The sequence below is a fragment of the Dapis brunnea BLCC-M229 genome (assembly GCF_050015995.1).
Taxonomy (GTDB): domain Bacteria; phylum Cyanobacteriota; class Cyanobacteriia; order Cyanobacteriales; family Microcoleaceae; genus Trichodesmium.
The window spans coordinates 1-57,671 of the sequence record NZ_JBNHEP010000061.1; the positions used below are offsets into that span (position 1 = coordinate 1).

Consider the following 57,671-nt stretch of genomic DNA (forward strand, 5'->3'; position numbering starts at 1 on the left):
ATTACTTGCAGTAGCTATCAACTCACCATCGGGGCTAAATTCTGCACTGTTGACCACACCCTGATGCCCTGATAGAGTTGTCATCAGAGTGCCGTCTAGTTTCCACAGTTTCACTGTTTTGTCATTACTTGCAGTAGCTATTAACTCACCATCGGGGCTAAATTCCGCACTGTTGCCTGAAGACGAGTTTGACTCTAAGGAAGGCGACCACACTTTCCCATTTACTAAGGGTATCTTGCTGTATCCCTTAATTGGCTTCTTCCCTATGTTCTTACTACTAGAAGATGGAATCATATAGGATGATGGAATCAAGTGGTTATACTCCCGCCAGTCTGTCATTTCATGCAATATTCCTGCTATTTGAAAAGGGATGTCAGGCTTAAGCTGACCATCATCTTGCCGTTTCTTTAATTCTTTCGCAAGTTCAATAATATCTAACTGTGTCTCTAAACTTTTATCAAAACGGGATTCTAAAGTGGCTATTTCAGCTCTCATGTTAGCATTTTCCTCACTTTCAACAGCCTTACGCCTCTGAAACTCAGCCAACATCCCCGCCCCAGAAACCAAAACCAAACCAACCGTCAACCCCAAAACAGTTAACTGCCTCCGGCGCTGTCGTTGTGTCTGTTCCCGATCGCGCAACTCCAAACTCCGCTCAATAAACTTCAGCTGCTCCCGACTCAACTCCGACAACCTTTCCTCATGCCATTTCTCCGCCTCCACCAAAAGCAACCCCCGCAACAACGCCCCATTATCCTTATCCTTCTCCACCCATTCCGCCAACCTACCCTTCAACTTTTCCTGCCAAACCCGAAACTCCCGACTCACCGACATCCAACTCCACAACATTCCCCATTCTCTAATCAACGCCTCATGGATAACCTCCACCGTTTCCTCACCAGTTTCATCCCGCCCCGTCACCACCAACCGAGCATCAGCTAACCGCCTCACCAGATCCTAATTATCCACTCCCACCTCAGCACGAGTCGCCACCTTCCGAGTATCCTCAGTTCCCATCCCTGGTTGCACCAACTGAATAAACACCCGTTCCGCCTTTTCTCTATCTGCCTCACTCAACTTTTCATAAACATCATCCGCATAACTCGCCAACGCCTTCTCAACCCCTCCCACTTCCTCATAACCTTCGTGAGTAAGCTGACCATTACTTTGCTTACCCCACAAAAGCTCCAGAGCAAATTCCAACAAAGGCAAATTACCAGGCGATCGCTCCACATCCTTTAAGATCCGTTCAGTCAACCCCGCCTCCAACCGCACCCCCAACTTTTGAGCAGGCATTTCAATAACCGACTGCAACTCCTGACTATTCATCGGTCCCAAAAAATAAGTTACGCTCCTATTACTCCCCCCTTTCAAAGTCACACTTTTCTTACCCCCCCCTTTCAAAGGGGGGTTGGGGGGGATACTTCCCTGCAAACCTTCCCCAGGGGCGTTAGGAGGGATACCCTGCAAAGCATCCGCCAACGAACGGTGAGACAAAGCATACCCCAAAAAATCAGCCCGCAGAGTAATAACCAAAGTCAACTCCGGCATTTGCCCCAACCCCTGCAACAGCATATCCAAAAATCCCGGACGCACCTCCTCAGACGAGAGAGTATAAAGCTCCTCAAATTGGTCCGCCACCAACAACATCCGAGAACAATTTTGCTTGGCCAAAATACGCCTCAGCACATCCGGCAAATCTATTTCTTGCTTTAGCAACATCTGCGCCTGTAGTTTAATTTCCCCAAGTTGTTGAGTCTCACTCATCTCAGTTTCCAATAGAGGCACCAAGCGAGCAGCCAAATTATAAAACGGGCGATCGCCAGGACGAAAATCTACCATCAACCACCCCTGCTGAGAGCGCAACTGAGGAATTAACCCCGCAAATACCACCGAAGACTTACCACTGCCAGAAGGCCCAATAACCGCCACAAATTGTTGTCGTGCCACTGCTGCCACAAGCTGTTCAGTGAAAGCCTTCCGCCCAAAAAAGTATTCTGCATCAGCTTCTCGAAATGCAAACAAACCTTTGTAGGGACAAGCAGCAATTAACCGCTCCTGCAACTGAGGCCATGCTGCCATCAATATATTAGTGGGAATAATAAACGCCGCCTTAGTATCCAGTCGTTGTTTTTCCGCAGCAACGGCCATCCCCACCACACCCTCTAAAGTTTCGTCCCAAACAGGAGTACCACTAAAACCTTCCTGCAAAGCATAACCAGTGTTGTCAATATCTTCTAGTTGGACCCAACCATTAGCAGTACCACCCCGTAACACCCCATTGGCCCAGACTCCATTTTCCTTACCCTTGGGAAACCCAAAAGCACGAAAATTATGCCCCCAATATTCCTCAGAAGTCATCAACCGGACTGGGGAAGTATTATTAGGAATAGTTATTAATTCCAAAACAGCAATATCTTCTAAATCTTTGTCTGGATTAACAGGCAACCAGAAAATTACTTTAGCTGTCAGAAATTTCCCTGGTGAAACTTGGGGAAAATCTAATTTAACTTCTGTTGTTGGCTTTTTGGCACTATTACCAGTTATGTTTAATGCCAAAGCTACTACATGAGCGCAAGTCAGAATTTGATTTTCAGATACTAAAAAACCCGCTCCTTTTACTTGGTTTGACTGAGAATAAATTCTGACAATAGAGTGGTCAAAATTAAGTATTGTAGTCATTATTTATTATGCCATTTTAGAGTAATTTCATAGTTAACTTCTGCCTCTCCAGAAGCAATAATTGCACCCATTTCAGCACTTAATTTAATCCCAAATTTTACCTCTACTTCATCAGCAGGTTCATTCATACTTCTGACTTTTTTTATAATAGTATTAGCCACAGGTTTAATTTTTTCCATAGCTGCATCAAAGCTTTTATTAGCCTTCCGAGCTACATCATCTGTTATGCCAATACGGTCATCCATTTGTTGGGGAGGCGCATCTACTTCGATAAGAATAGAGTCACCATCTTCTAGAGGAAATTCTACAATTTGCTTCATAATAATTTGTTTAAATTTTTTGTTTAAAATTATCCTAACTTAGGGAATATCATAATTTGTTGTTGCGGTTTAGCGCTCTACATATTTCTCTGGTGCTAAAGCGTAAAAACGAGGCTAATTATAAATATTTTACCTAAGTAGCCAAGTTTAATTAGGGTTTGCGCTCAAAAGTCTTATGGGTGAGGGTAGGAGTCAGGAGACAGGAGACAGGAGGAGTCAGGAATTTAGAGGAGGCACAAGGAAGAATTATCCCTTGATTTTTCGGCTCTTGTCAACCGAAAATCCTAACATGAATGAGCTTTAATCTGTTCCCTATCCCTTTGTTAGATTTACCCTACAATAAATCTATTAAATAACTTTCAACCAGAATAAAATGTAGCATTTTATGACAAAACGGAAATAACAAAAAAGCTACTTCCGTTTATTTTTTATTTCAAAACTTCCCTTACGGGTAATATTTACTGTGATAAGATTTTTCAACACAAAATACTGTTAAACCTTGAGCCATTCATTAGCTTGTGCTAAATGATTATTGTCAAACACTTTAACAGGACAAGGCCAGATAAATCCAAAGATTTTTGTCGCTCCTAGAACCCATTTATTATCAGAGACAACCGCTATTTTTGCCCAAGCTGTTAGGTGTTGAAAACCAACTTTCGTATCATCCCATAAAGCTTTAGCATCAAATCCTAAAAAATCATTGTCTAAATGATAAAGCAAGCGTATTTTACGGTGTTCTTTTAACTTAGCTTCTACAGCAGGAATCAAAACTGACTCGTAATCTTCTCCTGTCACTTGGCCATGAGCAGTAAAGGCAAGAATATTATCCGGTTGATTGGAAGTAATTTCAATCATAATGACCCTCCTAGATTTCAATCTATACCAGATGGGTTTGTAGAGTTTAACCCTACCTTTATTATAGAACTTCACACGCCAGTTCAACAAATAAATTTTAATCAGAGTTGACTTGAGACTAAGACAAACAAGTTAATTAATTTCATAATTTTGTCTAATTTCCTCTAAAATTTGTCTGAAATCATTATAATTAGAAATTATCTACCTAAATTCTAAGTCTAATCATCCCTACATCCGTGTCAACATCCCTCTCATGCTTTTACTAAATTAATTATGTTACTAGAACTTGCTATTGGTGATGCTTACGGCGCAGGTTTTGAATACGCAGATATTGAGTTAATTAAACAACACAATAATCTGTTTAATTATGTGAAGCACCCCCGCCATAAACTTATTCCTGGTTCCTATACAGACGATACTCAAATGAGTATTGCTATTGCTGAAATGATAATTTCTAGGGAACCTTGGACGCGAGAAAATTTAGCTAATAAATTTGTTGAAGCTTTTAAAAGAGATGAAAGAGAAGGATATTCTCGAAAGTTTTATGACTTTTTAAAACAAGTGAAAAATGGGAAACAATTTTTAGCAGAAATAATTGGTACAAGCGACAAAAGTGGCGCTGCAATGCGAGCTGCTCCTATCGGTATTTTTCCGACCATTAAAGAAGTAAAACAAAAAGCAACTATTCAAGCAACTATTACTCATAATACTCCTGACGGAGTTGATGCAGCGATCGCCTCAGCATTAATGAGTCATTATTGTATTTATAACTTAGGAAAAAAAAGCCAATTAGGAAAATTTATTCAAACCCATGTTCCGGGAAAACCTTGGTCAGAACCTTGGGATAAAAAAGTAGGTTCTAAAGGTTGGATGAGTGTTAGAGCTGCTATTACTGCGGTACAAAGAAATGATACAATGAGCAGCTTATTGATGGATTGTATTAATTTTACAGGAGATGTAGATACAGTGGCAACTATAGCTTTAGCTGCCGGTTCCTGTAGTCAAGAAATGGTTCAAGATTTGCCAGAAAATCTCAAACTCTTATTAGAAAATGGTAACTATGGTCGAGATTATTTGATAGTTCTAGCTCAACAACTTATGGCTATGAAAGTTTGAAGTAGAGGCAGGTTTGATAGATAAATTTAGGTGAAAACCAATAATTTATTTTCCTAACCTACTACTACAAAAGTAAATTCTACAACACAAATTCTACAAAACTAAATAATTATAGGAGTTAATTTAGCCCGATACTATGAGTAGGTAACATTTACTAACTAATATACAGTAGAACCTTATCTACTGAGGAGATATCTCCCAATCTCTACAAGAAAATTTTGTAAACGCTTTTACTACTTATGTTCTCTTGGTTATCGGCTAAACATTTGTTAGCAAACTATTAACCCTATATAATTAGTTTTTTATGATTTAGTAGCGACCACCACCACCTCTGCGGTTATAACCTCCACCAGCGGGTCTTCTATCTTCACGAGGCTTTGCCTTGTTAACTTTTATGTCACGACCCATCCACTCAGCACCATCAAGTGCTTCAATAGCAGCAGTTTCTTCTTCCTCTGTACTCATTTCTACAAACCCAAAGCCACGTGGGCGTCCTGTTTCACGGTCAGTTGGTAACTGAACTCGCTTGACAGTACCATAGTCCTTAAAAACTTCAGATAGGTCTTCTTGTGTGACCTCGTAGGATAAGTTACCTACATAAATTGACATAGATTTTCTCCCAAATTTAGAGATGTGTAGAGATTTAGACTTCGGAGAGAAGCTTGCCAATAACGACAGGAAAGTAACCCTCAATATGAACAAACATTACAACCGAATTTATTCTCACCTTATATAATAACACAGTATATACTAAATATTCAGAGACTTTTGTGAAAATATCAAAATATAAAATATAAAATTACGACATGACCAGGGACATTCTCCTCAAACAAAGAAAGTCAAAAGTCAAAAGTCAAAAGTCAAAAGTTATAAGAAAAGGAAGAATCTAAGCAAAGAAATTATTTTAAGAGTATATCAAGTGAAGTCGCAAATACGATAACTTTATAACCTGATTTCATATTAGTTCCAACTTCTGACTTCATTAAAATTCCCGAAATAATGAACAATGGTTTGCTCTGTAAAACTTATAGAAGCATTAACCATTGAACACTAATCGGGATTAACCACTAGAAGTAAGCGACTTAAAACAACAGAAAGTTCGCCTACTAAAGTTAAATGTAAGCTTTAAAGTTGCTTGACCTCAGAAACCAACTTAGCAACCATATCCTTAGCACTACCAAACAGCATCATAGTCTTATCCTTGTAGAACAAATCATTGTCCACACCAGCAAAACCAGTGCTGAGACCGCGCTTAATCACAATAGTATGCTTTGCTCTATCCACGTCTAGAATGGGCATCCCATAAATTGGACTATTCTGGTCTGCACGAGCTGCAGGATTCACCACATCATTAGCCCCAATCACCAAGGCCACATCTGCTTGGTCAAATTGAGGATTAATGTCATCCATATCGTATAACTGAGGATAAGGGACATTTGCTTCTGCTAATAATACGTTCATGTGTCCAGGCATCCGGCCAGCAACTGGGTGAATAGCATACTTTACTTCAACACCCAATCCTTCCAACTGGTCTGACAACTCCCTTACAGAATGTTGAGCTTGAGCAACGGCCATACCATAACCAGGCACAATTACTACAGACCGAGCATAACCCAACATCATTGCACCCTCTTCTGGGTCAATACTATGAACTGTCTTATCAGTTTTGCCACCTGCACCAGCAGCAGCACCGCCACCTTCACCAGTACCAAACGCAGCAAATAGTACATTAGTTAAGGAACGGTTCATACCCTTACACATGATAACTGTGAGGATAATACCAGAAGCACCAACCAATGCACCAGCGATGATTAACATATTGTTCATCACCACAAAACCAGCCGCACTAGCAGCTAATCCAGAGAATGAGTTCAACAAAGAAATCACCACTGGCATATCACCGCCACCAATGGGGATGACGAACATTACACCTAATACCAGAGACACACCTACCAATGCTAAAAACACGGGTAAGTTGAATGGCGTGACGCATAGATAAACACTGCCAACAATAAACCCACCAAATAATAGAGCATTAACAGGTTGCTGTAATGGGAAAGTGATGGGGGAACCACTCATAATTCCCTGTAGTTTTGCAAAAGCAATTACAGAACCTGTAAAAGTTACTCCACCAATTAATACGCCCAATAATGCTGTAATAGTAGTAGGTAGTGGGGGAGACTGAGCAACAGCTAGAAACCGCCAAAATTCACCTACTGCAACCATTGCAGAAGCAGCACCACCCAAACCATTGAATAAACCAACCATTTGAGGCATGGCAGTCATTTCTACTTTGTAGGCAGCGATCGCTCCAATAATTGAACCAATAACGATTCCGATCAGAATCATTTCATAGTTCAAAACTTCTTTTTCGAGTAGGGTTGCTACAATAGCAATCAACATCCCTACTGATGCTAACAAATTACCATTACGAGCTGTAGCTGGAGAACCCAACTTTTTCAGCCCCACGAAAAATAAAGATACCGCTACTAGGTAGCTTAACTGAATTCCGGTTGGTATAAAGTCACTCATTATGCAGCCTCCTTCTTCTTGAACATTTGCAACATCCGGTCTGTTACTAAAAAGCCACCAACTACGTTAATGGTGGCAAAAACGACAGCAATTAAACCTAAAATTACAGTGACATTCCAATCTTTGTCACCAGCAATAATTAGTGCGCCCAAAACTGCAATTCCGGAGATAGCATTTGCTCCAGACATCAGGGGAGTGTGCAGAGTTGGTGGCACTTTGTTAATCACTTCAAATCCGGCAAATGATGCCAAGACGAATACGAATAAAGCTGCAATTAATGTTTCGCTCATAGTCTTTTCACAGTGAATTGTTGACTTTTTGCTTTGAGAGCAGAAGGAAGAAGAAAGAGGGAAGAAGGAAGAAGTTTAATCTTACCTTGTTTCAACATATTCAATAATTCCTCATTTCATTACCTAGTGCTATAGTTGCTGAAGTTGATTTTTCTTCATATTGCTTTTAGCTTTCTTCAAAAATATCAATACCTAATTTACTTAATAAGTTAGATTGATTTGACATTTTAACTATTAGAAATTTTTAAAACTAGCAATACTTTTCAGTGAGGAATTATTTAACTACCAACAGCAACACCCAAAGCATCTTTTACTCTTTGATTACGAATTTCACCAGCATGGGTAACACAAGCACCAGCAATGATGTCATCCTCAAAGTTAAGATTTAGTTCTCCATCTTTAATCATCAACTTGAGCAAAGCCGTAATATTTTTAGCATACAACTCACTAGCATGAACTGGCATAGTTGCTGGTAAATTGACAGGACCGATAATAGTCACGCCATTCCACTTTACATCTTTGCCTGCTTCAGTACATTCACAGTTACCACCTTGTGCGGCTGCCATATCAACTATTACTGCTCCTGGTTTCATTTGGTCTACCATTTCCTTAGTTACTAGCAATGGTGCTTTTTTACCAGGAACTTGAGCAGTCGTAATGACAATATCCGAAGCAGAAACGTGCTGTGTCAGGACTTCACGAGTATGTTGTTTAGCTTGCTCAGAAAGTTCTTTCGCGTAACCGCCCTCAGCAACAGTATTTTCTTGGAGAGTCACATCTACAAATTTTGCTCCCAAGCTTTGCACTTGCTCTTTAACTTCTGGACGAATATCAAATGCTTCTACTATCGCACCTAGACGACGAGCAGTAGCGATCGCCTGTAAACCTGCAACTCCTGCACCCATAACTAATACTTTAGCAGGCTTAATAGTACCTGCTGCTGTAGTTAACATGGGGAAAAACTTAGGTAAAGCAGCAGATGCCAGCAAAACAGCTTTATATCCACCAATATTCGCTTGGGAAGATAAAGCATCCATAACTTGCGCCCTACTGGTACGAGGGATCAGTTCCATACTGAATGCAGTTACTTTACGTTCAGCTAAACGCTTTACAATAGCAGGGTTTCCTAGGGGGTTGAGAAAACTAATAAGAACAGAACCTTCTCGCAATTTATCAACTTCTGATTCCTCTAGTACCCCAATTTTTAGGAGTACCTCAGTTTCACGCCACAAGGTGTCACTATCAGAAATTATCTTTGCTCCAGCTTGTTCGTAAGTTCCATCAAAGAAGAAAGATTTTTCTCCCGCACCTGCTTCTACCTGTATTTCTAGCCCCTGTTTAACTAACTTGGCTATGACATCAGGAACTAAGGCCACACGAGATTCATTGACCAGAGTTTCCTTAGCTACCGCTATTCTCATAGATTCTCCTTGTCTACTAAAGTTTGATTTCCTTACCAGGGAACCGATACGATTTTGCTAACAAATGTTAACAATGCACAGTAATTAGATTACTGAGGGGGCATCTCCCAAAGTGGCAGAAAGATGTTCTGCCACGCTTTTTATAAAAATCCCACGCGCTCCATTTAAGTCACGCTCAAGACGAAAGCCCTACCTAAAATTAATGGGCCTGAGTTAGCTAGCTATCTTATGGTTTTTTACTACTTGCTTCTTATCTAAAATTATTAGGCTGATATTTCGTTGCTCATTGCTATCTTTAACTTATCTTATGAATTCAAGGTGGCCAGAGAAAAATCAAGTGACTTTTAATACCAAAAATTTGTGATTAAATTTGTCATTATCGAACCTATAACAAATTTCCATAAAATTCCTAATAAAAGGGAGTGTTAGAGAGTGAATGCACAAGTAAAGATTAAGACAGGGTATTGGATTAATCTTCAGTATGTTCGGTTAGTTACGGCTCCTAGTTAAGACTTTGGTTCGCGACTCATAAGTATTGTCGCCTAACCTACCTTACTGGACCGATAAAATATTGCAATAGTAGGGGGGGTGTTTGGTGTTCAAATTAATACATCAAGATTCAATCAAATGAACTCGCCCTAATGCACAAAATTAGTTGTGTCAATCCACTACTCCTGGATTTAATATTCATTTTACAAACAGTCTCTTAGGTATGAGATTGTTGCTGATAGATCTCAAGATCAAGATTTTTAATTTGAAGCTTGAATTGAGCTAATACCATGCATGAAAAAAGAATGTTACGAATAATCAGCAATATTAAAAGACTTGATCGTCCATGTCTATTTGACGAAAAAGATAAATTACGAAATAAAAAATGGTATCAAACTTATTGATTCTGACTCGATCCTCCTGACTTCCCCTCCCAGGAGGGGTTAGGGGTGGGTTGACTTTTAAGAAATAGCCTAACTATTTGTAGCAAAGATTTATCAATTTGGTATAAGTACCTCACTAGCTCAACATAATTAAATTTCACTATCTCCAAAGGGACTGGAACATACTGTGAGGAAGATATATTAATGGTTTTTGCTGATTGATATTTTGTTACATAATTAGGGCTTGCTGATTTATTCTCGCGCGTATTCCACAGATAAAGGTTTTAGCATTTTTTTGTCCTTAAAAAGTGCCAGCTTTTCGGTGGAAAGAGCTGCATAAAGCTAATATTTGGGGATGATTATGGCAAAAAAATCGAGGGACAATTTTTATGACTACCTGCTCTATAATTCCCCTAACTCCTGACTCGGTCCTCCTGACTCCTGACTCCTACCCTCAGGGCAAACGCATCTAAATTCTGGAAGCTTCTACCGTTAAGCTTTAGAGAATTAATGAGTATAAATACTTATAAGCCTGACATCCTTGCCCTGTCAGAACTTCAAAATAAGATGCGTTTGCCCTGCTCCTACCCTCACCCATAAGACTTTTGAGCGCAAACCCTAATTATGCTGACTTTGCACCCACCTAGTTAGGCAAAATTAATTACAAATCCTTTAAGTTTTTCTTGCCCTTTGCCTTTCTCTACGAAAAAATTTATCTAAACGTTGGTTGAAGACCCGCGCTCTCCATCTCCCCTAACCTCCCTTTGAAAGCTATCCGCGATTAGGAACTCCTGAAAACCTTGTGGTCTGTGTGGGGACTGTGGGGGGTGCAGGAAGTGAGAATCTTGTCTGTAGTTCTCAAAAAAATGTCTAATTCAATACACTTTTCTCCAGAAAAAGCATCTCAAAGGCTAATACATAATTTGTATATTTTGTCAAGTTTTATGTTAAGTAAAGATGTTGATAAATCATACCTTTGAGATAAATCATACCTTTGAAAGGAGGGGAGGGGAACTCAGAGATGGGAAAAGCAATCAATGTTGCGGTTTTACCAATAGTGTGGTATGGTAGTAATACTATGGCTGCTGGGCTAGCAGTGTCAGCGCCAATACCTCATGGGGGGAGATCCCTAGACCCCGCTGGCAAGTCTTTAGGAGCGTGCCTTTAGACCGGAAAGAGGCTCGACCTCTGAGGCTGGTGCATGGAAGCAGAAAGCCCTAATATCCCGATGCTTAGGAATCCCGCCCTGTATTGTAGAGCAGCCCTGGGTAGATGTCAATTGGTATGAATATTTATAAATTTGTCTGGCGCTGTAGTATAGTAGTCGCTGTTACTATCGCGGAAACTCTCACTCCTCTCAAATTTAGTCCGCGCTGCTTTATTTAACTTCTAACTTCTGACTTCAGCTATAAAATCCCTAGCTGTATTTATAAAATCTTGATAAAGTTTTAGTGAAGAGATTTTAAAGTTAGAGAAAATTTTATGAAACGTATACTTTCTGCTTTGATGGTAAGTAGTTGCTTAATAACAGGGTTCTCGATGGCAACTTTAGCTCAGGGAATGCCAGGATTTACATTATTTGGTGGGCCAGAACAGAAAAATCAGTTAAACTTCCGTTTAGATTCTGGTAAATCTGGGACTTGGGATCGTTATCGACTGCGAATACCAGCAAACAAATTAAATTTAGCAGTTGCCCAGTTATCAATTTTTTATCCTAATTACTATAAAGGTTCATTTGATACTGACGATATAGAAATTCGTGTTGGAGGAGGAAAATCTACAAAACCAGAATCAATACCCATAGATGAAGTAGTATGGGACAAAGAAAATAATTTTATAGAAATTTACCCTACTGAACCTATTCCTGCTGGTAATAAAATTGAGGTAGTTCTCAACAATGTAAGAAACCCTAGATTTGGTGGAATGTTCCACTTTAATGCCAATATCAGGACTCCTGGTGATGTACCTTTACTACGTTATATTGGCACATGGCTTTTGAGTATAGAGTAGAATATTTGAGTTGAGAATAGAGGAGGAATTGACCCAGACTAACTTTATTAAGATATCTATGCTACAATTGCAGATTGTGACTTTAAATTATTATTTAGATTAGTGGTGAAGGAGTAGAGAAAAATGACTCAGCGAACCTTACATGGTACCAGTCGAAAGAGAAGAAGAGTATCTGGTTTTAGAACAAGGATGCGTACAAGAAATGGCCGAGCAGTAATTAGAGCGCGTCGGCAAAAAGGTCGCGATCGTCTGGCAGTTTATTAGAGAGTATTTTCAGAATTTAGACAAGTTTGAATAAATCTCACCATGTTGCCTACAGAAAACAGGCTTCGTCGTAACAAAGACTTTAGTGCTGTATACCAGAAAGGAATTCGCAAAAATAGTTCTGATTTGGCTTTAAGGGCTATGTGTCATCAGCAAAGCCCGAAATTACCTCTAGATAAAGATAACTTGGAACCTCATAGACCTACTCGGATAGGCATTTCTATTAGCAAAAAGGTCAGCAAAGGAGCAGTAGTCCGAAATCGAATCAAACGCCAAATAAGATCGGCTTTGCGTCAAATGTTACCATGTATATCAAGAGGATGGGATCTCATAATCGTGGTAAAACCAACAGCCCAAAAGTGCAATTATGATGAATTTCTGCAACAATTAGAGAAGTTATTGGCACAAGCGGAGGTGTTGCATGGGTATTCGAGAGGAAGCCTTCTATGAGGGTGGTCCCCATATAGGAGATTTAATCTTTAATTTATTAATTGGCCTAACAATTATTGGCCTGCCTCTAACTGTTGCGGCTGTTGTTAGGGCCTTGTGGCTAAGGTATCGGATTACTAATCGCCGAGTTTCAGTCATAGGGGGCTGGATGGGACAAGATCGTACAGATATTGTTTACTCAGAAATTGTCAAAGTGGCCAAAGTCCCCAGAGGATTAGGGGCTTGGGGTGATTTAGCAATTACCCTGAGAAATGGTACTCGCTTAGAACTAAGGGCAATACCAAGATTTAGAGAAATTGAAGCTTACATAAGTGAAAAGATGACGGCCAAAACTCAAACAGCCGATAGTGCTACTAATTAATAATTATTCAACTATCGTTGACCAGATAAGTCTTTCAATTAGCTACTATAATATCAATCTAGACAAAAATGCTGATAAATTATTAGATTTACAAGTAGTTAACTAGATGTTGGAATTAGTAGTAATAAATAATTTCAAATCGTCAAAATTAGAAATATCACCAGCCCCAAGGTAGACATAAAATAATGGATTTTGGTATAGGATTTATTTCCAACAACATAATGCTGCCGATCCTAGACTTTTTCTATGGGATCGTGCCAAGCTATGGTCTAGCAATTGTAGCCTTAACTCTTGTAATTCGTGCAAGTCTCTACCCATTAAATGCTGGGTCAATTCGGAATATGCGTAAGATGAAAGTTACGCAACCTTTGATGAAGAAGAGACAAGAGGAGATTCAAAAACGCTATAAAGATGATCCACAAAAACAGCAGGAAGAAATGGCTAAACTGATGAAAGAGTTTAATCCATTGGCAGGATGTCTGCCACTGCTATTTCAAATGCCCATACTTTTTGCTTTATTTGCAACTCTGCGTGGCTCGCCTTTTACTAATATCAATTATACTGTAGATTTACAAATATTTCCTCAAGAACAGCTAGAACGAATTCAACCACAGGCTTATACAACTTCACCTCAAAATATATATATTAATGATGGTGTTCACTACCCAATTTTGGCTTTGATGCCTAGTGGTAATAAATTAGTTGTTGGAGATCAAACTCAGGTTGAGTTTCAAACAGAACAAGGAAAATCTTTAGCAACTTTGAAAGAGGAATATAATCAATCTGAAATCAAACCATTATGGACTGTTACTAAAGGTTCTGAAAGGGTTCAAATAGATCGAGATGGAAATTTAGTAGCTTTACAATCAGGTGAGGCGACAATTCAAGGTACAATTCCAGGAATTGCAGCAAATAAGGGGTTTCTATTTATTAAAGCCCTTGGTCGTGTCGGTGCCTTTGATGATGATGGGAAAATTCACTGGGACATATTAATTATGGTAGTTGGTTTTGGAGTTAGCATATATGCTAGTCAGACAATATCAGGTCAAGGAGCTGGAGCTAACAATGCTAATCCAAATCAAGACTCTATAAACAAAATTACTCCAATTCTATTTTCAGGAATATTTCTGTTTACTCCCTTACCAGCCGGTGTGCTACTTTATATGCTGATAGCTAACATATTTCAAACTATTCAGGCATATATTTTATCCAAAGAACCATTACCTGAAAATCTTCAGAAATTAGTAGAAGAGTCACAACCAAAAACAACAAAAACAGGAAAGGGAAGAGAAGCACTACCCTTTGAACCAGGACGTTCTAAGAAGAAAGCTTAATGCTAGTAATGAGCGATAGTTATATAGATCGAGATCAAGGACTAGATGAAGGACAGCAATGGCTAGAGAAACTGCTAAACTTAGCAAAAATTCCCGCCAAAGTCATAGCTCAACAACAAGAAGATTCCTATTGGTTGATAATAGATGAAACTAACCTGACACCAGAACAAGTTTCTGTTCTAGTGGGAGTTGATGGTAAGGTAATTGATGCTATTCAATACCTAACCAATACAATTCTGAATATAAGTAATAATGATTCAGAACAACATTTTGCCTACACTGTGGAAATAGCAGGTTATCGAGCTCGTCGCCAAGAAGAATTATTATTAATGGCTGAGTATGCAGCTAAAAAAGTACGTTTGACTGGTCAGGAGTATGAGTTAACATCTCTGTCTTCTACGGAACGTCGTCAAATACATACTATGCTCCAAGACTGTGAAGATCTAGAAACTTACAGTCATGGACAGGAACCAGACCGCCGTTTAGTCGTAAAAATTAGAAACTAACAACAAAGAGGAAAAATTGGGAGAAGATTATGATTTATAGACATTAACATCATTAATTTAAGTACAGCTAATTCAGAATTCTATACCTAAGAATTCTGGATTAGTGGTAAGGAATAAGTGGGGTGAAACAAAATGGAATTAATATATATTCCCAGTCTGTTGAAAAAAACCGATCGGACTGAATCGATCGAGTTTGAAGAGTTTATATTAGACTTGGAAACACTGACTCCAGTTAGGGGTTATTTACAAGTAACTCATCATGGAAATTATCTGGAAGTAAAAGGAAAATCCGAAACAATTATTACCCTCACTTGTGATAGATGTTTAAAACAGTATAACTATAAATTGGTGATTCATCCAAAAGAATTAATTTGGTTAAATGAAGTGACAACTCAAAAAGAGTTATTCCACATAGAGGCGGAAAATTCTGTGGAACATTTAGTAGAAACTTTGTCTCCAGATGGATATTTGAACCCTAGAGAATGGGTATATGAACAGGTTTGTTTAGCAGTTCCTCCCAGAAAGTTATGTGACAATAATTGCCAAGGTATACAATTATCTGATATGAATACCTCATCATCGGTTTTAGATAGTCGATGGGCTGCTTTAGAAGCGATAAAAAGGCAACTGAATAATAGTTGAGAGTTGACTTTGAGAGTAGATTATTAAGAATTAACTCAAAAAGAATTAACTCAAAAAAAGAATGGCAAAATTAACAATTATGAATAGTAATATATTTATCAAGAATTTAATGAATTTTTTGCCTACTTCACTTCGTGATAAAATTTATCGTTTCAAACAAAAAGTGAAAACTATTTATCAGGAACTGAAAATTATTTATGGTAAGCTAACAAGAAAAATTATAGGACGTCCTGCATTTCCAAAATTAGAAAATGGAGTTATCAACCTTCATGTTGGATGTGGTCATATTAATCATCCAAAATTTATTAATATTGATGGATTACCGGCACCTCATATTCACTACATACGCCCAATAGATAGTTTAGCTCCTTTTAAAGATAGCAGCGTAGACTTGATTTATGGTTCTCATTGTCTAGAACATTTTTCCCATCGTAAAAGTTTCTCAAGTCTTAAATAAATGGTTTCGAGTGCTTAAGAAAGGTGGCATTCTGCGTATTTCTGTTCCTGACTTTGATTTTTTAATAGATAAATACAGATCAAGTGGAAATGATATTAATAAGATTATCGGTCCTTTAATGGGTGGAGAAAAGTATAAATTTAACTTTCACATGACAGTATTTAATCAATCAAATTTAGAGTTACTTATCAAAAAAACAGGATTTAAGGAGGTTAGAAAATGGCAGCCAGGATGGTGTGAAATGACTACACTTAATGATACCTTTAATAAAGAAAAGAAGCCTAAATATTGAAGCAATTAAGTAATTGTTTTTATTGTTTAGTCTATCTAAATGACTATTTATATTTGTGATGATTGATGAATTTTCAAGAAGAGTTTGAACTACTACTCCGCTCACGCTACTCAATAATTTATATCCAGACAAGGGAAGAAGAACGAGTAGAAAATGCAATTGCTGAATCAGCAAAAAAACAAGGTAATAGAGCCGTATATCTTTGGGATTTTGTGGAAGGATATCAAAATAATCCTAATGATATAGGTTTTGGAAAAAGAAATCCTCTTCAAGGTTTAGAACTTGTAGAAAAGTTGCCTGAATCAGCTCCGGCAATATTTATATTGCGAGATTTTCAGAGATTTTTGGAAGATATTTCTATTTCTAGGAAGCTCAGGAATTTGGCAAAAAATTTAAAATCTCAACCCAAAAATATAGTTATTTTAGCTCCTCAAATATCTGTTCCAGAAGATTTAACTGAAGTGATTACCATAATAGAATTTCCACTACCAAATAGTCAAGAAATTTCCCAAGAGGTAGAACGTTTGTTAGTGGCAATGGGTCAATCTTTAGAAAAACGTTTATTAGATGAAGTGGTTAGGGCGGCTCAAGGATTATCTATAGAAAGAATTAGAAGAGTTTTGGCTAAGGCGATCGCTACCCACGGAGAGTTACAGCTTAATGATGTCGATTTAATTTTAGAAGAAAAACGCCAAACTATTCGTCAAACTCAAATATTGGACTTCTATCCTGCCCATGAAAATATTTCTGATATTGGGGGTTTGGACAATCTTAAAGATTGGTTATTACGACGGGGAGGGGCATTTTCTGAACGAGCAAGACAATATGGTTTACCTCATCCAAGAGGTTTACTTTTAGTAGGAATACAAGGTACTGGCAAATCTCTTACCGCTAAGGCGATCGCTCATCATTGGCATTTACCTTTATTACGTTTGGATGTGGGCCGTTTGTTTGGAGGTTTGGTGGGAGAGTCGGAGTCTCGTACCCGACAGATGATTTCTATTGCGGAAGCTTTAGCACCTTGCGTTCTCTGGATCGATGAAATTGATAAAGGTTTTGCCGGGTTTAAAAGTCAAGGAGATGCAGGTACTACGAGTCGCGTTTTTGGTACATTTATTACTTGGTTAGCGGAAAAAATATCTCCTGTGTTTGTGGTAGCTACTGCTAATAATATTGAATCTTTACCACCGGAAATATTACGAAAAGGTAGGTTTGATGAAATATTTTTTGTGGGTTTGCCTAGTCAGGAAGAAAGAAAAGCTATTTTTGAAGTACATTTATCTCGGTTACGACCTCATAATATTAGGATTTATGATATAGATAGATTAGCTTATGAAACTCCAGATTTTTCTGGTGCAGAAATAGAACAATCTTTAATAGAAGCTATGCACATTGGGTTTAGTCAAAATCGTGAGTTTACTACTGAGGATATCTTGGAGTCTGCTAGTCAAATTATTCCTTTAGCAAGAACTGCTGAAGAACAAATTAAGTTTTTACAAGATTGGGCAGCAGCAGGTAAAGCACGTCTTGCTTCTAGATATGATGGCTTCAAAGGTAAATTTTAGGGAATAGGGAGTAGGGAGTAGGGAGTAGGGAGTAGAGAAGATGGGTTAGAGAATAGGGAGCAAGTAAAAAATATTTACTCTGTCAGTCATACTATATTAATCTAGAATATGCTGTCAGATGGTAAATTTTATATCAAATTGGTTTAATTAGGTATAAAAAAAATTTTCCTAACAATCTAATTGCCACATATTTCTAATTATATTCTCTCCTGACTCCTGAATGCTGACTTGGTTTTCGTAACAACCTAACTAACTATACCGATACTACCTTATTCGATCTTAATAGCTATAGCACTACAAAAAAAGTGTTAGGAGATTAATAAAATTCAAATTCTTTACAACCAATAGTTTTAACTTGAGCTGTTAATGCAGTTCCTTCGCAGAAGGCTAGCTGAATGCTTAAAGCTATAGTTTTAGATACCCACATTTTTTTATTTAAACCTTTGAAAAAAACTGAAAAGTTATGAATTTGTATGGATTATTCAAATTTTTAGTAGGGTTTATTTTAGCAATATTGTTACTAGCTGGAGCTAGCGCAGCAGCAGTTCTATATTTTGCAGCTAAACTAACAAGAATGCCTGAAAAACCAATATTTAAAAATGAAAAACCTGTAGTCCAAAAAGTCAGTACATCTCCTCAAGCAACCAACAGTACAAATCAATTAGATCCTGGATCTTACAGGGCGATTGTAATTGAACCTATTGGTTTAATTCTTCGCGATACTCCTAGCAGAAATTCTAATCGTATTGGAGGTATTTCTTATCAAGAAGAAGTTATAGTTTTGGAAGAGAGTTCTGATAAGAGATGGCAAAAAGTTCGGGTAGATGATGGGAGCGATCGTATAGGTTGGGTTTCAGGAGGTAATACGGAAAGGTTAGATTAGATTATCAACTTTTTACATCAGTTAAGATTGACCTTATTCCTGTAGATTATAGTAATAAAATATATATAGGATTTATCGGACTTACAAGTTCTTCAAATACTAGCTAAGTTATCGTATTTTTTTTGAGTAAAACTCTAGCAGTTCCCTATGAAGATTCATTGTTCAGCACAGGGAGCATATTGCTCCCCTAGATACTAGATAAGCGAGATACTTATTTCCCTAAAACCTAGAACTTACAGCAGTTTCCGAAGCTATGACGTACAGTTGTTTCTCTTCTCTTCTTTTCTGTTCCCTGTTCCCTGTTCCCTGTTCCCTCAAACCTAAAATTTTGTACCTCATAACAACAGAAAGCGCTGTATATTAACTAAATCAGACTTAAGAATTGATATATATTTCATCTTCTTCAGCAATAGATAGACCTTTTTTTGGGTCGATAACTTTAATAATTCCGTCATTTGTTAAATCTTCAATATATTCTAGCAAATCATTTTTCAACACCTCCGGATCGACTTCTTCTAATTCTAAAATATCCTCATAAGCTTCTTGAATAGACTCAGATCCTATTAAGGAAAATAACATTTTAGCTGCTACATCATCCAACAGAAAATCTTCACCTTCATTTTGAGCATTAACAACAAAAATTCCTCCCTCATCTTCTGCTAGAAAAAAATCATTAGTGAATGATACTTTTTGAGCGAATGAAATGTTCACAACTTACCTCTAATACCAATAAAATTAATTCAAAAAAATACTGCTTTTGCATAGCAAGATATAATATACAATAGTTAAACAATTATTTTCTATTAAGTAATAGTTAAGAATATGAACCTTCGTATAGGTAATGGCTACGACATTCATAAATTAGGGCCAGAAAGACCATTGATTTTGGGAGGAATCAAAATTGAGCATGAAATGGGACTTGTTGGCCATAGTGATGCGGATGTTCTGACCCATGCGATTATGGATGCAATGTTAGGCGCTCTAAGTTTGGGTGATATTGGCCATTATTTCCCTCCGAGCGATCCACAATGGGCTGGTGCTGATAGTATAGAATTATTGAACCGTGTCAATCATTTAGTTAGGGCTGCTTGCTGGCGAATTAGTAATATTGACTCAGTAGTAGTAGCAGAGCGTCCTAAACTCAAACCACATATTGAAAAAATGCGATCGCGTCTTGCTACTGCTTTAGAACTAGAAGCAAATCAAGTTAGTATTAAAGCTACTACTAATGAAAAATTAGGTCCTGTAGGTAGAGAGGAAGGTATTGCTGCTTATGCGGTGGTTTTGCTAGAAAAATATGAGGGTTTATAACTGTTGGCTATGAGAAAGGTGCAATTAAGTTGCTCCAGTAGGGTGCGTTAGGCAGTCCAGGATTTTGTTTTCCTTGCCGTGGTTAATCAATTTGCCGTAACGCACCGCGACCGCTCTTATTAGAAGAAGATGGTGCGTTACGACGGATTACCAAATACCTTTCATAGTCTGAATTTAAGCCGTCTAACACACCCTACAATTTTGCACTAAATTAGCTGTGTCGCTCTAGTAGTGGACTGACACACCTTAAATAGTGCAATAAGTTTTTAGGAAAAGTCTGAATTTATCAGAGATTAAGTCATTTTTCTAATGCACAGTTTTAGCAGAAGAACTCCTCGCCGGATATAGTAAACCTATGGAATTACCACCCAGATGTCCAGCTTGTGGAGGATTAATTAGTCCTGATATGGAGTTATTTGGTGAAGATCATATAAGTTCGTCAGAAGAAACTTTCAAGATAGTAGATAATATTTCCTTTGATCTGATTTTTTTGATCGGTATCTCCAGAGACTACCCATACATTACTAAACCTTTATATAGAGCTAAAAGGTTAAACTTACCCATAGTAGAAATTAATCCTGACTGGCTGGAGTTATTGGGCTTTAAGCGCTTCCAACGCACCTGACCTGACCGTTCTTAGAAACCTACGATAATCTATAAAAATCTATGATTATCTGTTCTATTCCTGCTTCACTCTGGCAACGTCGGCGTTATCCAGTCCACAGGCTGTCACGGGCGAACTGCCCGCCATAGCTAAATTTAATGCTGCATTCAAGTCTCTATCACAGCTAAAATTGCAGTATTCGCATTCAAAAACACGCTCTGACAAGGATAGAGACTGCTTTACCTGACCACAGTTAGAGCAAGTTTTAGAACTAGGAAACCATCTATCCACAATGATTAGCTCAGAACCATATAACTCGCACTTGTACTCTAACTGTCTGCGAAACTCGTAAAAACCCATATCAGCAACAGCTTTAGCCAGCTTGTGATTTGCCATCATTCCTGATACATTTAAGTCTTCTATTACTATTTGGCTGTGATTTTTAGCCAAGTAAGTAGTTAGTTTATGCAATGTATCTTTTCTGATATTAGCTACCTTTGTGTGTAGTCTCGCTATTTTTAGCTGTGCTTTTTTCCAGTTCTTAGAAAACTTAACTTGATGCCGATTCAAGTACTGTAACCGAGAGAGTTTTGTTTCTAACTTTTTGTAAGATTTAGCCCCAACAAAAACTTCACCAGTTGATAACGAAGAAGCGTGATTTCACACCTAAATCTACACCAACTACATCAACTGGTTTCTCAGTAATTTGAGGTTCTGTTTCTATCTTGAAGCTAACGAACCAGCGATCGGCTTTTTTACTTATAGTTACAGACTTAGGAGTAACATTATCTGGCAAGACTTCAAAAGTTTTTATCCATCCAATTCTCGGTAATTTTATATGGTTAAAACCTACTGTGATTGAACCGTCTAAAGTAAAGCTATCATGTCTACCTTTTTTCTTGAATTTAGGTTGACCTGAAATTTTGCTAAAGCAACGCTTCCAAGCAATGGATAAATACCTTAAAGCATATTGAGGTGCTGTTTTAGAAACTTCGTAGTACCAAAAGTTTTGGGGTTTAACCATTGCTACCAGAAGCTTATGTAAGTCAATAGCAGTAGGAAATTTCAGCTTATGATTGGGATTATTGGAGTTGTGATTCAGAATGTTTAATGTCAGCCATAATCCCCAATTCCAGGCGTGACGGGCTACACCAGCGTGTTTAGCTAATAAGGTTTTTTGTTGATTATTTGGATGTAGTTCAGTTTTGAATCCAAGTAGCATAAAACAGATAATCCCAGATTTTTATAGATAAAACCAGATTTTAGCCAACAGTTACAAGCCCTAAAACCCCCTTTTTTGAACCACGCCAAATTATCGAATTTGTAGGGTTTCCGGAGAACGGTTTGTCAATATTTCGCAACCTGTATCTGTCACAAGTGCTGTATTTGAAATGAAATAATCTCCTCGTCCTGTTTCCGTGAACCAGGAATGGAGGTGAAGAGCCATTCCAGCACGCAAAACTAAATCACCAGACCTACGAATTCCTGTGACGGAACTGCCACCTGTCCAGCTTGGAGGAAATCCAATACCGACCAGATACCCGCAGTGATGGCGATGGTAATCTCCGAGTCCAGCCTCTTCAGCAATGCTATGCCAGGCATCATAAACGTGTCCGACCGTGACCCCTGGTTGAATGGCATTGACGATGGCTTGCATTCCTCGAATGGCTAACTCTGCCGCTTCCTCAGCTATGACAGGTGCTGATCCCACATAAACCAGGCGACCCATGGGGGCTTGATACTTTCGATAGGCTGCGCCGATCTCGAGTAATACTGAATCGCCGTTTTCAAAAATATCCCCACGCCAAGTAGTGTGCTCGTCACCCGGCCTGCGTCGAGTAGAGCGAATAAACGGCCCAAATCCGGGATACTCACTACCTGCTAGTATCATGGCTCGATGACATTCCGCAGCCACTTCATAGTCACTGGCACCGGAATGCAACGCCTCAATTGCGGCCAAAGTGCCAGCATCCGCGGCTATCGCTGCACGGCGAGTGTAATTCTGTTCCAAAGGCGACTGAACCATGCGCAATTCGTGTATCAGCGATGAGATGTCTGACCATTCAACACCCGGGAGTCCTTCTGATAGTTTTTCTGCAATATGTGCAGTCAGGAACAAGCTTTTTTTTTCGAGACCTAATCGTGCGCTTCCAAGGCCTTCCTTTTTTATTATTGAGGCAAAAAACTCTCCCGGATCTTCTGTATCAGAATGACCTGCGAATCGAATATTTCGCACCTGCTTTGAAACAGTGGCTCCTTCGATTGCTCGAGCTGCGATTGTGAGATTTCCGTTTAGAGGCACAATCAATACATGGCAAGCGAAGAAACCCCAGTGATCGAGGCCAGTTAAATAATAGATATTTTCGGGGATGGTTACGATCAAACCATCCAGTTGGCGTTCTAGCATATTGGTGCGAACTGCCTTGAGACGCTTGGCAAGCTCTTCTTGTGGAAATGGTTCATGAGTAGTCAAGGGTTATGTCCTCCTTTGGTTTCGACAGCGTTCGCTAGATCCTAGCACATAACAATGAAGTTGAAGCGCACCGACACCTTGACCGTTGTTGGGCTGTTAACAGGCGATGTCGGTTCCAACGAGTAGTTGGGATGACTAACCTACGTTTAGTGTTCCCAACTGCTAACATATGTATTAGCCATATGGCTGTTATGGCTAATCAGATATGACAGTTTGTTGTATGGAGCTAATAGGTTAAACTTACCCATAGTAGAAATTAATCCTGCTGAGACTGTACTTTCAGAAATAGCTGATTACCATATCAGATCTACGCATATGCTTCAGACATTCTCGCTCCTCTCAAATTTAGTCATGGCAGGAACAGCATAGGGGCAAATGGCCTTTCACCCCTACTGACTTCAGATCTACTCAGGTTTAGTTGCTGCTATAAAAACCATGCGATCGTTAAATTTCAACACTGACTTATCCTGATATTTTTCTTCGATTTCCTTTAAACCTGCTGCCAATTCAGTATCATTAAATGCAGAAAGCATAGACATATAACGATTTTCTACCATTTCAAAATACTGATTTTTTGGCACTTCTAAAGGGTATTCAATCATATCCATATCAACAACAAAACCTACTTGCTGAAGTAAATTAATCATTTCTTGATAGCGAGGTTGGTTTTTTTCAAACAACTCTAGTGCTTTCGTAAATAAAGGATGCTCAATATCAGGTGGCCACAACAATAATAGAAAAATTCCCCCAGGAGTTAATCTTTGATATAAATTCTGGAATAGTAGAAATTTTTCCTCTATATGATGGATAGCTTCTTTTAAGAAAATTTTGTTATAAATTCCTGGGTTTTTAGAGAATTTTACTCCATCCATTTCTATGGGATTTAATCGACTATTTGCCGGAATTTTTTTTAGCATTTCAGCAGAAGGATCGACGCAAATAATCGGGTGCTGTAATTGAATTTGATCGAGAATTTCTTGGCTATAAATTCCTGTTCCACAACCAATATCTGCCAAAGTATCTGTGGGATTTAGGTGTAGATATTCGATAATTTTTTGAGTTGTGAATTTAATATATTCAGGAGAGTACGACCAGAGATTATCGAAAATCTTGGCGATATTTTTGTAATGATTTTCGGAAGTGTTATATATCATAATTAATATTTTTGCTCAAATTTTTGACAAACTTTTTTAGAAGTGCTCAAATACACTCCAAGCAAAACAATAGCCATTGCTGCCCAATCCAAATAACTCAAGATTTCTGAAAAAATTAACCAAGCTATCACAGCAGCTATTACTGGAATGAGAAGTAAAAGGACAGCCAACAAATTCGCTCCTACTTGTTCGATAGCATATAAGCGTAATCCTTGACCTAATACCATTGTTAGAACCAAACAAATAGCAAAAACCCATCCTTGAAAAGATAAAGGAAACCACTGCATTTTAGCAATAAATAGAATAGGAACACTTAAAAGACTTCCAGTAGTACAAACCCAAAACATAATGGTAGACTTTGAGAACTTCTGACATAGCGTTTCTCCAATAATCATATAAGCTGCCAAGAAAGTGGCTGATAGAATTGCCGCAATATCCCCTTGAATTTGACCAGATAAATAAGATAAATGTTCAATACCAATCAGGCAAGAACCAATAATTGAGAGTCCTGTTCCTAGTAAAAACTTAAGATTGAATTGTTGTCTCCCAATTAGCCAACTTCCTAAGATGACAAAGAGTGGCGTAAAATTATGCAAGAGTTCGGAGATTGCGATAGAAGTTCGAGACAGAGACCAAGCCCAAGAAACTTGAGTAGCCCAGAAACACAAACCAGCCGCAAACAAAAGTAGATAGTCTTTTCTTGTTGTCTCTTTGGCTAGAGATTTGTTTGATTTTTTACTCCTTAATCTTGACAATATGCTCCCCATTCCAAAGAAGATAGCAGCACCAACAAGATAGTTAAAGATTGTAGCATTTGCACTAAGTTCATATTCAACTAACTTGATAAAAATCGGAGAGATCGCTAAAACAATTAAAGAAATTGTTGTCGCAGCGATTGCTTGTAATTGTTCCCGGTTCAATCTATTTTGTTGCATTCAAAATTATACAAAACTTTGACATCCTCGTCTATAATCGCTAGTTATTCAACTCAAAAGTTACTGATCGAGTTTTCGCCCTGGGAGGTCTATTCTTTAAACTCCTTCAAAATGGTACTCGCCGCTCTCCAATTTTTGAATCGCAGCGGACTTGATTTCAGGCGGGCATAAACGAAACACTTTCTTACCGGGATTCTCAAAGTTCCCTTGCGCTAAACTTTGCACCCCACCAGCCTTAAGAAAACAGAGCGCTTCCACCAATAGTTCTCCGCACAGTCGGTTGAGAGCAGCGAGTAGCTGTGGGTAAGTGGGTCTTGGCTGTAAATATAGCCTCTGTCTTGCAATTATCGGCCCGCTATCGACCCCTTCGTCGATGAAATGTACGGTAACGCCTTGGGGGAGATCGTGAACGATCGACCAAAGATAGGGATTATTTCCCCTAACAGTCGGCAAATATCCAGGATGCACATTAACAATACCCAGCTCGGAAATGCGTAGGATATTCTTGTTGCGGATAATCCGGGTATCCCCCAGCACAATCAGGTCTGGGCACAACGCTGTCAATAGTTCTTCGGATTGTGCGTCGTTATGATTGGCAGTCTCGACACAGCGAACATTGCGTCCAGCGAGAATCTCTGGCAGGGATCGAGGCAATGGGGTTTCCGCTGCAATCTTTTGCAATTGCTTCTCAAGTTCCTGCCTACCTGCCGTAGCCAAATCGGAACACTCCTCAATCACGAGCGCAGGTTCCAATCCAACCTGGATCAGGCGATCGAGCATATAATTTCCTCTGGGGTGTCCCTTAAGATTTAGGTAAGCAAAGGTCATGCGCTCTTTTTTGCGGTTTACTATGAATTGTCGCGCATCCGGAGCTGCCTGGTAGGAGCCGTCCGGGAGATGCACTTCTGGACTACTAAGGGGAGGGTTAAACACGCATATAATCCGCATATCCTTGCTGGCCCTGAGGTAATGCTCGTCATCTAGATTCAGAGCATACAGAGTACCGGGGGTGAGTTTATAAATATTTCCACTCTCAATAACTTCTATTTCACCTTCACCTTCCACACAATACAATGCCTCCACATGATTTTTATAACAGATATGTGTTTCTGTCTTGGCAAATATAATGGTGTCATGAAGAGAGAATCCCATTTGATCCTCTTTCAAGAGTAACTGCCGACTCACCCAGTTTTTATTCTCAGCAAATACCTCATATTCGGTTCCGATAATCTCTTGCAAACGACGTAATATCATGCTTAATCCTCTTTTGATTCAAACGATTGCTTAACTGATTTTTCAATAATATCGAGACCTTCAAGGAGCAACTCATCTTCAATGGTTAAAGGTGGCAGCAACTTGAGAACCTCATTGTACGATCCGGCAGTCTCAATAATCAACCCCTGTTTAAAGGCGTTTCTGGATACTTTGCGGCCAAAACCCTCTTCAGGCATTTTCAAGCCCTGGATTAATCCCTTCCCTCGAACTTCCATGTTCATCTCTTTGTATTGCTTGGCTATATTTTGCAGCCTATCTTGTACAACCTGGCTTTTTCTGATTACCGCATCTTTGAAATCGTCATCTTTCCAATAATTCAACAAGGATATCGATGCGATAAAGGCCAGGTTGTTACCCCGAAACGTTCCTGTATGCTCTCCCGGTTTCCACTGGTCATGTTCCGGCTTGATGAGCACTAAAGACATGGGAAGTCCACCACCGATCGATTTTGCCATCACTACAATATCGGGGCTGATTCCAGCATCTTCAAAACTGAAAAATGAGCCGCTTCTGCCGTTACCCACTTGGATATCATCTACGATCAGCAGAATGTCAAAATCTATGCAGATCTGTTGAATCTCTTTCAGCCAATCCCTGCTGGCAACATTAACTCCACCCTCGGCCTGTATTGTTTCCAGGATGATTGCTGCTGGTATATCAATGCCACTGCTTGGATCATCAAGCATTCTTCTTAAGAAAGAGGCTGTATTATGCTCAGGGCAAAAATAGCTGTCATAGGGCATGAAGCTCACGCAGGCATCCTGTAAAGAGAAGTTATTCCGATAGTATGAGTTGCCTGTAACACTCAGTGCGCCCTGAGTAAGTCCGTGGAATGCGTTGGTAAATGCGATAATGCCACGCCGTTTTTTTACGGTTCGACTGAGTTTTAGAGCAGCCTCAATTGCGTTCGCCCCCGTAGGACCAGTGAACTGCACTCTATATTCAAGATTCCGAGGAGTCAGAATTAAATCTGAAAATTGTTCGAGAAACTCTTTTTTAGCGCGGGTCTCTTTGTCCAAGCTGAGAAGGATGCCATCCTCTTGCAAGTAAGCAATTAAGGCCGCACTTACTTCCGGAGGATTATGTCCGTAGTTTAGGCTCCCAGCGCCAGCAAAAAAATCAATGTATCTTTTGCCTTGTTCACTGTAAAGCAAAGCATTCTTCGCCTTTTCAAAGACTGCAGGGAAGGATCTGCTGTAAGTACGTACATTGGATTCGAGTTTTTCAAAAATACTCATACTAATATCATGTCCGGTTGAACAGTTATAAATAAACGACGAAGGAGTCAGGAGACAGGAGACAGGAGACAGGAGGGTAGAAAGAATGAAGAAGGAGAAAGTTTTTTGATCACTAATTATCGGGACATGATATAACAATATATCATTTTCATTAAACGCCTGTAGTGGATTGGTTTCATAGTTCAAGCTACCCTACAAGATAAACTTGATCGAGCTGCTTACAAATTCTAGCCTATAAATTGTAAGGTGCTGTGAGGAAAAAGCCAGATCTTTGCGAATCCCAACACCGAAAAAAATAGACCAAAAAAGATTACTAATGCTCCAGCAATACGGTTCAAAACAACCAAATATATTTGGTTTAAGACTTTTTTCAGAAAACTGAGGAAAGTCACTAAGATTAACCACCAAAGGGCTGAACCCATGAAAATACTGGATAGGATTACAGTCAAGAAAAAAACTTCATTATAGTCAATCATATTAAAAATTTCTGACTCAGTTATTAGGATACTCGCTACGATTATGCTTTTAGGATTTGTGAGGGCAAAAAGTGTAGAACCCAGATACGTTTTGATTAATCCTGACTTTTTCATATTATCTGCATTGATATCAAATATATCTTTGCGGATACTAGAAACTCCAAAGTAGCAGAGAAATAACCCACCTATGATTTCTAATATTCCAAGGTAATTTGATAACAAGGATTTAACCGCAACGAGTCCTGAAAATCCTATAAAACTATAGGCAGTATGAGCAGTAGCCGCTCCTAGTCCTGTAGCAAGGCCAGACTTCCTACCATAGGATAACGTATTTTTTGTACAAAGGATTGCGTTACCACCAAAAGGCAAAGCAATAAAGAAGCCTATGAAGATACCAGATAGCAATAATTTTGTAATCATTAATCACCTATTTAACACATTAAAGTTATAGATTCACAAATTAAAGAAGTGGTTTTACTAAAACTTCTTCACACAAAAAAGGAGCAGGAACATAATGTTCCCCAAGGAAAGAAATAAATTTTTGCAAATTAGAGCGATCGTTAGATGCAACAAGTTCATAAAAATTAGTGCTATTCCAGATCATATATGCATATTTAAAGTGATAACTTATAGAATCTACTAACTCATCCAAGGTCACTTGACATTGCTCCATCTCTTTGAAGATCTGCGAAACTTTTTGATCGATGTCAGCTTTAGTAAAGTAATGGGACTTAAACAGGTTATCTTTTATATGTTCTCTCCTTTCATACTCATCACGGACTGGATTAATCAGCTTTTCAAAAAAGAACATTAATCCATCACTTTTAAGTACTCGCTTCACATATGCAATTTGAGCTTTACGATTAGGATGATACATTTGAAATGTTGTATTTTCATAGATGACATCAAAACCATATTTGAGATAAGGACGATCGTTTCTGGCTGAAATATACTCAGGTGTGATGTCTACAAAAGGTCCGATATTTATATCGGAGTAGCTGTGTTGGCAAAGCCTATGGAAATTTTATCCATTGGCTGGATTTGGAGAGTCAGTTAAAGTTCTAATCATGCCTTGGGAATATTCAGCCATTGTTCTTGCATTTGTTCCATCTGCTGCACTTGTCTCATAATAAGTAAAAGGATTTTTCTCATCTTTTAGTCGGTGTTTTGCCAACCTTTGTAGAGCTACACCAATTCGGCATTGCTCTTCTATAAAAAAGGGAACACTGGCACAGCCATGTTGATAGAATGTTCCTATATTGCGTTGAAATACACTGTGATATTCCCGATATTCATTGCTTTTACTTAAAAAGTCAGAACATACCGACAACAACCAAATAATTGATTTAATTTAGTTATTTGGATATGGTTTGGATAGATGCGGTATTTGTACCTAGCTTTCAATTTTATCGACCTGTTACTAATATTAGTTGCGTTTGTCATAGCATGGGTTGGTATTCCCATACGACGCTCCCCTGCGGGAGAGCGCGGGTCTTCTACCAACATTTAGATAAATTAGAGTTAGTGTTGTATTCAATTAGCATTTTTCAAGTTTTAGCTCTGTTAATTTACCGAATAATTAAAGTTTAAAGCCTCTCCTTTAAAGGAGAAACAAGCGGTCGTTTGCGGAGCATTCCGTCAGGATGGGATGGCGAGGAGACCTCGCCATATCCAATCGACCAAGAGAGAAAAAATTTTCCTTTGAGTCAATCCTATCTGTTTTCAAGGAGAGGTAATTATTAATTATTAATTATTAATTATTAATTGTTGAACAATGCTACCGAATTTGATATTATCTGTAGAAATAAGCTTGTCTGAGTCGCCGAACAATTTCCCCATGAACTTCACTGCGGATACGGTTGCCACGCTGACATTGTTCCAATTTAACATTATCAACAAAAAACTTCACAGCCATATTAATAGTACCAAGACCGCCACCCATTGACACATCTTGCATCCAAATTTTTGGAGACTGCCACAAAGCATAAGTTTGAAATCTCTCTTCTATCCATTTCCATAATTCTTCAGTATAGTCATCCAATTTTGTTTCTGAAAAACCCCGATTAGCATTAACAATTTGCTGTAATAACTTGTTCATTCTCTTGATTAAAAAATATATTTTTCTTTCCCACTCACTTTCTAAAACTTCATTATCTGTCTCAATTAAATCTGGGTCTTCTTGCCAGTTTCGATACCAACTTCTCAGCAAACTAATTAAAGCATCTTCATCCATCTTCTGTGATTCTTGCAAATATAATGACTTTTGCCCTTTTTGTTTTTCTGATACTGTTTCCAACCCTACCATTCTCACTATATCTAAATAATAACCTTGAATTGCCCTAACTTCTCCCGAATCTAATCCCTCCATTTCCATAAACTTAATTTTACTAACTAACTCAGCGATCGCTTTTTTAACTTCTTCTAGCTTAACTTTAACTTTTTCCTCTGCTAGAAGACGTTGATGACCAGCATCTTTTTTAGATAAAAGATTATCCTCACTGTCTAATAATTGATCTGTCACCCTGTAAAAATTTTCTATAGCTACCAACTTTTTCTTGATCTCTCCTAGTGTATCTGGATGACTCAAGACGACTTCTTCAATAATTTTGATAGCTTGATTGGGGTCGCTATCAGCTCTAATTGGTACAATAATTGTATAATAATAGCTAGAATTAGGACGACTAAAATTAATCAAATTTTGATTTTGTAAAGCAGCATTAGGTACCAACAAATCGCAATGACTTTCAATTAAATATAAAGTTGTTAACCTAATTCCAATAGATTTAATTACAGCGATTGAGCCATCTTGTAAAGACACAACATCACCAAATTGAAATGGTGTATCTACTAATAATACCAAACCACTAAAAAAGTTAGATAAAATATCTCTGAGTGCAAAACCGAGTACAAATGTAATACCACCAAATGCCACCCATAACCCACTTAAATCTATTCCTAATGTTTGGAGGAATAAAAAACCTCCTATCAAGTAGACTAAAATTGGTAGAGTATTTTTAATTAAGGGAATTAAAACATCATCCCAGTCTGCTTCTGTTTTTTCTGCATATTTGCTGAGAGAATAAGCAATTACTTGAGTAAATAACCGATCGAGCAAATAAGTTATTACAGCAACAATTCCTGCTGTTAATAATCTTTGAATGAAAGGTAAATTTTCTAACAACCCTAAACTATAAATTAATACTTTCAGAACAATTATGACAAAAAGTATTAGTAGAGGAGTTTGCAAAATGTTTAGAGTTAAAATACCTATTTCATTGCTGGAACGGCGAAAGAAAGACTTGAGCGTCGAGAATAGTATTAGATATAAAAAGAATCCTAGAACTATTCCTATCACTAAAAGTCCTAATCCCTGTTGGAGCCAGGGGGGTAAGTATATGTCTGAAGAGTTTGATGTTTGTAAAAGTGTCAACATAGTCTAAACTCCAGTTTTGATAAAGGGACTTAATTAATCTTCTGGCTTTGTCCACTTATAATAACACGGATCGAGATGGGGGATAGGGAGGCAAGCAATACACCATGGAAATATCTCCAGAGTATGGAGAGAAAATATTAGATAAACTTCCCTATCTTGGCCTAAAACTAGGGAAGCTGATATTATAGATCGACGTTTTCAAATAAGTATGTAAAGAGACCGACTTGTTCCAAAGCAAATGTTTTAGAACAGGCTGTATTTTCTCGATTTTTTAATTGAGAAACTACAGCCATTGGTTAGCCGAGGAGTTACTGCTCGGCAGGAATTTCCGTGCCTTTAGGCCAGGGAGGATGTCATTTCAGCTATCAGTTAGGAGAAAAAGTATCTTGAAAAATACCTTTTTTTGAGAACTTAAGTAGTTTTATCTAGCTACTATACTTTTCCTTTTCCTCACAAGGTTTTCAGACGCTCCATACTTTCGGCTTGGCTGGAGCTTTCTGGATTAACCCTATGAACCATGAAGGAAAATTGTATTACCATAAGCTAATCTTGGCGATCGCAATATTGCCAGACAAACACACATCAACATCTGTACCTGAATCGGATTTGCGGTTGATATCGTCTCCGACATAAATATACCCATTCTCTTGCTTCACAAATTCCGTGAGTAGGGGACGGGTACACAGGGAACAGAAGATAATCTCTGGCTCTGGTGCTTCTGGCTCTAGGTGGGGAAAGTTAATACTCCATAAGGCTCCTGGATCAAGGGTTTGAGTTAGTATTTCTTGCAAAACCCGCACTGTCCATTGGGTGGCTCGCTCCCAGTCTAACTCCCAGTCAGTGCGTTTAAAATGAGAAAAGGCAATGGCAGGAATTCTATGTAGGGTAGCTTCTCTAGCAGCAGCTATGGTTCCTGATGGATAAATGTCCGAACCCAAATTACAACCACTATTAATCCCAGAAACTACAAAGTTTATATTGTCGTAGAGATAGTTGATTCCCAGACGAACACAATCTGCTGGGGTACTATCGACACTAACTTCTTTGTCCGATCGCCATTCTACAGGAATAAGGGTGCGAATATTAACCCGATGACCACAGCCAGATTGATGGTGCTTAGGAGCAACAACTACAATAGGCTCAGTGGTTACTTGGAACAATGCTTTGTGTAAGGCATTAATACCGGGAGCATCAATCCCATCATCATTAGTTACTAAAAAGGTCATAATTTCATATAATTCAGTGATTTAGTTGTTGTGATAACTTGGTAGAGGTAGGGGAGAACGGTTATAATCGCGGTCAAAACCCACCCAATCTACCGGGACACCATGCAGATAAAGTTTAGCAGTGCTGGTTAACATCTGTTGCCAATCTGTTTCCGTTGGAGACAAACTGGGGAGCCATAGAGTTTCATTATCTAGTTGACCCTGGCTAGTCAACCGCCAGACTATCGGTCTCGGTCCGATTTCAACGAAAACCTCAACTCCTTCCCTTTTCAGACTATCCACACTAGCAAAAAGCTCGACTGGCTCAATAATCTGATTACACCAATAATCTGGAGTAGTCACTTCATCAGTTACTACTTTCCCAGTCATACTGGAAACCCACTTAATTTGTGGAGGAGAAAAACTTACGTCTTGAAAGACTCGCTCAAATTCACCTAACATTGATGCCATTAAAGGTGTATGGAAGGCAATAGAAGCGTTTAGTTGTTTGGTTTGAAATCCCTGGGCTTCTAACTTTGCAGACACTGCGCGAACTTCCTCACTCTTGCCGGAAATTGCGACATTTTTGGGGTTATTGAAGGAGTTAATCCAAACAGAACCAGCAAAGGGTGCAATCGCAGTGCGAATTTCTTGTTCCGGCGCTTTCACTGCTACCACTGCGCCTACCCTCGGTAATTCCTGCATCAAACGACTGCGTTCAGTAACTATTTTTAAACAATTTTCCAGGCTAAAAACTCCAGCGATATAAGCAGCAAAATATTCCCCGGCACTATATCCCATGACTATATCTGGTTGAATTCCCCAAGATTTCCATAGCTCAAACAGAGCATATTCCAGAGCAAACAATGCGGGGTGGGTATAAGTTGTTTCCTCAAGCAAATGTTGGGTTGATTTTTCCATCTCTTCTGACGGATAGAGAATTTCTAGTAATGGCTTTTCCAGATAGGGACGAAGAATATCATTACAGTGATCGAATGCTTGTCGAAAAGTAGGTTGAGTTTGGTAGAGTTGGCGACCCATTCCCACATACTCATAGCCTTGAGGGGCAAAGAGAAAAGCGATCTTGCTCTTTTTATCCTGATTTGGGAGTACCCCCATACTCTCTGAGTGAAGTGCCGTCAATTTTTCCCGCATCTCAACTACCGAAGATGCAACAATTGCCAAACGATACTTAAAGTGCTGGCAATTTATATTGGTAGTAAAACAAATATCTGCTAACTTTTTGTCGGAAGCAGACTCTAGATAGCCAATGTATTTGCCTCTCAATTCCTGCAACTCTTGTCCTGTCTTAGCTGATAAAGTTAGGAGATGTAAGGGGCGCTTATGTTTTATTTTTTCTTGCTGCATATTCAATTGTTGAAAGCTAGAAGAGTTATTCATTCACTGTAGTTGTTTCGTTACCACAGATATAAGAAAACGGTTTTTACTTAGAGCTGGGTGGCATCTAACCACATCACTCCAAACAAATCGTGACCCACACCATAGCCTGGTTGTTGTGTTGCTTCCAATTGCTGTAAAGCTTGAGCAAGCATCAGTTCAACTTTTTGTCGGTATAGGTGTTTGTCAGAAATCTGTTCCAATTCCTGTTGGAGTTTTGCTTTAAATCCTTGAACTTCTGGGGGCAATTCAACGGGTTCTACTCCGAAAGACTCACCCAAAATTGCTGTTGCCTCACTCACTAATGAATTCCACCAACTAGAGAATTGACTGAAAAACTCCAAAATATGTTCTGGTGAGGTTTCCAACTCCACTTGAAAAATAAGTTGGCTCAAGTCTGTCTTTTGTGAGGGATCGAGCAAACTATTCATTAGGTTACGATATTGGGGCAAATCTGGGTTAAATTGTCCTGTTGAGGTATGGCGACCTACCATGATAGAGCGGTCGAAAAACTCAAACTTCTCCACAGGACAACCAACTTCATTAACTGCCTGTTGCATAATTTCTTGCAAGTGGTGATGGGAGTAAAAACTCATCCATGTAGGTTCTGCATTGCCTTCACTCTCAAAAAAGCTCATAGCATAATCCCAACGACTTTCTTGCCATTTAGGTGTCCACTCAATACTGTACCGTCCCAATACATCTACCACTACAGCAGACCTGGAGCGGTGTTGGCAAACATTTGTTACAATCATCTTTAGAGCTTGGTAAAGTTCTTCGTGAGTCAGATGTGAGTAAGGAACTCCGCAAGAAAGGTATAAATCGAAGGAACTTTCTAATCTGCTCGTCCGAATATCTGCACATTCAAACCGAACGTTACTGCGGTTGCGATATAGATTATTGGCAGTTTCTACCATTTGGGGGCTAATATCAATTCCCAAATAATCCAGATTTTCGCTGCTACCTAGTTCTAATTTTTCCGACAATAGAGATGATAGCAAAACATATCCATCACCAGTACCCGAACCAACGTCGAGAACCTGTAATTTTTCTGTTTTACTTTTGCTGTATGGGGCGATCGCCTGCTGGAACACTGAACAAGAGAATGGCTCCTCCCACTGAACTTTTACGCCGTCGCGACGACTTGTGGATAGGTAATGTTCAACTGCCTTACTTTTGTCGTATACGGTTTTGATACAATCTGAAATTACTTTCATAGCTACTTAATATTATAATGTGTTAATTTAGGAAACTTTGGAGGAGGGGAGAACGGCGACGCTCGAACCTTACCGGCTCAAAGAAACCAAACGAAATCCAATATGAGTTGTGCCAGTATCAGGAGCTTGAGACTCTCTGGCGGCAGGTCTATAGCGACTACAATAATTTTTAGCACACAGGTAAGAACCACCTTTGATAACGTGCAAAGCTCCTTCCTCGGGTTTGATCGGATCGAAACTGGCGGTTTTGTCAGGTCCGACGGGGTTTAAACTATGGTCTTTGCCAGAATGTCCCACTTGATACCAATCTGAGGTGAGTTCCCAAACGTTTCCAGTCATATCATAAACTCCGTAACCGTTTGGGGGAAAAGATTCTACTGGTGCAGTTCCTAAATAGTTATCTTCTTTGGTATTGAAAAAGGGAAACATCCCTTGCCAGGTATTGGCTTTTTTGGCAGAATATTGATTTCCCCAAGTGAATTCTTGCTCTTGAAGACCGCCGCGCCCTGCATATTCCCATTGAGCTTCTGTAGGGAGAGATTTACCCGCCCAATTAGCATAAGCAACTGCATCCTCATAAGCTATGTGAACCACAGGATAATTATCTTTGCCTCTGATGTTGCTCTTTGGACCGTAGGGATGTTGCCAGTTAGCACCCACTGTCCAATGCCACCAGCTTAAATAAGCAACTTGTTGTATGCCTTCGGAGGGAGGTTCAAAGACGAGGGAACCAGGTTGTCGTTGCTCGTCAGTTAGATTGGGAAATTGTGATTTTGAGAGGGGGCGTTCGGCAATAGTTTTATAACCTGTTGCCTTGACAAATTGGCGGAATTCGGCGTTGGTGATTTCGTGGCGATCGATGCAAAAACTATCTACAGTGACGTCTTCAGCAGAAACTTCTGATGGATAATGACTATCCGATCCCATTGTAAAAGTTCCTCCGGGAATAAAAACCATTCCCTCTGGACAACTATTATCTGTAGAAGATGCTTGTGCTGGCGTGGAGAAAGGGAAAATCAGGGATATTATTAGGAAAATGAGAATAAGTGATTTTAAGCAAAAAGTTTTCATAAAATGATTGAGACTTGAATAATATAAGACTTCATTGAATTAGTTGTAATATCATGTCCGGATAATTAGTGATAAAAAAGTTTTTGTTTGTAGTTGGGCTTTAGCCCTATCTTTGAGTTCGGGCTAAAGCCCAACTACGAGCTTAATTATAACTCTTCAACCGGACATGATATAAGAGAAATAGGAGGATCGATCTTTAACAATTGTCTTAGAAACGATACTCCTAAATTATAGTTATGTTTACACCGTGGTGTAATCAAGGAATTAAAATCGCAGTCAATTTTAATTCTCTAGAAAATCATTGATTTTCAGAGGGATTTAATGTGAGTTAATTGTTCGAGGGAAGATGCTCCAGGTACTCTATTAGATCGCTCACCATTTTATCGATACCAAAAGAGCCTGGTAATTGCCGAGGTGGATAGGCTTTAAAGGTCTCTAGGAATTGGCCTAAATATCCAATTGCTGGAGCGATCAAGAACATTCGGCGGATTAGCCAGTCATCGTAGTAGCTTGACTCATGGGTTGCTTTCTCAAATGGATCGCGACGTAAGTTAATGATCCGAGGACCCCTTAAATTTACGTAGGGGTCAAACCAAACATCAAACCCTTCACCCTGCATTTCACTAAATACCAGTTTCCAGTCTTTAAACCGGAGTGCCGATGGGAAACCGCCATCAGTCAAGTAGTAGAACTCATTACGAGGTGGTTGTACTTCTGAACATTCTGGGTATCCTTGACAGGTTAGATAAGGCAAGAAGTTATAGCCATCAACATGAACCTTGTAAATCTCATCTCCAGCCTGATAGCCATTAAGAAGCTGCTCTTTGATGTCGTCCACACCAACTGCAGCCATCAGCGTTGGTAACATATCTTGATGAGAAACAATATCGTTGGAAACGACACCACTGGGAATATGACCAGGCCACTTGATCATTGCCGGAACTCGGAAACCTCCTTCCCAAGTGGTGCCCTTTTCATTGCGGAAAGGAATCGTACCACCATCAGGCCAAGAAAATAACTCAGCACCGTTGTCAGTAGTATAGATAACAATGGTGTTTTCAGTAACTCCCAGTTCGTCTAGCTTATTGAGAAGTTGACCCACATGACCATCGTGTTCCACCATGCCGTCAGCGTAAACACCTTGTCCGGTCTTGCCTTTAGCGTCGTCCTTCAGGTAGGTAAAAATGTGATTGCGGGTGCTGTTAAACCAGACAAAGAATGGATCTGTATTTCCGTTTTCATCTGGCTGAACAACCTCGTCTAGATATGCAAGGGTACGGTCAAGAATCTCATCATCTATGGTTTCCATCCGCTTTCTAGTCAGAGGACCGGTATCACAAACCCTTTGACCAAGACTCTCTTCATCTGTGACATCCTCTGATTGAGCTGGACATTGTTTAGTATTGTCTGCATAGCTGTGAAGGACACCCCGTGGACGAAACATATCAAAGAGAGGATATTCACCTAACTTTGGATAGTCTTCGTTTTCTGGTTCCTCCTCAGCATTAAGGTGATAGAGGTTCCCAAAGAACTCATCGAAACCATGAGCAGTGGGTAGAAACTTATCTAAGTCACCCAAATGATTTTTACCGAATTGAGCAGTTTTGTAGCCCATTGGCTTTAGTAGTTCTGCCAAGGTTGGGTCTTCTGGCTGTAATCCTTCTTTTGAACCAGGTACTCCAATCTTGGTTAAACCCGTGCGTCCAGGACTCTGACCAGTGATAAAAGCAGAACGACCAGCGGTACAACTCTGTTCACCGTAGAAGTCAGTGAAAAGTATGCCATCATTGGCAATACTGTCTATGTTAGGTGTTTTGTAGCCCATCATGCCTCGGTTGTAGGCACTAATGTTAAACCAGCCGATGTCATCTCCCATGATGACAAGGATGTTGGGTTTAGTAGTCGTCTCTTGGGCAAAAGCTGGGGCTGTTTGGAACCAAGGGACCATTCCCGTAAGGAAAAATATGAGGGAGGTCGCGATCGCGATTCCCTTCTTGATAACTTGTTTCATAAAACCAAAAACTTGTTGATGGACAGAGATTAATAGAATTAAGGCCACATCCCAAAGTTGCTTAGAGCCTTGGGGCAGATAGTAATGATCGAAAATTAGCTAGCGTCAGCAGCATCAAGATTAATCAAAGCGGGTGGCTTCGACCACTGCGACAATGCTTGGTAGCCCGGTAAGTACAGGCTTAGGAGGGGGGATACTTGTCAATGGCCATTTTATGGCTCGTTGTATGAAAATCAACTCCTTAACAAAAATCAAATTCGTGACTTTCGTGTTCAACTTTAGTGGTAATCTCATTCTTTGAACATTCAAAAATTCCCACTTTTTGAATCATAAAAATTAAAAAACTAATTCTAGCAAAGTATTGAATTTGTTTATATATTTGAGGTTATGAGTGTAAAACAGAATAAAATTGACCAGTATAAATCTGGGAGAAGCAATCATCAGATTGTCTACAAATCCTTTACAGATGTGGATGGTTTCAAAGAGTTTGTTGCTTATCGTCGGCTAGAAATTATACAACTTAGTCCTGGTTCTTTCCAAGCTAGTTTTTTGTCAATTAAGGTTGGCAACTTATCTTTCGTATATAATCAGGTGAACCAACAGGTTCAAGCTTGTGGTGATCCTCTAAAGGGATGCATCTCTTTTGCGGTACTTTGGTCTGAGAATGAAAAGGAATATTACTCCTTCCATCACCCAATTGAGCCTCAAAGGATTCTTTTTGGTTTCAATAACAGGGAAGCACACTCAATATATCCTCAAGGTACAATAATGACAGAAATTGTCATGCCTGTTCAAACTTTTGATACTTATGCAGACCAACTACAACGCTACGATCTAGACAATAATTTCCGGAGTAGAAATTGTGTAAATTTATTACCCGCTGGGATAAAAGAAATTAAAGATTATCTGAAACAACTTTTGTGGTTAGCAGTACACAAACCGAATTGGTTACAACAACCTCATATTGAAAAACTCGTTGCGGATGATTTATTGCCTTTGTTGATTAGTCATATTCCTATTAATTGGAATTCCAAGGGTTTCCTCAAACCTTCCCGACAAGCTAAGTTGATTGCCAAAGCAGAGCAAGAAATGTTAGCCAGTTTTGAAGAACCTCTCACCTTAAGACAACTAGCTCAAAATTTGGAGTCTAGTAGTTCTGCGTTATCCCGTGGTTTTAAGGAGTTATTTGGCATGAGTCCGATGCGCTATCTCAAGGTGCGAAGACTCAATGCATTACGACAACACCTGAAGGCAAGCGATCCGGAGAACTCTAGTATAACTATGCTTGCAGGTCAATTTGGGTTCTGGAGTGCAGGTCATTTTGCTAGAGATTATAGAGCTATGTTTGGAGAGTTGCCTTCAGAGACGTTGGGAAAGACTGCAAAAATTTAGTTTGGGTGTTTGTAGAAACCGGGTTTATCGAGGAAGCTTGGTGGTTTGAGAGACAATAATCAAACAATAAACCCGGTTTCAAAGTTTGTTTGCCTAAGTCATGTTGTTATCAGGTGAGCAATCCCCACCCTACTAACTACTGACTAAAATTTAGTTACACGTTGGAGGGTCTCTTTGTGGGTCTGACTCAAAAATAGTCTTGAAATCGTTTTGCATACTGACTACGATCCAATTCTCACGATCTTGAGCTGTATAGAGAGATTCATTATCAAGTACTAAATCATAACCTTTGAGCTGAATGTTTGTAGGGTCGTCATTGTATTGATATTCTCTCAGACAGTCATCGTGATTAATGAGTACGATCAAAGATTTATCAACCCCAGCATCAGTGTATTGAAACATTTCAAAATCACCGCTAGAGTTACCCACTGCGATAATAGGTCGTTTGCCAATATGATTTTGAATCCCTACTGGTTTACCCTCTCGATCGTTATAGTGAGCTAGCTCCTGATGACCCTGTATTGCTTCTAAAAAATCGGTATCACGTTTGACGTTTCCTCCAAACTCTCCATCGAAGCTTGTTTTGACGGCAGTACCAATCACTTGTTCAGGGGGAATACCATAAGCTTCCTCAGAAAAGGAACGGATAAAATCAATATCACCTCCAGAACAAATATAGACTTTGAAGCCGTTAGCTTTGAGGTATTTAACTAAGTCAATCACAGGTTTATAGACGAGTTGTCTATATGGAACATCAAAATCTTCCTGATTTTCTTCATAGACAAATTGACGAGCTTTTTCTATATACTCATCTGTTGTTAATCCAACAGAACTTCCATTTTCTTCTATAAACTGAATTTGGAAATACTCAGGTTTTTCAGACCACAAAGTTCCATCGTTATCAAAAACAGCAATACGATCTTTTGGTTTAACATAGTCATCGCCGTGAGTAGTTACTCTTTCCACAAAGTCTACGATATCTTGTATCTTGCCATTCTCATCCCAAGAATTTAAGTAGTATTCACCAGCAGCATTAGCCGGAAGACAACCTAAAGTACCGCCTAAACAAAAGATTGAGAGCAGAACCGAAAGAAAAAATCTGATAGTTTTTCTGTTGATATTGGGAAAATTCATCGTCAATTTAAACTTCTAGAAAATAGGTCAAATTGTTGTTAACAGAAATAGGAGGATCTATTTTCAACAATAGTCTTTATAAAGATCCTCCTAAATTCTACTTATGTGTACACCGTAGTGTAATCAGGGAATTAAGACCGCCGTCAATTTTAATTCCCTGAGAAATCATTGATTAGAATTGAAACCAATGTTAGAGGCAATATTTTTTTGCCAAAACTAAGCAGCAATAGATACTACCTATAGCATAATTTTTGATCTAATCCTGAGCGTTGTCAACAATCGAAAAGATTACAAAGCTATTTTTGGAGAGTTACCTTCAGAGACATTGCGAAAGACTGCAAAAGTTTAGTTTGGGTGTAGATGGATAAAATATCTCTGGAAGTTATATCATACCCGATTCAATACTAAAGAGCTTCTAGACTAAAATTATGGGTAAAAACCTAACTCCCCAACCCCACAACTATCCCTCCTTACCCCCCTTTGAAAGGGGGGATGAGAGGGGAAGAAGGGAAGGGGGGGTATTTCTCCCCTCTCCTTGCAGGAGAGGGGTTGGGGGAGAGGTCTTCCGGGTTGCTCGCTCCTTACCCACATTTTCAACCTAGACATCCTACTACTTTGGTCTACCGAAATCAAAACTACTGTAATTTGGTATTATCTAATTACAGAGATATATCAATTACCCCAAGATGATTAACCTTAATACCCAAGAAAACTATTATCGTAAATTAGCAATTTTATTCACAGTTATTTTAATATTTTTCCTTAGTGCTTGTAGACCAGCACCATCAAATTATCAATCTCGTCTAGTAGTTTCCACCCCAAGCGATGCCTCTACTTTTAACTATCCATTAAATCAGTCAGCATATAGTGTTTTTGGTTATATTTATGACGGCTTAATTATTGAAAATGGTGTAACAGGAGAATTAGAACCAGCATTAGCTGAATCCTGGGAAGTTTCCGAAGATGGACAAACAATAGTTATTACTTTAAAAGAAAATTTGAAGTGGTCAGATGGAGAACCTTTAACTGTTGATGATGTGGTATTTTCTTACAACGAAATATATCTCAATGATAAAATTCCTAGCAGTTTTAAAGACATTCTCAGAGTCGGTCAAAGTGGTGCTTTACCAACAGTAAAAAAAGTCGATAATCTCCGTGTAGAATTTTCTACACCTGAACCTTTTGCTCCTTTTTTAAGATATGCGGGAGGATTACCTATTTTACCTGCTCATCCTTTAAAAGAATCAGTTCGTACTACTAACTCGGAAGGAGAATTAAACTATCTGACAAAATGGGGAACTGATACCCCAGTCACAGAAATTGTTGGTAATGGTATGTATCGCATCAAAAGTTATACTCCAAATCAACGAATTATTTTAGAAAAAAATCCTTTTTACTGGCGTAAAGATGACGAGGGAAATAATCTACCTTATATTGAAAATATTGTCTGGCAAGTAATCGAAAATACAGATAACCAACTATTAAATTTTCGTTCTGGAGAACTAGATTCAATTAGATTAGTAGCAGAAATGTATCCTCTGCTGAAACGAGAAGAACAACGAGGCAAATATACTATATATAATGGTGGTCCGACACCTGCTTCTAGCTTTATTTGTTTTAATATAAATGAGGCAAAAAATTCCCAAGGTAAACCATTTGTAGACCCGATTAAATCTCGATGGTTTAATAATAAAGCCTTTCGGCAAGCGATCGCTTATGGGATTAATAGAGAGGCAATGACAAATAATATATACCGTGGATTAGGTGCGCCTCAGTATTCACCAATTCCTGTTACAAGTCCTTTCTATTTATCCCCAGAAGAAGGTTTGAAAATTTATAATTATGATCCGGAAAAAGCCAAAAAACTTTTGCTTAGTGCTGGTTTTAAATACAATCAAAATGGTGAATTATTAGATAGTGAAGGTAACAAAGTAGAATTTACTTTACTATCAAGTGCGGGTAGGAAAGTCAGAGAACAAATGGCAACGCAAATCAATCAAGATTTGGGGAAATTAGGTATTAAAATAAATATGCAATTTCTCAGCTTTAATACTTATGTCAGAAAACTCTCTTTATCTAGAGATTGGGATGCTTATCTGGGAGGTTTTACAGGAGGAAGTATTGAACCTCATGGTGGTTATAATATCTGGTCTGTCAATGGTAGATTACATACTTTTAATCAAGGACCGCAACCGGGAGAGGAAAAAATAGAAGGGTGGAAAGTAAATGATTGGGAACAAGAAATAGACGATCTTTATATTAAAGCATCTCAGGTATTAGATGAAGATAAACGGAAAGAATTTTATGGTCAAGCACAACAAATTATTGCTGAAGAATTACCTTTTATTTATATGGTAAATCCTCTAGAATTTGATGCTATTCGTGACCGGATTAAAGGGATTAATTATACTGAGCTAAGTGGTGGTTTCTGGAATTTATATGAACTGAAAATTTCTGATTAATTGCTCACACAGATTATGACACGGATATGCGGATTAAGAGTTTAGCTAGTAGGGTGCATTTTGCTGCGCAACATGAAAAGGCGCTTACCACAAACTACTATTGAACTGTCAAAAATTACATGGCGCCGTAAGGTACCTTTAGTATCTATCCCAAATATTTCGGTGCGTTACGCTTCGCTAACGCACCCTACTGGACTGACTTTAGTATCTATCCCAAATATTTCGGTGCGTTACGCTTCGCTAACGCACCCTACTAGACTGTTTCATCTTAAATGTTGCAATAGATGTAGGTTGGGTTGAGGGACGAAACCCAACAACAATCTTTCTCCCCTACTCCCCCACTCCCCTACTCCCTAATGCACTATTTTAGGTGAAACAGTCCACTAGACTAACATCGACCTCCCACAAACCCTGTTTCTCATAACAGGATATTATGTATAGTTAGGTACACTACTTGTAAATTAGAAAATTTTTTCAATTATTAGTTTGATTATTTAAAAATATGAAACCTGAAGCTTTAGAGCAGTTATTAAAAGGAGTTGCTACAGGAGATATAACTCCAGAGTCAGCCTTAGAAAAACTCAAAAATTTTGACTTTGAAACTGTTGAAGATTTTGCCAAAATAGACCACCATAGAAATATCAGAACAGGTTTTCCTGAAGTCATCTGGGGACCGGGAAAAAAGCCAGAACAAATTGTCAAAATTATGGAGGTAATGAGGAAAAAAAATCCTGTAGTAATGGCGACAAGAATTGAACCAGAAGTTTATGAAAAGTTGCAAGATAAAATTTCCGATCTTTATTACTATGAGGAGGCAAAAATTTGTGCAATTGTATCAGATTCTCCTACTCCAAAACACAAAGGTATAATTACAATATTAAGTGCAGGTACTGCCGATTTACCAGTAGCAGAAGAAGCAGCAGTTACGGCAACTCTTTGTGGTTTTTCAGTAAAGCGTCTTTGGGATGTAGGAGTAGCAGGAATTCACAGATTATTAAGTAATAAACATTTAATTGCAGAAGCAGATGTATTAATTGTAGTAGCAGGAATGGAAGGTGCTTTACCAAGTGTAGTAGCAGGTTTAGCAGATTCTCCTGTTATTGCAGTACCTACAAGTGTGGGTTATGGTGCTAATTTTAATGGTTTAGCTCCCCTATTAACAATGTTAAATTCTTGTGCGCCAGGAATAGGTGTTGTAAATATTGATAATGGTTTTGGGGCAGCTATTTTGGCAGGACAAATTATTAGAATGGGTGAAAAGTTAGCAAGGGAGTAGGGGAGTAGGGGAGTTTTACAGGGGTAGGTTTTTAACAAAGGAGCGATCGCTCCCTTTGATTCAGTATAAAATCCTCAAAAAATGTACTTTTTTATACAATAAATACCTATAAACTCCCCCCTCTTCCCCCTCTCCCCACACTTCTTTTAGATCAAAGGTAAAAAACCTACCCCTGTGAAAGTAGGGGAGTGGGGGAGTAGGGAAGCAGGGGAGTAGGGGAGTAGGGGAGTAGGAGAGTAGGGGAGTAGGAGAGTAGAGAAAAAAAATATTAATTCGGTCATAATGTTGAGGGTTTGGAGACCAAACCACTACAATATGTTTAGCTTTCTTTTATATCCTGTCCGGATAATTAGTGATAAAAAAACTTTATCATCTTAATGATCTTCAAACTTCCTCCTCTTCTCTCCTGACTCTGTAGGGACGTTGCATGCAACGTCCCTACCCCCTGATTCATCCCTATTATGCCAAATCAAATAAAAGAATTTCTCCATTTGAATTAGTTGAAATAGAAACCTCTTTAATTTCACTTAAAGCAACACCATCACCAGCTTTTAGAGATAACTTTTCATCAGTATCTACTTCAATATCTACTTCCCCACGAGCAACTTGTACCCATCCATAACGGTTAGCTGGAAAAGCATAAGAAATCCGATCTCCCTGTTTCAAAGCACCTGCAAATAAATCCACATCTTGATTAACTTTTAATGCTTCATCCCTACCATCTTTAGCAACAACTAAATTTAATTTCCCAGAGTTTTTTGCTATATCAAAAGAACGTTGATTATATGTTGGTTTTAAACCCTTAGAATTTGGCTGTAGCCAAATTTGTAAAAAGTGAACATTTTCCGATCTTGAGTGGTTATATTCACTGTGCATAATTCCCGTCCCCGTACTCATGTGTTGTACGTCTCCTGGATAAAGCACACCACCTTTTCCAATACTATCTCTATGTTCTAATGCTCCTGCTAAAACATAAGTAATAATTTCCATATCTCGGTGTCCATGAGTTCCGAAACCATCACCAGGAGTAACTCTATCTTCATTAATTACTCTTAGGGAACGAAACCCCATATATTCACGGTCAAAATAGCCTGCAAAAGAAAATGTATGATGAGTATTGAGCCAACCATAATTTGCGTGTCCTCTTGCTTCAGCTTTTCGTACTTTAACTTTTTCAACTTGTTGTAATTGAGACATTATTATTAACTCCTGTTATAAAATTTGATTTTTTTTTGCCTGGATTAAATTTGATTTACTTGTGTTAATTTTAACTAAAAAAAATTGATAACTAGGTACAGTTTATGAGATTATTTAATGATTTATATTCTTTATTCCAACTCCAGTCTTCCTTACTTCTACCATTTGTAAAAAAAATTTATCGTGCTTGGTATAACAGGTTCACTCATAGTGTTTTTCTTTCTTGATTTTCATCTATCTCTGGGTACAAAATCTATTAAATTTAGACTTTAGACCTCTTGCAAAAGTTTTAATTAAATAAATTCAAGGTCTAAAATTAACAATTTCATCTCCCTCCATACCTATTCCCTATTCCCTGACTTCTGCAAGGAGTCTTTTGTTTGGACATATATACTCTAGCTTAAGTCAGGTTATTATGTATAGTATGTACTTTGAAGTAAGATAGTACCCAAAAAGATACTATGAAAATCAAAACTGCAAAGAAAAAGGAAAATTGTGCAGCAGAGATTACTCTGAAGGTAATTGGTGGACGTTGGAAACTTTTGATTATCAAAGAACTATTTGATGGAGTTAAACGTTTCAATGAACTTCATCGTTCTTTAAAAGGTGTGACTCAAAAGATGCTAACTCAACAGTTGCGGGAAATGGAGGCAGATGGTATTGTTCATCGGGAAGTTTATTTGCAGGTTCCTCCAAAAGTCGAATATTCTTTAACTTCTCTAGGAAAAAGTCTTCAACCTATGATTAATCAAATGCACGAATGGGGAATTAAACATCCAAATTTTAATGAGGAAAAATAGATAAATAATTGCTCAAAAATAAATCTAATTTTGAGCAAATACTACTGTCAATCTTTAAGTAAAATTAGAGAAAAAGTTATAAACTTGAAAATAAAAACTGCTGTAAATAAAGAGCAAAGTTTTTCCCTACTCCCTACTCCCTACTCCCTACTCCCTAATTTTAGATAATTCAGAACTTAAAAAATTTTCAGGTTGTAATGTCACCACAGTTGGCAGGTTAACAGTAAAAGTAGAACCACTACCAACACAACTATCTACTGTAATTTTGCCACCCATCATTTCACAAAATTTTTGACATATAGAAAGTCCCAAACCAGTTCCGCCATACTTTTTCGTTGTAGAATTATCAGCTTGTACAAAAGGCTGAAATACTTTTTCAATCTGCTCTTCTGTCATACCTATACCAGTATCAGTCACACTAAAAATTATCTGATTTAATATCCGATCATCTGAAACATTAGCTGATTCTATTGCTAATTTATTACTACCATTGCCATTCTGCTTTATATTATGTTCCCGAATTACTGTTAAAGTTATTATACCTTCGTGGGTAAACTTACTTGCATTACTCAATAGGTTGATCAAAACTTGCTTAAGCTTTGTTCGGTCAGCAAGCATAGTGCCAATTTCGCTATGACAATAAATCTCAAAAGAATTACTATTTTTGCTCATCAGTGGTAGTACAATACTCTGAACTTCATTGATAAATGTAGGGATATCAAATTCTTCTTCATACATAGTCATTTGCCCTGATTCTAACTTAGAAATATCCAAGATATCCTGAATAATTGCTAGTAGATGTATACCAGAAGTCTTAATCTGATTTAAGTCGGGAATAAAATCTTCATAACCTAAATCTTCAGACTCTTCTTTGAGCAGATCGCTATAACCAATAATTGCATTGAGAGGTGTTCTTAACTCATGGCTCATATTAGCAAGAAACTGGCTTTTAGATATATTAGCAGCTTCAGCAGCTTCTTTTGCTTGTTGCAAATGTATATTAGCCAACTTACTTTCTGTAATATCTCGGACAATAGCTAAAACTTCATTTTTACCACTTGCTACTATCCTAGCTTCAAAATGATGGCGTTTTTCCTCGAAAAACCACTCATATTCAAAAATTTTAATATCCCCTGTTTCAAGTGCTTCATCAATATATTGTAAGTATTGTTTAGCAGCATTTTCTGGCAAAATTTCGGAAACTTTTTTACCTATTAACTCATTACTAGACCAAGAAAATTCATCTTTTCTAGAAGGTTTATAGTACAGAAACATTCCTTTCCTACTAAACCAAAAGATTAGATCGGGGATAGCATTAAGAAGTGCTCTGTTTTTTGCCTCACTTTCATGTAAATCTTCAGCCCTCTGCTTTAAACTACCAATTAGGTTCTCTTTACTCTGAATTAGTTCTCGCAGTTGAGCAGTCATACTATTAAATGATTCTGCCAATACTGCTAATTCATCTCCAGTAGAAATCTCTATCTTCTGAGTTAGGTCTCCAGAAGCAAGGCGCTTAGTAGCTTTAGTCATTTCCTTCAAAGGTTCAGTAATAGAGCGACTAATTAGTAGTGCCAGAAAAGTTCCTGCAGTAGCAGCCACCACTGCTACCATAACACCTTGATTACGCACAGTAGAAACTTTCTGATTTAAGGGAGCTTTAGACAAACCTACACTCACAGCTCCCAGTCTTTTCCTCCCAATAATTACTGCCTTACCAGCAGTAAGTTGAGTAGACTCCCACTCAAAAATTGTTTCATCACTTTTCAGTAAACGCTTTCCAAAATAATCGGGTTCAATATTATAAACCAAGACATCCTGACCATAAGCGTCAGCAACAATTCTTCCATCTTTATCGTAGATGCGCCCTGCTGCTAATACTTGATCTTCCCCAAGCTGCTCCATGATTTCTTCCATAAAATCAGCATCTAGCTTGTAGAGAGAATCTCTCACAGTTATAGATAAAGTATTAAGTAAAATTTCAGCTTGTTGTTCCAATTCATTGTAAAAATTTTGTTGCTGACGATAAACGGAGAGCCAAGTGACACCACCCACTACTATGACAACTAAACTTGTCATAGCTAGCGTTAACTTTGTGGCTAGCGACCCTTGTCCTATCCTGAATCGGCCCATCTAATTTACCTGTTCTGAACAAGTTCATACAATTCTCGCATTCTTTCTATGCTTGATTCCGGCGGAAAATTGTCAAATTTGGCTGTTTTCTCAAATTTATTCAATACTTCTTGTCCCTCTGGTGTTTTGTCCATTTCAATCAGGATACTTTTGATGGCCTCAATCATTTCAGGTTTCAGGTCAGCTCTAACTAAGGCCATATGACGAGCTACTTTATCGCTTTCCGCTATAACTAGCATTGCTTGTCGGCTTGCTTCCGGAATTTCCATAAAAGTACCAATGTCAATGGCACCAGCCACTACTTTTCCACTAATTACCCATTGAATAGTATTTTCATCATCATCAGTAAAAACGTATCCTACTTCATCAGCAGACACTGTTGAACTGGCCGATCTCTTCTCTTGGGGATTGACTCCAGCTTCTATTAACAAAGCAGTAGGTAACATATAACCTGATGTCGAGCTTATTTCATCAAAACCAACCATTTTGCCTTGAAGATCCTCTAGAGATTTAATCCCTCGATCCTTCATGGTAAAAATTACAGTATAATATTCTGGTACACCTCCCTTCCAGCGACGTAGAATTGGTTTAGCTCCAGACATATCACTTATTCTCATGGCTGGGTAAGGGCTATCGAAATAAATGTCTACTTTTCCTGATTTGAGAAAATTGGCCATTTCATCCAAATCAGCAGCTACTTCAACATCCCCTTGTTTCACTCCAAATTGGCCTAGTTTTTCTCCCAGATAATCCGCTAAAGGCTGGTAGCGTTTAATCTTTTTTGAAGGATTATTAGAAATATCGGCAATAACTATGGTACCTGGGTCTTGAGTACTAGCTAACAGCTCCTGGTTTGATGCTGATGAATGTAAGCTAGAGCTGACCAAAGCGGTTACCATGCCAAAGAGTGCTAGTTTCACAAACAACTTGCGTAACATTTTATCCGCCTCTCCATTCTGATAGTTGGGACTTGAACGATATGATTCAAACAAATTTACTAACAAAAACTTAATAAACTAATTTTTCAATAGGCTTATCTCCCTTTGGCCAGATTCATCTAGATGTTGCTATGGCATTCATTCCATAGTTGCCAATATGCTCTAGTTACTTTAATTGGCCACTTAACTAATTTTGTTTAAGATTAGGCCATTCATTAGCATTGGGCTTTGCGATCTTTATCTTTTCCTTTGAACAAACTTACATATTATCTATACTATCTTAACAACCTCCTCGGTTGTATGTTCTCTATTCCTAAATTTATGTAGCTAATCAGTAATTCAATCGACCTAATCTAGAGGTTATTCGTAATAAATAATTCAAAATTTGTAGTAAGAGTGAATCAAAAATATGTGAAGATTTGATGAAGTTGCCTTAAAACTATTGCATATTTATAACTAATAATGCAATTATTAATTTAAGTTCAACAAAATAATTGTCTGTACTAATAATTTCGGTCATTCATACTATAAAATGTTACCGAAAATCTTCCATTGTTAGAAACTATATACAACTTAAATATTCATGTTTTAGTTTTATATAAAACATCTGTAGAATTAGGTGAATAGTAATCTGACTAAGAGTTCTAGACTGTTGCTCTGTCTTGCTTAATATTTTTAAAAAATATTTGATAATTATTACAGTTACAGTGGTTTTACAAAATAGTATTATACTTTGGTAATATTTTGGGAACTATCAGTAATAACACAGGAAAATGTTAAAAAAGTTATACATTTTTGGTGATCTTAGCAAGAGTAGCTTATAAAACTATAAGTACAAACAACTTACATAAATTCTAACTGATAAAGTTGAAAAATCTACTTATTTGAGAGGTACATAACTAATGAAAAATCATCAGGGCAAAAGTAAATATACTAATACTAATGTATTAGGAAAAATGATTAAATTAACTGTAGAGTCAAGTTTTGCAGTCGCCATGATGGCAGCACCAAGTACAGCAGGTGGTTTGAGTTTCACACCAGTAGGTATTTATCAGACTGGTGTATTTGATGAGAGTGCTGCAAGAATAACAGCCTTCGATCCGGATAGTGAAAGGCTATTTGTTGTAAACGATGATACGGTGGCATTAGATGTTCTGGATATTAGCGATATCAGTAATCCAGACCTACTTTTTAATATTGAATTGGCTGAATATGGCAATTTTGGTGGAGTTAATAGTGTTGCTTATAGTGATGGTATTTTTGCTGTTGCTGTCGAAAATGATACAATCACAAATCCGGGAGAAGTTTTATTCTTTAATCCTTATGGTCACCTGCTCCATCGACTAACGGTTGGTGCTTTACCTGATTCTCTAACCTTTACACCAGATGGAAGTAGATTATTGGTGGCTAATGAAGCTGAGCCAGAGGGTTATCTAGAAGGACAGATAGATCCAGAAGGCTCTGTTAGTATTATAGATATGTTAGACTTCTCTGTAAAAACTGCAGGTTTTGAGGCTTTCAACGATAAAGTAGATGAACTAAAAGCAGAAGGGGTACGCATATTTGGGCCTAATGCTACAGTAGCTCAAGATTTGGAACCAGAGGATATCGCTCTTTCGGAAGACGGAAAAAAAGCTTGGGTAACATTACAAGAAAATAATGCTTTAGCTATACTGGATATCGATCCAGATAGTATGACGTTTGGTGAATTTACTGATATTGTTGCCCTTGGTTTTAAAAATCATAATCTACCTGGTAATGGGATAGATGGTAGCGATGTAGACGATGCAATTAATATTGAAAATCATCCTGTATATGGGGTCTTACAACCAGATGAAATTGTTTCCTATACAGTAGGAGGTAAAACTTACTTAGTGACAGCTAATGAAGGTGATAGTCGTGACTATGACGGGTTCAACGAAGAAACAGAAGTGGCAGATGAGACACTCGATCCAACAGCTTTCCCAAATGCTGAGGAACTACAAAAAGATGAAGTTATAGGCCGTTTGGAAATCACAAATACTATGGGTGATACAGATGGTGATGGTGACTTCGATCAACTATTTGCTTTTGGTGGTCGTTCCTTCTCTATTTGGGGTGAAGATGGAACATTAATTTTTGACAGTGGGGATGATTTTGAACGAATAACTGGTGAGTTATTTCCTGAATTCTTCAACTCCAATAATGATGAGAATAACTTTGATAATCGGAGTGATAATAAAGGTCCAGAACCTGAAGGTGTTGCTATTGGCCAGATGGGCAATCGTACCTTAGCCTTTATTGGTTTAGAACGGATTGGCGGTTTTATGACCTACGATGTTAGTAATCCATTAGCTCCTAAGTTTATGAGCTATACAAATAATCGTGACTTCTCAGTGGAATTTGATTTGGATGATGAGGGAGACCCAGATCCAACAGATGAACAGTTAGCAGCAGTAGGAGATTTAGGTCCAGAAGGGTTAACATTTATTAGTGCAGAAGATAGTCCCAATGATCTAGCTTTGTTAGTAGTAGCTAATGAAGTTAGTGGTACGACTACAATTTATGAAATTGATTCAGTACCTGAACCAGGTACAATTTTTGGTTTATTGGCATTTGGAGCTACAGGAAAATTATTGTTGAAGCGCAAGAGCAAAACAAGTCAAGAGCAAGAAAAAGCGTAAGGATATTGATGGAAAATTTCCATTTCAAATATAATTAAAAAAGCATTGCTGTTTTCTAGAAGAAATAAATCAGCAATGCTTTTGTATAGTAATAGGACTTACCCATGGCAACCCAGAAACATCGCTCTTGTGTATTAAGTGCAGTTTCTAGCTGAAGAAGTTGGGTTTATCAGGAACATAGCATAAATATTTAATAGACCTCTCCAGAAAATAAAATTGCTCTTTATTTAAGACAAGCTAGAGTTGTCAAATTAACTCTCAGAAATCATTTTTCGTATCTTTTTCGTGAAAATATATTCCCTGTTAAGTGTTAAGTGTTCCCTACTAGCCTCAAAAAATCTATATCTTTTTCACGCCTATGTCTAATAGAAAGGAATAAACCTGACTTCTCGACTCAGTTATATTTGATGAAGTTGCACTTAATCAAATATAGTATGAGATTGCTTCGTTTAACTCCGTTCCAGTCCCTTCGGACATAGAATTAGTTAACTGTTTCAAATTTAGCTACTTAATTAAGGATTATCAAAATTAGTCGCTCCGTTATAACCTGATAACTTTGCTAAATTCTCTAAAGAAATTACACCCTCCTGGAGTTTACCATCGATCTCCCAAGTCGGATATGCCTTAATACCCGCTGTAACACATAAGTTCGGTTGAGGATTTTTGCCTTTAGAATCGCACTCAATATAGTTTAATTTACTAACAGCTTCTTGACCAAACAACTTCTTTTGATCCTGACAATGACTGCACCAATAAGCACCATACATTTTTGCGTCTACCTCTGTTAAATGTTCCGCTAATGCAACTTTTGCCGGAGTGGAAGTAGTTGTAACTCCATAAACATTTGGTTCGCTAGCAGAGGTGGAATGAATTGGAGAATAAACCGCAAATGTTCCTACCATAGTAATCATCCCGACAATGATAGCGGTAAAGATTAACTGCCCAATGTCTTCCCAATTACGACCAATTAATGCCAAGATAAATAGACATAGGGAACAAACAGCTGAACCAATGCAATAAAGACAAAGAGATTTAATCTCAAATGCCATGATGTACATTAGATAGCTACTGAAGATGGTCATGGATACGCCACCCACAAACATTAATAACCAACTCCAGTTTTCTAGTTTTGAGCGTAATTCCTTTTGGGTATCTGGGTTAATTAACCAAGGAGCGATCGCCATTGTTCCCATACCAGCATAAGCTAAAAAGCCAAACAGAGCTAGAGGTAAGCCTAAAACAGTAGCATAATCGCTCTCAAGTACGTTATCACAACCATCCACAGGGCAAATAACTGTTCCCCCTGTTAATCTTTCTATAAGAAGATAGGCTGTGATTGCAGCACCTACTGCTGCGATACCAGCAATAATAAAACGTGAATTACGATGAATCCAGGGTTTAGAGCGTTTACTACGCATTCGTGTCTCCTAATTTAATATAGTTTCTGTTGATATTATTGACTCTCCTGTGAACTGGAAAGTCAATAATAGAGTTCTATAGTAAAATATTTTATCTATAATCGATGAAACGTAGAGATTTTATTGCTATTAAGTAGGTGAGCATAAATAAACACAACAACTTAGGGGGGGGTTTTTAGGACTAGATTCCTAATTTATCAAGGCTTTCGGCTAAACTCGCCCCTACAATTTTTTTTACGTTTAATTTTAGACCTACCTACTTAATTACTAATAGACATCTCCGGAAAAGAGGGAACACTTAACACTTAACTGGGAACACTTAACCCACCCCTAACCCCTCCTAGGAGGGGAGTAATAGATAATTTCTGGATGATAATTGATTTGATTTTGAATTTTCACGCCTATGCCTAATTCACTTAAATAATTTCATACCTCCGCAATTATTGTCAATTTCAAGTTTTTAGATCGCTATCAAACTTCTGACTTCTGACTTCTGAATTCCGACTTATGTGTTAATGGCCACCAGAAAGTTCCATCTACTTTGCTAGAAGGTTACATTAGCAGTAATGATTTATTAGACGTTTCTCTGACTACTGTAGAAGCCAAAGTTTTGCTAATAGGTTAAGAGATTAGCCTGTTCACTTAAAAATGACGCATTCCTAGCTCTAGGTTAGATCGAGTCTGTTTAATTAGTTAGAAAAAAACTTTCTTTTTTCTCGACTCAGCAAGTCTTCTTATTCTTTGAATTAGTAGTAATTAATCTGCATAAAATTGTGATTGATATTGCAAATTAAATGTTTAGTAATTGTGCATATTCATCATACATAATTATTTAGATAAATAGTTACATTAAACCCTTGACAATCTAAGTGCATAGCTGTAAAATTTTACTTACATTCCCTGCAAAATATCGAATTTAATTATATCATAAATTCTGAGAATTTTTGAATTAATTTTTATTAAAACTGAAACAGTAGTAACTAATATTAATGATGCCAATATTTGGCTGAGAATTTATACTTAAAAAACGAATTATTACCAAAAAAATTGAATAAAAAGTTGTAAATAGTATAGTAGTTAACAATAAAAAATATTAACTTAGAGATATAAAAAGAATATAGACAGTAAATTACTATCTAAACAGCAAACCAATTACAGGAGATTATAATGAAAAAGTACTTGATCCTATCTGCATTAGCTTCTCTAGGTATTTTCTTACAAGCAGGATCGGCTAACGATCAGTATAGATGCGATTTTAAGTATAAAGTTGGTAATAATGATTGGGTTCAAGACAGTGCCAGTGCAACAACTCGTTCTTTAGCTAAAGGTTCAGTTTCAAGCTTCCTAGAAAATAAAGAAGCTCAAGCTAATAGATCTGGCAAAGATTTTGAGTCAGCTAAACTATTTTGTGACGAGGTACTTGGAGATTAATTTGATAGTGTAATCTGTGAACTAAAATTCTAAGTATTCTATAGCTTTTGCAGCTTAAAATAGTTTAAGTTTGGCTAAAAGTTAAGTTAGTTTCATAATGAAAATAGATACAGACTTCAAGAGTAGTTGCTATTGATACGAGTTCCCGTTTTTCAAGGGGAACTTTTTTTTGTCTCAAAATTTGAGGTATTGCTCTGGACGATCGTCTCAATAGTATGATGATTCATAACTACTGATATGATATCCAAAAATAAACTATGTCTGAAAATCAATTGTTATTAGTACCGGGAACTTTGTGGAAAAGACTAAAGGAACAAACTGAATATGCTCTGGAATGTGGCGCACTCCAACCAATACCCACAGAATATGAATTTGTAGAGCAGGATAATATTCGCTTCCTGGTGCGCATTTTGTCTAATTTATCGCGCAAAGATGAAGCTAGAAAACAGCAGGAAAAAAAGAAGGTTGTCACTGGCAAAGATTTTAATCCTTTTCTACCTTATGAGGAGGATTTATTTGTTGCGGATATCTCTAGAACTCATCTGTGTCTGTTGAATAAATATAATGTTGTCGATCATCATCTACTTATTGTCACTAGAGAATTTGAGGAACAAGAAAATTTACTTAATTTGCAAGATTTTCAAGCTTTGGGTAGTTGTATGGGGGAGTTTGAAGGTTTAGCATTTTATAATAGTGGGAAAATCGCAGGTGCGAGTCAACGTCATAAACATTTGCAAGTAGTTCCTCTTCCTATGGCGCCAGATGGAGAGAAAATACTGATAGATAGGGCGATCGCTATTGCGACGTTTGACAATGGGATAGGTGTTGTGTCTGACTTTCCTTTTCGACATGCTATAGCTAAGTTAGATTCTGCTTGGGTGCATTCTCCTGTTGAGTCTGCTGCTGAGATACTGGAATCTTATTTGACTTTGCTCAAAGTAGTGGGTATAGAAGGTAGTAATGGGATGAGTGGAAAACAGTCTGGTGATTATAATCTTTTGGTGACGGGAGAATGGATGTTGGTTGTGCCGCGATCTTATGAAGATTTTCAGTCTATTTCTGTGAATAGTTTAGGTTTTGCGGGTGCTTTGTTAGTGAAAAATCAGGAACAAATGAATATTATTAAGGAGCAGAAACCTTTAACTATTCTGGGTCATGTTGCTTCTTCGTGATGAAAATATTGGAGTATGTATTTAGTCTGTCATGGTGAGGGAGTAACAAAAGCGGCGTTGCTTATATGTGGGATGAATTAGTGTGGGGAGTGTGGGGAGTGTGGGGAGTGTGGGGAGTGAAAGATTCATCCCTTGGTTCAGCAACGCCACAAAAGCAATTATTTTATTTGAAGCACCCCCCGAAGCAATCTCTTCTATAATATGTGGAGATTGCTACCTTGAAGAAAGGTTTCGTCTACGGCTAAGTTAATGGCTAATCCTAGAATTTAACTGCTTCAATACAACTGATATCTAATAACCGATAAATAGGTTATAAAAAAATGATAACTGATAAGTGACTGTCGGAAGGGTGAAACAGCTATATCTTACAATCTACAAGTCTCTGAGCGAGAAAAGACTTTATACCGTAATCACGGACCCACTGTGGACGCAATCCTACAGGTAGGTGTCCTGTGCAATCTGTGTCGAGACTAAAAGTTAGGTCATCCCAGTACAACCATTTCCCCCGTTGACGCCATCCGACTGTATCACAGAAAGCTTCCCATATTTGACTATCATACTGCCTTGTACCACCCATATTCTGATAAATTTGCTTCTGCACAGAAAAGCCAAACTTACCATTACTGTATTTTATCCAAAGTTGGTCAATAGTACGCAGGTCTTCACAAGAAAAATTATCTATATCTTCTATTCTCAGCCAACCTTCCTTTTCTCGTCTTGCAACTTTCAACATACAGCGCTCAGTTTCCTCATCTGCTTCTTTCCACTTTCCTGTCGCTAATAAATCACGCAACTTTTCATAATTTACCCCTCTAACTGAAACCAAAGGTACATGATTAGACGGAGAATATTGTGGAAGTTCTTGATTTTTTTGAGATTGAGACATAATAATAGGTTGATAATAGAGATTTGGTGGAGTTTGGAGACCAAACCCCTACTATTTTAGCTAATTTCGTGGAGTGGGTAAAGATTGATTAATATAAACTCGTGGTAAATCAAGTAACA

The 57,671-nt window shown here is 38.1% G+C and carries 52 protein-coding genes and 2 pseudogenes; 23 read left to right on the forward strand and 31 right to left on the reverse strand.

The features are described 5' to 3' along the window. The 4 genes and pseudogenes from ACP6PM_RS06795 to ACP6PM_RS06810 all read right to left on the reverse strand — a co-directional run. A partial coding sequence (locus ACP6PM_RS06795) for a WD40 repeat domain-containing protein (RefSeq protein WP_426583153.1) occupies positions 1-549 on the reverse strand: 549 nt, incomplete at its 3' end. 213 nt (positions 550-762) lie between these two features. Further along, positions 763-2,682: pseudogene (locus ACP6PM_RS06800) on the reverse strand (serine protease); the annotation flags it as partial. Beyond that, entirely contained in the window at positions 2,682-3,002 is a 321-nt protein-coding gene (locus ACP6PM_RS06805) for a CU044_2847 family protein (protein ID WP_426583049.1), read from the reverse strand. The gene ACP6PM_RS06805 and the pseudogene ACP6PM_RS06800, both read right to left, overlap by 1 nt. Positions 3,003-3,494: 492 nt before the next feature. Further along, positions 3,495-3,857, reverse strand: coding sequence for a SpoIIAA family protein (locus ACP6PM_RS06810; RefSeq protein ID WP_426583051.1), 363 nt, complete (start codon positions 3,855-3,857; stop codon positions 3,495-3,497). Between the two features lie 273 nt (positions 3,858-4,130). Here ACP6PM_RS06810 and ACP6PM_RS06815 point away from each other — a divergent pair, with 273 nt between their 5' ends. Beyond that, a complete protein-coding gene (locus ACP6PM_RS06815) occupies positions 4,131-4,973 on the forward strand; it encodes an ADP-ribosylglycohydrolase family protein (protein ID WP_426583053.1) in 843 nt (280 codons plus the stop codon). Positions 4,974-5,282: 309 nt separating this feature from the next. Here the strand turns inward: ACP6PM_RS06815 and ACP6PM_RS06820 are convergent, their stop codons facing one another. From ACP6PM_RS06820 to ACP6PM_RS06835, 4 genes are all read right to left on the reverse strand, one after another. Then, complete coding sequence (locus ACP6PM_RS06820) at positions 5,283-5,582, reverse strand: RNA recognition motif domain-containing protein (RefSeq protein WP_426583055.1); 300 nt, start codon at positions 5,580-5,582, stop codon at positions 5,283-5,285. A 516-nt stretch (positions 5,583-6,098) separates the two neighbouring features. Next, the gene (locus ACP6PM_RS06825; RefSeq protein WP_426583057.1) at positions 6,099-7,505 is read right to left on the reverse strand and encodes an NAD(P)(+) transhydrogenase (Re/Si-specific) subunit beta; all 1,407 of its coding nucleotides are present in this window, start codon (positions 7,503-7,505) and stop codon (positions 6,099-6,101) included. Next, on the reverse strand, positions 7,505-7,795 hold the full coding sequence (locus tag ACP6PM_RS06830; protein ID WP_094678584.1) for an NAD(P) transhydrogenase subunit alpha part 2: 291 nt from the start codon (positions 7,793-7,795) through the stop codon (positions 7,505-7,507). The genes ACP6PM_RS06825 and ACP6PM_RS06830 overlap by 1 nt, the downstream gene beginning before the upstream one ends. Positions 7,796-8,073: 278 nt before the next feature. After that, positions 8,074-9,216 (reverse strand): Re/Si-specific NAD(P)(+) transhydrogenase subunit alpha, encoded by a 1,143-nt coding sequence (locus ACP6PM_RS06835; protein ID WP_426583059.1) that lies wholly within the window; start codon positions 9,214-9,216, stop codon positions 8,074-8,076. Between the two features lie 1,893 nt (positions 9,217-11,109). On the opposite strand from ACP6PM_RS06835, the gene ACP6PM_RS06840 reads away from it, so the two are divergent. The 12 genes from ACP6PM_RS06840 (at position 11,110) to ACP6PM_RS06895 (ending at position 18,852) form a co-directional block, all read left to right on the forward strand. Further along, positions 11,110-11,256 carry a hypothetical protein gene (locus ACP6PM_RS06840; RefSeq protein WP_426583061.1) on the forward strand — a complete coding sequence of 49 codons (147 nt, stop codon included), beginning with the start codon at positions 11,110-11,112 and terminating at the stop codon, positions 11,254-11,256. A gap of 314 nt (positions 11,257-11,570) precedes the next feature. Continuing rightward, positions 11,571-12,098, forward strand: a complete 528-nt coding sequence (locus tag ACP6PM_RS06845; protein WP_426583063.1) for a DUF2808 domain-containing protein — start codon at positions 11,571-11,573, stop codon at positions 12,096-12,098. A gap of 123 nt (positions 12,099-12,221) precedes the next feature. Next, complete coding sequence (rpmH, locus tag ACP6PM_RS06850) at positions 12,222-12,362, forward strand: 50S ribosomal protein L34 (RefSeq protein ID WP_293099591.1); 141 nt, start codon at positions 12,222-12,224, stop codon at positions 12,360-12,362. A gap of 42 nt (positions 12,363-12,404) precedes the next feature. After that, entirely contained in the window at positions 12,405-12,812 is a 408-nt protein-coding gene (rnpA, locus tag ACP6PM_RS06855) for a ribonuclease P protein component (RefSeq protein ID WP_426583065.1), read from the forward strand. Next, a complete protein-coding gene (locus ACP6PM_RS06860) occupies positions 12,784-13,173 on the forward strand; it encodes a PH domain-containing protein (RefSeq protein WP_426583067.1) in 390 nt (129 codons plus the stop codon). Before rnpA ends, ACP6PM_RS06860 begins: the two co-directional genes overlap by 29 nt. Positions 13,174-13,358: 185 nt before the next feature. Further along, entirely contained in the window at positions 13,359-14,507 is a 1,149-nt protein-coding gene (gene yidC, locus ACP6PM_RS06865; protein WP_426583069.1) for a membrane protein insertase YidC, read from the forward strand. Further along, a complete protein-coding gene (locus tag ACP6PM_RS06870) occupies positions 14,507-15,013 on the forward strand; it encodes a Jag family protein (RefSeq protein ID WP_426583071.1) in 507 nt (168 codons plus the stop codon). The genes yidC and ACP6PM_RS06870 overlap by 1 nt, the downstream gene beginning before the upstream one ends. 132 nt (positions 15,014-15,145) lie before the next feature. Then, positions 15,146-15,655, forward strand: a complete 510-nt coding sequence (locus ACP6PM_RS06875; RefSeq protein WP_426583073.1) for a YceD family protein — start codon at positions 15,146-15,148, stop codon at positions 15,653-15,655. Between the two features lie 61 nt (positions 15,656-15,716). Continuing rightward, positions 15,717-16,112, forward strand: coding sequence for a class I SAM-dependent methyltransferase (locus ACP6PM_RS06880; protein WP_426583075.1), 396 nt, complete (start codon positions 15,717-15,719; stop codon positions 16,110-16,112). 10 nt (positions 16,113-16,122) lie between these two features. Next, the gene (locus ACP6PM_RS06885; RefSeq protein ID WP_426583077.1) at positions 16,123-16,404 is read left to right on the forward strand and encodes a hypothetical protein; all 282 of its coding nucleotides are present in this window, start codon (positions 16,123-16,125) and stop codon (positions 16,402-16,404) included. Positions 16,405-16,469: 65 nt separating this feature from the next. Beyond that, entirely contained in the window at positions 16,470-17,969 is a 1,500-nt protein-coding gene (locus ACP6PM_RS06890; RefSeq protein WP_426583079.1) for an AAA family ATPase, read from the forward strand. A 463-nt stretch (positions 17,970-18,432) separates the two neighbouring features. Then, on the forward strand, positions 18,433-18,852 hold the full coding sequence (locus ACP6PM_RS06895) for an SH3 domain-containing protein (RefSeq protein WP_426583081.1): 420 nt from the start codon (positions 18,433-18,435) through the stop codon (positions 18,850-18,852). A 375-nt stretch (positions 18,853-19,227) separates the two neighbouring features. Here the strand turns inward: ACP6PM_RS06895 and ACP6PM_RS06900 are convergent, their stop codons facing one another. After that, a complete protein-coding gene (locus ACP6PM_RS06900; protein WP_426583083.1) occupies positions 19,228-19,563 on the reverse strand; it encodes a PqqD family protein in 336 nt (111 codons plus the stop codon). A gap of 111 nt (positions 19,564-19,674) precedes the next feature. Between ACP6PM_RS06900 and ispF the strand changes: the two genes are divergently transcribed. After that, entirely contained in the window at positions 19,675-20,163 is a 489-nt protein-coding gene (gene ispF / locus ACP6PM_RS06905; RefSeq protein WP_426583085.1) for a 2-C-methyl-D-erythritol 2,4-cyclodiphosphate synthase, read from the forward strand. Between the two features lie 355 nt (positions 20,164-20,518). Further along, positions 20,519-20,788, forward strand: coding sequence for an SIR2 family NAD-dependent protein deacylase (locus tag ACP6PM_RS06910; RefSeq protein ID WP_426583087.1), 270 nt, complete (start codon positions 20,519-20,521; stop codon positions 20,786-20,788). A 54-nt stretch (positions 20,789-20,842) separates the two neighbouring features. On the opposite strand, the pseudogene ACP6PM_RS06915 reads toward ACP6PM_RS06910, so the two are convergent. The 16 genes and pseudogenes from ACP6PM_RS06915 to ACP6PM_RS06990 all read right to left on the reverse strand — a co-directional run bounded on the left by ACP6PM_RS06915 (position 20,843) and on the right by ACP6PM_RS06990 (position 38,590). Beyond that, positions 20,843-21,989 (reverse strand): annotated as a pseudogene (locus ACP6PM_RS06915) (RNA-guided endonuclease InsQ/TnpB family protein). Between the two features lie 90 nt (positions 21,990-22,079). Further along, the gene (locus tag ACP6PM_RS06920) at positions 22,080-23,240 is read right to left on the reverse strand and encodes a M24 family metallopeptidase (RefSeq protein WP_426583088.1); all 1,161 of its coding nucleotides are present in this window, start codon (positions 23,238-23,240) and stop codon (positions 22,080-22,082) included. A gap of 404 nt (positions 23,241-23,644) precedes the next feature. Then, positions 23,645-24,394 (reverse strand): class I SAM-dependent methyltransferase, encoded by a 750-nt coding sequence (locus tag ACP6PM_RS06925; protein ID WP_426583090.1) that lies wholly within the window; start codon positions 24,392-24,394, stop codon positions 23,645-23,647. 2 nt (positions 24,395-24,396) lie between these two features. Continuing rightward, positions 24,397-25,329 (reverse strand): DMT family transporter, encoded by a 933-nt coding sequence (locus ACP6PM_RS06930; RefSeq protein WP_426583092.1) that lies wholly within the window; start codon positions 25,327-25,329, stop codon positions 24,397-24,399. A 96-nt stretch (positions 25,330-25,425) separates the two neighbouring features. Next, positions 25,426-26,583 (reverse strand): ectoine synthase, encoded by a 1,158-nt coding sequence (locus ACP6PM_RS06935; RefSeq protein ID WP_426583094.1) that lies wholly within the window; start codon positions 26,581-26,583, stop codon positions 25,426-25,428. Positions 26,584-26,585: 2 nt separating this feature from the next. Then, positions 26,586-27,842 carry a diaminobutyrate--2-oxoglutarate transaminase gene (gene ectB, locus ACP6PM_RS06940; protein WP_426583096.1) on the reverse strand — a complete coding sequence of 419 codons (1,257 nt, stop codon included), beginning with the start codon at positions 27,840-27,842 and terminating at the stop codon, positions 26,586-26,588. Positions 27,843-28,069: 227 nt separating this feature from the next. Then, the gene (locus tag ACP6PM_RS06945) at positions 28,070-28,738 is read right to left on the reverse strand and encodes a LysE family translocator (RefSeq protein WP_426583098.1); all 669 of its coding nucleotides are present in this window, start codon (positions 28,736-28,738) and stop codon (positions 28,070-28,072) included. Between the two features lie 40 nt (positions 28,739-28,778). Further along, a complete protein-coding gene (locus ACP6PM_RS06950; RefSeq protein WP_426583100.1) occupies positions 28,779-29,195 on the reverse strand; it encodes a hypothetical protein in 417 nt (138 codons plus the stop codon). A 147-nt stretch (positions 29,196-29,342) separates the two neighbouring features. Continuing rightward, the gene (locus ACP6PM_RS06955; RefSeq protein ID WP_426583102.1) at positions 29,343-29,648 is read right to left on the reverse strand and encodes a hypothetical protein; all 306 of its coding nucleotides are present in this window, start codon (positions 29,646-29,648) and stop codon (positions 29,343-29,345) included. Then, positions 29,624-29,824 carry a helix-turn-helix domain-containing protein gene (locus ACP6PM_RS06960; protein WP_426583103.1) on the reverse strand — a complete coding sequence of 67 codons (201 nt, stop codon included), beginning with the start codon at positions 29,822-29,824 and terminating at the stop codon, positions 29,624-29,626. Before ACP6PM_RS06960 ends, ACP6PM_RS06955 begins: the two co-directional genes overlap by 25 nt. A 286-nt stretch (positions 29,825-30,110) precedes the next feature. Continuing rightward, positions 30,111-31,751 (reverse strand): mechanosensitive ion channel family protein, encoded by a 1,641-nt coding sequence (locus ACP6PM_RS06965; protein ID WP_426583105.1) that lies wholly within the window; start codon positions 31,749-31,751, stop codon positions 30,111-30,113. Between the two features lie 533 nt (positions 31,752-32,284). Further along, complete coding sequence (gene surE, locus ACP6PM_RS06970; protein WP_426583106.1) at positions 32,285-32,977, reverse strand: 5'/3'-nucleotidase SurE; 693 nt, start codon at positions 32,975-32,977, stop codon at positions 32,285-32,287. Between the two features lie 21 nt (positions 32,978-32,998). Continuing rightward, entirely contained in the window at positions 32,999-34,357 is a 1,359-nt protein-coding gene (locus ACP6PM_RS06975; protein WP_426583108.1) for an acyltransferase domain-containing protein, read from the reverse strand. Between the two features lie 47 nt (positions 34,358-34,404). After that, complete coding sequence (locus ACP6PM_RS06980; protein WP_426583110.1) at positions 34,405-35,571, reverse strand: class I SAM-dependent methyltransferase; 1,167 nt, start codon at positions 35,569-35,571, stop codon at positions 34,405-34,407. A gap of 69 nt (positions 35,572-35,640) precedes the next feature. Then, entirely contained in the window at positions 35,641-36,642 is a 1,002-nt protein-coding gene (locus tag ACP6PM_RS06985) for a formylglycine-generating enzyme family protein (RefSeq protein ID WP_426583112.1), read from the reverse strand. Positions 36,643-36,970: 328 nt separating this feature from the next. After that, entirely contained in the window at positions 36,971-38,590 is a 1,620-nt protein-coding gene (locus ACP6PM_RS06990) for an arylsulfatase (RefSeq protein ID WP_426583114.1), read from the reverse strand. A gap of 450 nt (positions 38,591-39,040) precedes the next feature. Here ACP6PM_RS06990 and ACP6PM_RS06995 point away from each other — a divergent pair, with 450 nt between their 5' ends. Next, positions 39,041-40,045, forward strand: coding sequence for a helix-turn-helix domain-containing protein (locus ACP6PM_RS06995; protein ID WP_426583116.1), 1,005 nt, complete (start codon positions 39,041-39,043; stop codon positions 40,043-40,045). A 150-nt stretch (positions 40,046-40,195) separates the two neighbouring features. Here the strand turns inward: ACP6PM_RS06995 and ACP6PM_RS07000 are convergent, their stop codons facing one another. Beyond that, on the reverse strand, positions 40,196-41,179 hold the full coding sequence (locus ACP6PM_RS07000) for an HAD family hydrolase (RefSeq protein ID WP_426583118.1): 984 nt from the start codon (positions 41,177-41,179) through the stop codon (positions 40,196-40,198). A 686-nt stretch (positions 41,180-41,865) separates the two neighbouring features. On the opposite strand from ACP6PM_RS07000, the gene ACP6PM_RS07005 reads away from it, so the two are divergent. After that, positions 41,866-43,641, forward strand: coding sequence for an ABC transporter substrate-binding protein (locus ACP6PM_RS07005; protein WP_426583120.1), 1,776 nt, complete (start codon positions 41,866-41,868; stop codon positions 43,639-43,641). A gap of 502 nt (positions 43,642-44,143) precedes the next feature. Further along, entirely contained in the window at positions 44,144-44,917 is a 774-nt protein-coding gene (gene larB / locus ACP6PM_RS07010) for a nickel pincer cofactor biosynthesis protein LarB (RefSeq protein ID WP_426583122.1), read from the forward strand. 459 nt (positions 44,918-45,376) lie between these two features. Here the strand turns inward: larB and ACP6PM_RS07015 are convergent, their stop codons facing one another. Beyond that, the gene (locus ACP6PM_RS07015) at positions 45,377-46,114 is read right to left on the reverse strand and encodes a pirin family protein (protein ID WP_426583124.1); all 738 of its coding nucleotides are present in this window, start codon (positions 46,112-46,114) and stop codon (positions 45,377-45,379) included. 461 nt (positions 46,115-46,575) lie between these two features. Between ACP6PM_RS07015 and ACP6PM_RS07020 the strand changes: the two genes are divergently transcribed. Continuing rightward, positions 46,576-46,914, forward strand: coding sequence for a winged helix-turn-helix transcriptional regulator (locus ACP6PM_RS07020; RefSeq protein WP_426583126.1), 339 nt, complete (start codon positions 46,576-46,578; stop codon positions 46,912-46,914). A gap of 147 nt (positions 46,915-47,061) precedes the next feature. Here the strand turns inward: ACP6PM_RS07020 and ACP6PM_RS07025 are convergent, their stop codons facing one another. Together ACP6PM_RS07025 and ACP6PM_RS07030 are read right to left on the reverse strand one after the other, a co-directional pair. Next, entirely contained in the window at positions 47,062-48,990 is a 1,929-nt protein-coding gene (locus tag ACP6PM_RS07025; RefSeq protein WP_426583128.1) for an ATP-binding protein, read from the reverse strand. A gap of 59 nt (positions 48,991-49,049) precedes the next feature. Beyond that, complete coding sequence (locus ACP6PM_RS07030; protein ID WP_426583130.1) at positions 49,050-49,982, reverse strand: phosphate/phosphite/phosphonate ABC transporter substrate-binding protein; 933 nt, start codon at positions 49,980-49,982, stop codon at positions 49,050-49,052. A 902-nt stretch (positions 49,983-50,884) separates the two neighbouring features. On the opposite strand from ACP6PM_RS07030, the gene ACP6PM_RS07035 reads away from it, so the two are divergent. Next, the gene (locus ACP6PM_RS07035) at positions 50,885-52,645 is read left to right on the forward strand and encodes a choice-of-anchor I family protein (RefSeq protein ID WP_426583132.1); all 1,761 of its coding nucleotides are present in this window, start codon (positions 50,885-50,887) and stop codon (positions 52,643-52,645) included. Positions 52,646-53,157: 512 nt separating this feature from the next. Here ACP6PM_RS07035 and ACP6PM_RS07040 read toward each other — a convergent pair. Further along, a complete protein-coding gene (locus tag ACP6PM_RS07040; RefSeq protein ID WP_426583134.1) occupies positions 53,158-54,063 on the reverse strand; it encodes a vitamin K epoxide reductase family protein in 906 nt (301 codons plus the stop codon). 1,167 nt (positions 54,064-55,230) lie between these two features. Between ACP6PM_RS07040 and ACP6PM_RS07045 the strand changes: the two genes are divergently transcribed. The 3 genes from ACP6PM_RS07045 (at position 55,231) to ACP6PM_RS07055 (ending at position 56,866) form a co-directional block, all read left to right on the forward strand. Beyond that, on the forward strand, positions 55,231-55,494 hold the full coding sequence (locus ACP6PM_RS07045; RefSeq protein ID WP_426583135.1) for a hypothetical protein: 264 nt from the start codon (positions 55,231-55,233) through the stop codon (positions 55,492-55,494). Positions 55,495-55,751: 257 nt separating this feature from the next. Then, the gene (locus tag ACP6PM_RS07050; RefSeq protein ID WP_426583137.1) at positions 55,752-56,666 is read left to right on the forward strand and encodes an ATP adenylyltransferase family protein; all 915 of its coding nucleotides are present in this window, start codon (positions 55,752-55,754) and stop codon (positions 56,664-56,666) included. 65 nt (positions 56,667-56,731) lie between these two features. Next, positions 56,732-56,866: a hypothetical protein gene (locus ACP6PM_RS07055; protein WP_426583139.1), complete on the forward strand. Its 135-nt coding sequence runs from the start codon at positions 56,732-56,734 to the stop codon at positions 56,864-56,866. Positions 56,867-57,024: 158 nt separating this feature from the next. Here the strand turns inward: ACP6PM_RS07055 and ACP6PM_RS07060 are convergent, their stop codons facing one another. After that, positions 57,025-57,552 (reverse strand): GUN4 domain-containing protein, encoded by a 528-nt coding sequence (locus tag ACP6PM_RS07060; RefSeq protein ID WP_426583141.1) that lies wholly within the window; start codon positions 57,550-57,552, stop codon positions 57,025-57,027. Between the last annotated feature and the right edge of the window lie 119 nt (positions 57,553-57,671).

Coding starts and splice junctions, on each gene's coding strand:
- ACP6PM_RS06805 (WP_426583049.1), bottom strand. CDS start 3,002: ATGAAGCAAATTGTAGAATTTCCTCTAGAAGATGGTGACTCTATTCTT.
- ACP6PM_RS06810 (WP_426583051.1), bottom strand. CDS start 3,857: ATGATTGAAATTACTTCCAATCAACCGGATAATATTCTTGCCTTTACT.
- ACP6PM_RS06815 (WP_426583053.1), top strand. CDS start 4,131: ATGTTACTAGAACTTGCTATTGGTGATGCTTACGGCGCAGGTTTTGAA.
- ACP6PM_RS06820 (WP_426583055.1), bottom strand. CDS start 5,582: ATGTCAATTTATGTAGGTAACTTATCCTACGAGGTCACACAAGAAGAC.
- ACP6PM_RS06825 (WP_426583057.1), bottom strand. CDS start 7,505: ATGAGTGACTTTATACCAACCGGAATTCAGTTAAGCTACCTAGTAGCG.
- ACP6PM_RS06830 (WP_094678584.1), bottom strand. CDS start 7,795: ATGAGCGAAACATTAATTGCAGCTTTATTCGTATTCGTCTTGGCATCA.
- ACP6PM_RS06835 (WP_426583059.1), bottom strand. CDS start 9,216: ATGAGAATAGCGGTAGCTAAGGAAACTCTGGTCAATGAATCTCGTGTG.
- ACP6PM_RS06840 (WP_426583061.1), top strand. CDS start 11,110: ATGGGAAAAGCAATCAATGTTGCGGTTTTACCAATAGTGTGGTATGGT.
- ACP6PM_RS06845 (WP_426583063.1), top strand. CDS start 11,571: ATGAAACGTATACTTTCTGCTTTGATGGTAAGTAGTTGCTTAATAACA.
- rpmH (WP_293099591.1), top strand. CDS start 12,222: ATGACTCAGCGAACCTTACATGGTACCAGTCGAAAGAGAAGAAGAGTA.
- rnpA (WP_426583065.1), top strand. CDS start 12,405: ATGTTGCCTACAGAAAACAGGCTTCGTCGTAACAAAGACTTTAGTGCT.
- ACP6PM_RS06860 (WP_426583067.1), top strand. CDS start 12,784: ATGGGTATTCGAGAGGAAGCCTTCTATGAGGGTGGTCCCCATATAGGA.
- yidC (WP_426583069.1), top strand. CDS start 13,359: ATGGATTTTGGTATAGGATTTATTTCCAACAACATAATGCTGCCGATC.
- ACP6PM_RS06870 (WP_426583071.1), top strand. CDS start 14,507: ATGCTAGTAATGAGCGATAGTTATATAGATCGAGATCAAGGACTAGAT.
- ACP6PM_RS06875 (WP_426583073.1), top strand. CDS start 15,146: ATGGAATTAATATATATTCCCAGTCTGTTGAAAAAAACCGATCGGACT.
- ACP6PM_RS06880 (WP_426583075.1), top strand. CDS start 15,717: ATGGCAAAATTAACAATTATGAATAGTAATATATTTATCAAGAATTTA.
- ACP6PM_RS06890 (WP_426583079.1), top strand. CDS start 16,470: ATGAATTTTCAAGAAGAGTTTGAACTACTACTCCGCTCACGCTACTCA.
- ACP6PM_RS06895 (WP_426583081.1), top strand. CDS start 18,433: ATGAATTTGTATGGATTATTCAAATTTTTAGTAGGGTTTATTTTAGCA.
- ispF (WP_426583085.1), top strand. CDS start 19,675: ATGAACCTTCGTATAGGTAATGGCTACGACATTCATAAATTAGGGCCA.
- ACP6PM_RS06910 (WP_426583087.1), top strand. CDS start 20,519: ATGGAATTACCACCCAGATGTCCAGCTTGTGGAGGATTAATTAGTCCT.
- ACP6PM_RS06925 (WP_426583090.1), bottom strand. CDS start 24,394: ATGATATATAACACTTCCGAAAATCATTACAAAAATATCGCCAAGATT.
- ACP6PM_RS06930 (WP_426583092.1), bottom strand. CDS start 25,329: ATGCAACAAAATAGATTGAACCGGGAACAATTACAAGCAATCGCTGCG.
- ACP6PM_RS06935 (WP_426583094.1), bottom strand. CDS start 26,583: ATGATATTACGTCGTTTGCAAGAGATTATCGGAACCGAATATGAGGTA.
- ectB (WP_426583096.1), bottom strand. CDS start 27,842: ATGAGTATTTTTGAAAAACTCGAATCCAATGTACGTACTTACAGCAGA.
- ACP6PM_RS06945 (WP_426583098.1), bottom strand. CDS start 28,738: ATGATTACAAAATTATTGCTATCTGGTATCTTCATAGGCTTCTTTATT.
- ACP6PM_RS06950 (WP_426583100.1), bottom strand. CDS start 29,195: ATGTATCATCCTAATCGTAAAGCTCAAATTGCATATGTGAAGCGAGTA.
- ACP6PM_RS06960 (WP_426583103.1), bottom strand. CDS start 29,824: ATGTTGGTAGAAGACCCGCGCTCTCCCGCAGGGGAGCGTCGTATGGGA.
- ACP6PM_RS06965 (WP_426583105.1), bottom strand. CDS start 31,751: ATGTTGACACTTTTACAAACATCAAACTCTTCAGACATATACTTACCC.
- surE (WP_426583106.1), bottom strand. CDS start 32,977: ATGACCTTTTTAGTAACTAATGATGATGGGATTGATGCTCCCGGTATT.
- ACP6PM_RS06975 (WP_426583108.1), bottom strand. CDS start 34,357: ATGAATAACTCTTCTAGCTTTCAACAATTGAATATGCAGCAAGAAAAA.
- ACP6PM_RS06980 (WP_426583110.1), bottom strand. CDS start 35,571: ATGAAAGTAATTTCAGATTGTATCAAAACCGTATACGACAAAAGTAAG.
- ACP6PM_RS06985 (WP_426583112.1), bottom strand. CDS start 36,642: ATGAAAACTTTTTGCTTAAAATCACTTATTCTCATTTTCCTAATAATA.
- ACP6PM_RS06990 (WP_426583114.1), bottom strand. CDS start 38,590: ATGGTCCCTTGGTTCCAAACAGCCCCAGCTTTTGCCCAAGAGACGACT.
- ACP6PM_RS06995 (WP_426583116.1), top strand. CDS start 39,041: ATGAGTGTAAAACAGAATAAAATTGACCAGTATAAATCTGGGAGAAGC.
- ACP6PM_RS07000 (WP_426583118.1), bottom strand. CDS start 41,179: ATGAATTTTCCCAATATCAACAGAAAAACTATCAGATTTTTTCTTTCG.
- ACP6PM_RS07005 (WP_426583120.1), top strand. CDS start 41,866: ATGATTAACCTTAATACCCAAGAAAACTATTATCGTAAATTAGCAATT.
- larB (WP_426583122.1), top strand. CDS start 44,144: ATGAAACCTGAAGCTTTAGAGCAGTTATTAAAAGGAGTTGCTACAGGA.
- ACP6PM_RS07015 (WP_426583124.1), bottom strand. CDS start 46,114: ATGTCTCAATTACAACAAGTTGAAAAAGTTAAAGTACGAAAAGCTGAA.
- ACP6PM_RS07020 (WP_426583126.1), top strand. CDS start 46,576: ATGAAAATCAAAACTGCAAAGAAAAAGGAAAATTGTGCAGCAGAGATT.
- ACP6PM_RS07025 (WP_426583128.1), bottom strand. CDS start 48,990: ATGACAAGTTTAGTTGTCATAGTAGTGGGTGGTGTCACTTGGCTCTCC.
- ACP6PM_RS07030 (WP_426583130.1), bottom strand. CDS start 49,982: ATGTTACGCAAGTTGTTTGTGAAACTAGCACTCTTTGGCATGGTAACC.
- ACP6PM_RS07035 (WP_426583132.1), top strand. CDS start 50,885: ATGAAAAATCATCAGGGCAAAAGTAAATATACTAATACTAATGTATTA.
- ACP6PM_RS07040 (WP_426583134.1), bottom strand. CDS start 54,063: ATGCGTAGTAAACGCTCTAAACCCTGGATTCATCGTAATTCACGTTTT.
- ACP6PM_RS07045 (WP_426583135.1), top strand. CDS start 55,231: ATGAAAAAGTACTTGATCCTATCTGCATTAGCTTCTCTAGGTATTTTC.
- ACP6PM_RS07050 (WP_426583137.1), top strand. CDS start 55,752: ATGTCTGAAAATCAATTGTTATTAGTACCGGGAACTTTGTGGAAAAGA.
- ACP6PM_RS07055 (WP_426583139.1), top strand. CDS start 56,732: ATGTGGGATGAATTAGTGTGGGGAGTGTGGGGAGTGTGGGGAGTGTGG.
- ACP6PM_RS07060 (WP_426583141.1), bottom strand. CDS start 57,552: ATGTCTCAATCTCAAAAAAATCAAGAACTTCCACAATATTCTCCGTCT.